General features: G+C 41.5%; 62 protein-coding genes, 1 tRNA gene and 1 pseudogene (1 of these 64 only partly in view). 24 read left to right on the top strand and 40 right to left on the bottom strand.

Translation table 11 applies throughout. The features are described from left to right. A protein-coding gene (locus F9K23_10160) for a glycosyltransferase family 4 protein (GenBank protein KAB2915614.1) crosses the window boundary here: on the top strand, positions 1-970 show its 3' portion. The gene continues 173 nt to the left of window position 1, outside the view; only the last 970 of its 1,143 coding nucleotides appear in the window; its start codon lies off the left edge, out of view; its stop codon occupies positions 968-970. Here F9K23_10160 and F9K23_10155 read toward each other — a convergent pair. Both F9K23_10155 and F9K23_10150 read right to left on the bottom strand, forming a co-directional pair. Then, positions 967-1,695, bottom strand: a complete 729-nt coding sequence (locus tag F9K23_10155) for an ABC transporter ATP-binding protein (GenBank protein KAB2915613.1) — start codon at positions 1,693-1,695, stop codon at positions 967-969. The genes F9K23_10160 and F9K23_10155 overlap by 4 nt on opposite strands. A gap of 4 nt (positions 1,696-1,699) precedes the next feature. After that, on the bottom strand, positions 1,700-2,437 hold the full coding sequence (locus F9K23_10150) for an ABC transporter permease (GenBank protein KAB2915612.1): 738 nt from the start codon (positions 2,435-2,437) through the stop codon (positions 1,700-1,702). A 103-nt stretch (positions 2,438-2,540) separates the two neighbouring features. Here F9K23_10150 and F9K23_10145 point away from each other — a divergent pair, with 103 nt between their 5' ends. From F9K23_10145 to F9K23_10135, 3 genes are all read left to right on the top strand, one after another. Next, the gene (locus tag F9K23_10145) at positions 2,541-3,245 is read left to right on the top strand and encodes an SDR family oxidoreductase (GenBank protein ID KAB2915611.1); all 705 of its coding nucleotides are present in this window, start codon (positions 2,541-2,543) and stop codon (positions 3,243-3,245) included. Between the two features lie 64 nt (positions 3,246-3,309). Continuing rightward, positions 3,310-4,539 (top strand): hypothetical protein, encoded by a 1,230-nt coding sequence (locus tag F9K23_10140; GenBank protein ID KAB2915610.1) that lies wholly within the window; start codon positions 3,310-3,312, stop codon positions 4,537-4,539. Positions 4,540-4,665: 126 nt separating this feature from the next. Next, positions 4,666-6,012, top strand: coding sequence for a T9SS type A sorting domain-containing protein (locus tag F9K23_10135; GenBank protein KAB2915609.1), 1,347 nt, complete (start codon positions 4,666-4,668; stop codon positions 6,010-6,012). A gap of 78 nt (positions 6,013-6,090) precedes the next feature. Here F9K23_10135 and F9K23_10130 read toward each other — a convergent pair whose 3' ends face one another. Beyond that, entirely contained in the window at positions 6,091-7,581 is a 1,491-nt protein-coding gene (locus F9K23_10130) for a D-alanine--poly(phosphoribitol) ligase (protein ID KAB2915608.1), read from the bottom strand. Between the two features lie 21 nt (positions 7,582-7,602). Then, positions 7,603-8,598 carry a potassium channel protein gene (locus F9K23_10125; protein KAB2915607.1) on the bottom strand — a complete coding sequence of 332 codons (996 nt, stop codon included), beginning with the start codon at positions 8,596-8,598 and terminating at the stop codon, positions 7,603-7,605. A 97-nt stretch (positions 8,599-8,695) separates the two neighbouring features. Here F9K23_10125 and F9K23_10120 point away from each other — a divergent pair, with 97 nt between their 5' ends. Together F9K23_10120 and F9K23_10115 are read left to right on the top strand one after the other, a co-directional pair. Continuing rightward, positions 8,696-9,343 (top strand): peroxiredoxin, encoded by a 648-nt coding sequence (locus F9K23_10120; protein ID KAB2915606.1) that lies wholly within the window; start codon positions 8,696-8,698, stop codon positions 9,341-9,343. Between the two features lie 89 nt (positions 9,344-9,432). Then, positions 9,433-10,251, top strand: coding sequence for a T9SS type A sorting domain-containing protein (locus tag F9K23_10115; protein ID KAB2915605.1), 819 nt, complete (start codon positions 9,433-9,435; stop codon positions 10,249-10,251). 75 nt (positions 10,252-10,326) lie between these two features. Here the strand turns inward: F9K23_10115 and F9K23_10110 are convergent, their stop codons facing one another. The 11 genes and pseudogenes from F9K23_10110 to F9K23_10060 form a co-directional block, all read right to left on the bottom strand. Further along, positions 10,327-11,721, bottom strand: a complete 1,395-nt coding sequence (locus F9K23_10110) for an MATE family efflux transporter (GenBank protein KAB2915604.1) — start codon at positions 11,719-11,721, stop codon at positions 10,327-10,329. 136 nt (positions 11,722-11,857) lie between these two features. Further along, positions 11,858-12,067, bottom strand: coding sequence for a hypothetical protein (locus tag F9K23_10105; GenBank protein KAB2915603.1), 210 nt, complete (start codon positions 12,065-12,067; stop codon positions 11,858-11,860). Positions 12,068-12,090: 23 nt separating this feature from the next. Next, positions 12,091-12,471: a DoxX family protein gene (locus F9K23_10100; GenBank protein ID KAB2915602.1), complete on the bottom strand. Its 381-nt coding sequence runs from the start codon at positions 12,469-12,471 to the stop codon at positions 12,091-12,093. A gap of 30 nt (positions 12,472-12,501) precedes the next feature. Beyond that, complete coding sequence (locus tag F9K23_10095) at positions 12,502-13,125, bottom strand: dihydrofolate reductase family protein (GenBank protein ID KAB2915601.1); 624 nt, start codon at positions 13,123-13,125, stop codon at positions 12,502-12,504. A gap of 26 nt (positions 13,126-13,151) precedes the next feature. After that, the gene (locus F9K23_10090) at positions 13,152-13,565 is read right to left on the bottom strand and encodes a VOC family protein (protein ID KAB2915600.1); all 414 of its coding nucleotides are present in this window, start codon (positions 13,563-13,565) and stop codon (positions 13,152-13,154) included. Positions 13,566-13,604: 39 nt separating this feature from the next. Next, positions 13,605-13,988: a DUF1801 domain-containing protein gene (locus tag F9K23_10085; protein KAB2915599.1), complete on the bottom strand. Its 384-nt coding sequence runs from the start codon at positions 13,986-13,988 to the stop codon at positions 13,605-13,607. Between the two features lie 79 nt (positions 13,989-14,067). Further along, a complete protein-coding gene (locus F9K23_10080; GenBank protein KAB2915598.1) occupies positions 14,068-14,469 on the bottom strand; it encodes a VOC family protein in 402 nt (133 codons plus the stop codon). A gap of 30 nt (positions 14,470-14,499) precedes the next feature. Further along, entirely contained in the window at positions 14,500-15,000 is a 501-nt protein-coding gene (locus F9K23_10075) for an SRPBCC domain-containing protein (protein ID KAB2915733.1), read from the bottom strand. Between the two features lie 6 nt (positions 15,001-15,006). Further along, positions 15,007-15,477: pseudogene (locus F9K23_10070) on the bottom strand (ATPase). Next, positions 15,464-15,802 carry a winged helix-turn-helix transcriptional regulator gene (locus F9K23_10065; GenBank protein KAB2915597.1) on the bottom strand — a complete coding sequence of 113 codons (339 nt, stop codon included), beginning with the start codon at positions 15,800-15,802 and terminating at the stop codon, positions 15,464-15,466. The pseudogene F9K23_10070 and the gene F9K23_10065 overlap by 14 nt, the downstream one beginning before the upstream one ends. Before the next feature lie 76 nt (positions 15,803-15,878). After that, positions 15,879-16,277, bottom strand: a complete 399-nt coding sequence (locus F9K23_10060) for a hypothetical protein (protein KAB2915596.1) — start codon at positions 16,275-16,277, stop codon at positions 15,879-15,881. Positions 16,278-16,392: 115 nt separating this feature from the next. Between F9K23_10060 and F9K23_10055 the strand changes: the two genes are divergently transcribed. Then, positions 16,393-17,370 carry a helix-turn-helix domain-containing protein gene (locus F9K23_10055; protein ID KAB2915595.1) on the top strand — a complete coding sequence of 326 codons (978 nt, stop codon included), beginning with the start codon at positions 16,393-16,395 and terminating at the stop codon, positions 17,368-17,370. A 12-nt stretch (positions 17,371-17,382) separates the two neighbouring features. On the opposite strand, the gene F9K23_10050 is transcribed toward F9K23_10055, so the two are convergent. From F9K23_10050 to F9K23_10035, 4 genes are all read right to left on the bottom strand, one after another. Then, on the bottom strand, positions 17,383-17,946 hold the full coding sequence (locus tag F9K23_10050; GenBank protein KAB2915594.1) for a hypothetical protein: 564 nt from the start codon (positions 17,944-17,946) through the stop codon (positions 17,383-17,385). Positions 17,947-17,955: 9 nt separating this feature from the next. Next, positions 17,956-18,369, bottom strand: a complete 414-nt coding sequence (locus F9K23_10045; protein KAB2915593.1) for a hypothetical protein — start codon at positions 18,367-18,369, stop codon at positions 17,956-17,958. Between the two features lie 132 nt (positions 18,370-18,501). After that, positions 18,502-18,708 (bottom strand): hypothetical protein, encoded by a 207-nt coding sequence (locus F9K23_10040; GenBank protein KAB2915592.1) that lies wholly within the window; start codon positions 18,706-18,708, stop codon positions 18,502-18,504. Between the two features lie 34 nt (positions 18,709-18,742). Then, complete coding sequence (locus F9K23_10035) at positions 18,743-20,749, bottom strand: thioredoxin domain-containing protein (GenBank protein KAB2915591.1); 2,007 nt, start codon at positions 20,747-20,749, stop codon at positions 18,743-18,745. Positions 20,750-20,871: 122 nt separating this feature from the next. On the opposite strand from F9K23_10035, the gene F9K23_10030 reads away from it, so the two are divergent. Next, positions 20,872-21,690: a hypothetical protein gene (locus F9K23_10030; GenBank protein KAB2915590.1), complete on the top strand. Its 819-nt coding sequence runs from the start codon at positions 20,872-20,874 to the stop codon at positions 21,688-21,690. Between the two features lie 6 nt (positions 21,691-21,696). On the opposite strand, the gene F9K23_10025 is transcribed toward F9K23_10030, so the two are convergent. Then, positions 21,697-22,101 (bottom strand): response regulator, encoded by a 405-nt coding sequence (locus F9K23_10025; protein ID KAB2915589.1) that lies wholly within the window; start codon positions 22,099-22,101, stop codon positions 21,697-21,699. Continuing rightward, positions 22,101-23,945: a PAS domain S-box protein gene (locus tag F9K23_10020; GenBank protein KAB2915588.1), complete on the bottom strand. Its 1,845-nt coding sequence runs from the start codon at positions 23,943-23,945 to the stop codon at positions 22,101-22,103. The genes F9K23_10025 and F9K23_10020 overlap by 1 nt, the downstream gene beginning before the upstream one ends. Positions 23,946-24,109: 164 nt before the next feature. On the opposite strand from F9K23_10020, the gene F9K23_10015 reads away from it, so the two are divergent. From F9K23_10015 to F9K23_10005, 3 genes are all read left to right on the top strand, one after another. Next, positions 24,110-25,162, top strand: a complete 1,053-nt coding sequence (locus tag F9K23_10015) for a nucleoid-associated protein (GenBank protein ID KAB2915587.1) — start codon at positions 24,110-24,112, stop codon at positions 25,160-25,162. A 203-nt stretch (positions 25,163-25,365) separates the two neighbouring features. Then, positions 25,366-25,824: a VOC family protein gene (locus F9K23_10010; protein KAB2915586.1), complete on the top strand. Its 459-nt coding sequence runs from the start codon at positions 25,366-25,368 to the stop codon at positions 25,822-25,824. Between the two features lie 25 nt (positions 25,825-25,849). After that, positions 25,850-26,575, top strand: coding sequence for a DNA alkylation repair protein (locus F9K23_10005; GenBank protein ID KAB2915585.1), 726 nt, complete (start codon positions 25,850-25,852; stop codon positions 26,573-26,575). Between the two features lie 9 nt (positions 26,576-26,584). Here F9K23_10005 and F9K23_10000 read toward each other — a convergent pair whose 3' ends face one another. The 3 genes from F9K23_10000 to F9K23_09990 all read right to left on the bottom strand — a co-directional run bounded on the left by F9K23_10000 (position 26,585) and on the right by F9K23_09990 (position 30,535). Continuing rightward, positions 26,585-27,154, bottom strand: a complete 570-nt coding sequence (locus tag F9K23_10000) for a pentapeptide repeat-containing protein (GenBank protein ID KAB2915584.1) — start codon at positions 27,152-27,154, stop codon at positions 26,585-26,587. An 11-nt stretch (positions 27,155-27,165) separates the two neighbouring features. After that, entirely contained in the window at positions 27,166-27,642 is a 477-nt protein-coding gene (locus F9K23_09995; GenBank protein KAB2915583.1) for a GyrI-like domain-containing protein, read from the bottom strand. A gap of 103 nt (positions 27,643-27,745) precedes the next feature. Continuing rightward, positions 27,746-30,535, bottom strand: a complete 2,790-nt coding sequence (locus F9K23_09990) for a T9SS type B sorting domain-containing protein (protein ID KAB2915582.1) — start codon at positions 30,533-30,535, stop codon at positions 27,746-27,748. Between the two features lie 258 nt (positions 30,536-30,793). On the opposite strand from F9K23_09990, the gene F9K23_09985 reads away from it, so the two are divergent. Both F9K23_09985 and F9K23_09980 read left to right on the top strand, forming a co-directional pair. After that, positions 30,794-31,906, top strand: a complete 1,113-nt coding sequence (locus F9K23_09985; protein KAB2915581.1) for a porin — start codon at positions 30,794-30,796, stop codon at positions 31,904-31,906. A gap of 150 nt (positions 31,907-32,056) precedes the next feature. Next, on the top strand, positions 32,057-32,482 hold the full coding sequence (locus F9K23_09980) for a DUF1801 domain-containing protein (protein KAB2915580.1): 426 nt from the start codon (positions 32,057-32,059) through the stop codon (positions 32,480-32,482). Between the two features lie 47 nt (positions 32,483-32,529). Here F9K23_09980 and F9K23_09975 read toward each other — a convergent pair. The 5 genes from F9K23_09975 to F9K23_09955 form a co-directional block, all read right to left on the bottom strand. After that, a tRNA-Arg gene (locus F9K23_09975) sits at positions 32,530-32,603 on the bottom strand. Positions 32,604-32,642: 39 nt separating this feature from the next. Further along, positions 32,643-33,338, bottom strand: coding sequence for a hypothetical protein (locus F9K23_09970; GenBank protein KAB2915579.1), 696 nt, complete (start codon positions 33,336-33,338; stop codon positions 32,643-32,645). A gap of 8 nt (positions 33,339-33,346) precedes the next feature. Then, positions 33,347-35,749, bottom strand: a complete 2,403-nt coding sequence (locus F9K23_09965) for an FtsX-like permease family protein (protein ID KAB2915578.1) — start codon at positions 35,747-35,749, stop codon at positions 33,347-33,349. A 26-nt stretch (positions 35,750-35,775) separates the two neighbouring features. Next, positions 35,776-36,459 carry an ABC transporter ATP-binding protein gene (locus tag F9K23_09960; GenBank protein ID KAB2915577.1) on the bottom strand — a complete coding sequence of 228 codons (684 nt, stop codon included), beginning with the start codon at positions 36,457-36,459 and terminating at the stop codon, positions 35,776-35,778. 44 nt (positions 36,460-36,503) lie between these two features. Next, complete coding sequence (locus tag F9K23_09955) at positions 36,504-37,754, bottom strand: HlyD family efflux transporter periplasmic adaptor subunit (protein ID KAB2915576.1); 1,251 nt, start codon at positions 37,752-37,754, stop codon at positions 36,504-36,506. A gap of 189 nt (positions 37,755-37,943) precedes the next feature. On the opposite strand from F9K23_09955, the gene F9K23_09950 reads away from it, so the two are divergent. Together F9K23_09950 and F9K23_09945 are read left to right on the top strand one after the other, a co-directional pair. Further along, a complete protein-coding gene (locus tag F9K23_09950; GenBank protein ID KAB2915575.1) occupies positions 37,944-39,287 on the top strand; it encodes a sigma-54-dependent Fis family transcriptional regulator in 1,344 nt (447 codons plus the stop codon). Next, positions 39,277-40,596 carry a HAMP domain-containing histidine kinase gene (locus F9K23_09945; protein KAB2915574.1) on the top strand — a complete coding sequence of 440 codons (1,320 nt, stop codon included), beginning with the start codon at positions 39,277-39,279 and terminating at the stop codon, positions 40,594-40,596. Before F9K23_09950 ends, F9K23_09945 begins: the two co-directional genes overlap by 11 nt. A 6-nt stretch (positions 40,597-40,602) precedes the next feature. Here the strand turns inward: F9K23_09945 and F9K23_09940 are convergent, their stop codons facing one another. Further along, on the bottom strand, positions 40,603-40,938 hold the full coding sequence (locus F9K23_09940; protein KAB2915573.1) for a helix-turn-helix transcriptional regulator: 336 nt from the start codon (positions 40,936-40,938) through the stop codon (positions 40,603-40,605). A gap of 238 nt (positions 40,939-41,176) precedes the next feature. On the opposite strand from F9K23_09940, the gene F9K23_09935 reads away from it, so the two are divergent. Further along, complete coding sequence (locus tag F9K23_09935) at positions 41,177-42,094, top strand: DsbA family protein (GenBank protein ID KAB2915572.1); 918 nt, start codon at positions 41,177-41,179, stop codon at positions 42,092-42,094. A 77-nt stretch (positions 42,095-42,171) separates the two neighbouring features. On the opposite strand, the gene F9K23_09930 is transcribed toward F9K23_09935, so the two are convergent. The 3 genes from F9K23_09930 to F9K23_09920 are packed head-to-tail and all read right to left on the bottom strand — an operon-like array spanning position 42,172 to position 43,589. Beyond that, complete coding sequence (locus F9K23_09930; GenBank protein ID KAB2915571.1) at positions 42,172-42,480, bottom strand: DUF3817 domain-containing protein; 309 nt, start codon at positions 42,478-42,480, stop codon at positions 42,172-42,174. A 9-nt stretch (positions 42,481-42,489) separates the two neighbouring features. After that, positions 42,490-42,951, bottom strand: a complete 462-nt coding sequence (locus tag F9K23_09925) for a hypothetical protein (GenBank protein ID KAB2915570.1) — start codon at positions 42,949-42,951, stop codon at positions 42,490-42,492. Positions 42,952-43,001: 50 nt separating this feature from the next. Next, positions 43,002-43,589, bottom strand: a complete 588-nt coding sequence (locus F9K23_09920; protein KAB2915569.1) for a TetR/AcrR family transcriptional regulator — start codon at positions 43,587-43,589, stop codon at positions 43,002-43,004. A 154-nt stretch (positions 43,590-43,743) separates the two neighbouring features. On the opposite strand from F9K23_09920, the gene F9K23_09915 reads away from it, so the two are divergent. The 3 genes from F9K23_09915 to F9K23_09905 all read left to right on the top strand — a co-directional run bounded on the left by F9K23_09915 (position 43,744) and on the right by F9K23_09905 (position 46,752). After that, a complete protein-coding gene (locus tag F9K23_09915) occupies positions 43,744-44,184 on the top strand; it encodes an SRPBCC domain-containing protein (protein KAB2915568.1) in 441 nt (146 codons plus the stop codon). A gap of 255 nt (positions 44,185-44,439) precedes the next feature. Continuing rightward, the gene (locus F9K23_09910; GenBank protein ID KAB2915567.1) at positions 44,440-45,660 is read left to right on the top strand and encodes a site-specific integrase; all 1,221 of its coding nucleotides are present in this window, start codon (positions 44,440-44,442) and stop codon (positions 45,658-45,660) included. Between the two features lie 54 nt (positions 45,661-45,714). Continuing rightward, complete coding sequence (locus tag F9K23_09905; protein ID KAB2915566.1) at positions 45,715-46,752, top strand: hypothetical protein; 1,038 nt, start codon at positions 45,715-45,717, stop codon at positions 46,750-46,752. Here F9K23_09905 and F9K23_09900 read toward each other — a convergent pair. Then, positions 46,721-46,948, bottom strand: a complete 228-nt coding sequence (locus tag F9K23_09900; GenBank protein KAB2915565.1) for a helix-turn-helix transcriptional regulator — start codon at positions 46,946-46,948, stop codon at positions 46,721-46,723. The genes F9K23_09905 and F9K23_09900 overlap by 32 nt on opposite strands. A gap of 112 nt (positions 46,949-47,060) precedes the next feature. On the opposite strand from F9K23_09900, the gene F9K23_09895 reads away from it, so the two are divergent. The 4 genes from F9K23_09895 to F9K23_09880 all read left to right on the top strand — a co-directional run bounded on the left by F9K23_09895 (position 47,061) and on the right by F9K23_09880 (position 51,528). Then, on the top strand, positions 47,061-48,878 hold the full coding sequence (locus tag F9K23_09895) for a T9SS type A sorting domain-containing protein (GenBank protein ID KAB2915564.1): 1,818 nt from the start codon (positions 47,061-47,063) through the stop codon (positions 48,876-48,878). Positions 48,879-48,969: 91 nt separating this feature from the next. Further along, positions 48,970-49,239: a helix-turn-helix domain-containing protein gene (locus F9K23_09890; GenBank protein ID KAB2915563.1), complete on the top strand. Its 270-nt coding sequence runs from the start codon at positions 48,970-48,972 to the stop codon at positions 49,237-49,239. A gap of 3 nt (positions 49,240-49,242) precedes the next feature. After that, positions 49,243-49,473, top strand: a complete 231-nt coding sequence (locus tag F9K23_09885; protein KAB2915562.1) for a hypothetical protein — start codon at positions 49,243-49,245, stop codon at positions 49,471-49,473. A 75-nt stretch (positions 49,474-49,548) separates the two neighbouring features. Then, complete coding sequence (locus F9K23_09880) at positions 49,549-51,528, top strand: TraM recognition domain-containing protein (protein KAB2915561.1); 1,980 nt, start codon at positions 49,549-49,551, stop codon at positions 51,526-51,528. Positions 51,529-51,530: 2 nt separating this feature from the next. On the opposite strand, the gene F9K23_09875 is transcribed toward F9K23_09880, so the two are convergent. Beyond that, positions 51,531-52,076, bottom strand: coding sequence for a hypothetical protein (locus F9K23_09875; protein KAB2915560.1), 546 nt, complete (start codon positions 52,074-52,076; stop codon positions 51,531-51,533). A gap of 67 nt (positions 52,077-52,143) precedes the next feature. Here F9K23_09875 and F9K23_09870 point away from each other — a divergent pair, with 67 nt between their 5' ends. Then, on the top strand, positions 52,144-52,572 hold the full coding sequence (locus F9K23_09870; protein KAB2915559.1) for a hypothetical protein: 429 nt from the start codon (positions 52,144-52,146) through the stop codon (positions 52,570-52,572). Here the strand turns inward: F9K23_09870 and F9K23_09865 are convergent. The 5 genes from F9K23_09865 to F9K23_09845 form a co-directional block, all read right to left on the bottom strand. Continuing rightward, positions 52,569-53,873: a relaxase/mobilization nuclease domain-containing protein gene (locus tag F9K23_09865; protein ID KAB2915558.1), complete on the bottom strand. Its 1,305-nt coding sequence runs from the start codon at positions 53,871-53,873 to the stop codon at positions 52,569-52,571. The two genes, F9K23_09870 and F9K23_09865, sit on opposite strands and share 4 nt — an antisense overlap. Positions 53,874-53,875: 2 nt before the next feature. Continuing rightward, positions 53,876-54,208, bottom strand: a complete 333-nt coding sequence (mobC, locus tag F9K23_09860) for a plasmid mobilization relaxosome protein MobC (protein KAB2915557.1) — start codon at positions 54,206-54,208, stop codon at positions 53,876-53,878. Between the two features lie 406 nt (positions 54,209-54,614). Then, positions 54,615-55,001 (bottom strand): hypothetical protein, encoded by a 387-nt coding sequence (locus F9K23_09855; GenBank protein KAB2915556.1) that lies wholly within the window; start codon positions 54,999-55,001, stop codon positions 54,615-54,617. A 28-nt stretch (positions 55,002-55,029) separates the two neighbouring features. Next, a complete protein-coding gene (locus F9K23_09850; GenBank protein KAB2915555.1) occupies positions 55,030-55,272 on the bottom strand; it encodes a hypothetical protein in 243 nt (80 codons plus the stop codon). A gap of 110 nt (positions 55,273-55,382) precedes the next feature. Further along, positions 55,383-56,513: a hypothetical protein gene (locus F9K23_09845; protein KAB2915554.1), complete on the bottom strand. Its 1,131-nt coding sequence runs from the start codon at positions 56,511-56,513 to the stop codon at positions 55,383-55,385. Positions 56,514-56,631: the final 118 nt, after the last annotated feature.

The following is a 56,631-nucleotide window of genomic DNA, read 5'->3' as shown; positions in this document are numbered from 1 at the left end:
AACCCATGTGATTTATACTGAAAGAGGGTTCGACTTCGGTAAATTCGGGATTATCAAAAAATTTCTACAGGATAATAAAATACAACTGGTTCATAACCACGGTACACGTGCCACATCAAACCTTTGGTGGGCTTGTAAAAAACTGGGGATTCCCATGCTATATACCGTGCACGGTTGGTCGTTTCACGACGATCAGCGATTTGTAAAGAAAAATGCGCGCATTGCATCAGAAGCATTTTTAACCCGCCAAGTTGATGTTACCATCTCTGTATCTTACTCAAACCAAGAAACAGGCAGGGGTTGTATCAAAGGGTTTCAATCAAAAGTAATTCGTTACGGTATCGACCTTAAAAAGTTTAATGCCGACGGTGTTACTTCTAATATCCGCGAGCATTACAAAGTGAACCCTAACCACGTATTGATTGGGTACATTGTGCGTATGGACGTGCAAAAAGACCCTATTAATATGATAAAAGCCTATAAGCAAGTGTGTGATGCCCGCAAGGACGTTACTCTGCTTATGATTGGCGAAGGCCCCCTGAAAGCAGAAACATTGGAGCTTATTAATACATTAGGCATCAGCGACCGTGTGATAGTTGACAATTTTAGGCAGGATGTGCCCAATGTGTTAGCAGGTATTGATGTGTATTGCCTACCCTCTCTTTGGGAAGGGTTACCCATTGGTATGATGGAAGCGATTGCCATGCGCAAATGTGTGGTAGTTAGTGCGGTTGACGGCTCAAAAGAGATTATAAAAGACGGTGAAAACGGCTTGCTGGTAGCCCCACAAAAGCCTGATGAGCTGGCAAAGGCTCTTATAAAAGTTGTTGATGATGCGGATTTACGCGCTAAACTTGGACAAAATGCACTGAAAACCGTGCAGGAAGAGTTTAACTCGGTTACAATGACCCGTAAAATTGAGGATTTGTATATGGAGGTGCTTGGCAAACGTTCACAAGCAACGGCCTAAAATACCGAAGCGTTTATAAATTCGTTCAAAGCTTCGCTGTTTGCACCGCGTACTTGGTCTTTATTACCTTCCCATTCCTTCTTTCCTTTATAGATAAACACTATACGCTCTCCAATATCAAATACCGTTTTCATATCGTGGGTATTTATAATGGTGGTCATATCGTATTCCTCAGTAATTTCAAGAATCAGATTATCAATCACGCGGCTGGTTACAGGGTCAAGACCGCTGTTTGGTTCATCACAAAACAAAAACTTAGGATTAAGGGCTATTGCACGGGCAATCCCTACCCTCTTCTTCATACCACCGCTAATTTCAGAAGGCAATAACTTGTTAGAGTTTACAAGGTTTACCCGTTGAAGACAAAAATTCACCCGCTCCAGTTTTTCTTCTTTGTTCATCTCGGTGAACATATTTAGCGGAAACATCACGTTTTGTTCAACCGTAAGAGAGTCAAACAAAGCACCGCCCTGAAACAGCATCCCAATTTCGCGTCGTATCAGCTTCTTCTCGTCGTACGCTGCGTTGGCAAAATCCTTCCCTTCGTACAATATTTCACCGCTATCAACTTCTAACAGCCCTACCATACACTTCATCAGCACGCTTTTTCCGCTTCCGCTTGCACCAATAATCAAATTGGGCCTGCCTTTGGCAAACATGGCCGAAACGTTTTGCAGCACATGTTTTTCACCAAAACTTTTATTCAGGTTCTTAACTTCAATCATCCTCTTATAACAGCAGTTGGGCTAATAAATAATCGGCAAACAAAACCATTACGCAGCTATATACTACTGCACGGGTGCTGGATGTACCCACCTCAAGTGCTCCGCCCGTGGTGTAATACCCCTGATAGCTGGATACACTGGTAATGATAAAGGCATATACAGCAGCTTTAATCAGCGAAAACGCTACCGTAAAGCCACGGAAAGTAGAACGAGCACCTTTTAAAAACGACTCAGTAGGTAATATGCCCGCCAAATCGCCTACCAGCATACCGCCCCATATTGAAAGTACCATAGCCAATATAATAAGGCAGGGCAACATAATGATGGCGGCTGTAATTTTAGGTAACGCCAAAAAACCCGATGAGTTAATGCCCATCACTTCTAAGGCATCTATCTGTTCCGACACCTTCATGGTGCCTATTTCAGAAGCTATGTTTGAGCCTACACGGCCAGCCAAAACCAAACAAGTGATGGTAGGTGCAAACTCAAGAATGGTAGAATCGCTAACGATGGAACCGATGATTGACTTAGGTACCAACCCGGCTACTAACTGATATGCGATTTGCAAGGTGGTTACTCCCCCTACAAACAATGATATTATGGCAACAATTGGCAGGCTTCCGATCCCTATTGAGTTCATTTCCATCATGGTTCGTTGGTAGTAAACCTTAAACCTTTCAGGGCGTGAAAACATGCTTTTTATGAACAACAAATACCTGCCGAAGTGGTAAAAAATATTCATGCGTGGTTTAAAAACGGCGTAAAGATAAATGTTTTTGGAGGGGATTGGCGTGAACTAAACGGCAAATTGACGGTTTTTGCGGTTGAAGGGTTATTTTTACCGCATGAAAACAGCTATTATAACAGGTGCAACCAAAGGAATAGGGAAAGCTATTGCCGAAAAATTTGCTGCACAAGGCTTCAGCATTGCTATTTGTGCACGCAACAGCCAAGAGTTGAACTTGTTTGCTGAACAACTTCAATCTCAATATAAGGTGCAGGTGTTATCAATGGCGTTTGATGTGGCTGATAAATCGAAACTGGAACTTTTTGCAGAAGAAATAGGCTATAGGTTTGACAGGGTGGATGTTTTGGTAAACAATGCCGGAGTTTTCAAACCGGGGCAAATTAGCAACGAGGAAGAGGGCGTATTTGAACAACTAATGGCCGTGAACCTTGCCGCTCCTTATTATTTTACACGTAAGTTACTGCCTGTGCTACTAAAAAATAAGCACGGTCATATCTTTAATATATGTTCTACAGCAAGCATTACAGCTTATACCAACGGCGGCTCTTACTGCATTAGTAAGTTTGGGCTGTATGGTATGACTAAGGTATTGCGCGAAGAACTAAAAGAAAAGCACGTAAAGGTAACTGCGGTATTACCGGGGGCTACTTTAACTTCATCGTGGGACGGGGTGGATTTACCTCCCGAACGTTTTGTGCCCCCTACAGATATTGCAGATGCCATTTGGTCGGCCTACAACACCTCTCCTTCAACAGTGATAGAGGAACTACTAATACGGCCGCAACTTGGAGATATAGGGTAAACATTATGTTGATTTTTAACGTCTTAACAAAAAAACACTAATGAATATCCGCTGTTTGCTTTGTTTGCTACTTCTACTCTTTTTTTCAACACCTGATGTAAAATCTCAATCCCGGCTGAGTATTAATGGCTGGTTTGAAACCAAAGGTTTTGTTGAAAGTAATGTGCTGCCGGCAAATTACAACCACAGCACTGCGCTACTTTTTCCTGACACAGGACGCTATCTAATTGACACAGCAGGGGTGGCTGTTGAAATAGAAAGGCATTCAGCAGGACATATTTTTGATGTAATGCATGATAATTGGGCCGCTGTTCCTTCCACCCCCGATAACCTAATTATGCCTTTGAACTTCAACTGTGACTTCTTTTGGGATAGCTTACAATTTGATTTTTTTTACCGGCGTGGTTTTGCCGATACGCAAGTAATTGATACCGTTTTGGTGTATTACTACCATAATTTTCGTGACACGATGATTGCATCAGCATTATTAACCGTTGATTCGCCCTATTTAATGCGGATGGCACAACCTACTACTTTTGATAGTAATACGTTGAGTGGTAAAAAGTATGGGAAAATAGATACGGTTTTGCTTGACAACACATTTTCTGCAAAGGGTACTACGCATACTTTTCGGCGTGCGGTTTACGAGCGATACAACCCTTCAGAATTTTGGAAGTACCCACATTACAGGGGTTTGTTTGGGTTTAGTGTTGTATTTAAGCCCGGACACCATACAAACACAGGCGATACCCTGTTTGATGCCCGCGACAGCAGTTTGAATGGTGCAAACGTTTTTGGGGTGTACAAGAGTAGGGTTGCAAAATTGCCCGTTTTATACACAGACTACTATAACGAGAATTCATATTGGCTGATTAAGGAAACCCGACACGGAGGCGATTACAAGGGGTTTAAAGACTTTGTACCTGCCCCCTTAATTGGTGATGAAATTGATTATTTCAACTGTGCAGCCTTTATTTTTTCAACAGCGTGCATATCATCAGTTAATGAGTATCACAATAAATCAGGAGTATATATTAAAAGCATCAACCCCAACCCTACATCAGCAAACAATGTTATAAATGTTGAAATTGCTGCTTCGAAAGAAGTTAGCATAAAGGTTATAGTGAAGGACGTAACAGCCAAAACAGTTGCTGAAAGTGATTTGTATGACGTATATGATATTACCAACGTAACTCTTAGAGCCGCTTTAAACAGTGGTATCTATATGGTTCTATTACAAGATAATCAGAGTAATGCAGTGTTGCACAGTGCAAAACTTATAATATCAGATTAAAAAATTTTATATCGCTACAACATTTTAAAAAAGGTCTAAGTCTTTTATAGCAGAGTACATCAAAAACATTTAACAATTATTTGACATTACACTTAATTAATTATTTTTGCAAACTTAAAAACCAATATGATGAAAAAAGTACTGTTACTGGCTTTAGCAGTTGCTACCTGTGGGTTGGCAAACGCACAACAGACCATCGAAATTCCACAAAAGTTTAAGGGCCTTCCATCATCTGACAAAGTTGAGTTTGGTGGCGGCGGCTTCTCTAAACAAGGCGGCGGAGTAAATGGCTGGTTCGACCCTGAAGAGTTTATTCGTAACAACTCTACAGGTCCTTTCGAAAACTACGTAAGTTTGATGTTCCCTGACTCAACTGTAGTTAACGTAAACTCTGACAACGAAAGAAACTATGTATTTTCACACGCTTTCGGTCACTTGTATGACTTGAGGCACGATAACTGGGCTGCTGTTCCCAGCGATCCTAACAACCCAATTTTAACCTTCGGTCAAAGGGATTCATACACTTGGGATTCAGTTGGTTTCTTGTACCTATACCGTAGGAACAACCCAGATGTAAACGTTGTAGATACTTGCTACATCAGCTTCTACAAAAACTCTGAAGCTAGCAACATCACTCGTGGTAGCGTAATCTTCGGTAACGGTGATACCATGTTGTATGCAACTGTTGATGGTTTGAACCAAAACAGCCTTTCAGGTGCTACTCCTTTTATGACTAAAACTGTATTGTTGACTGCTGCCGATACCACCACTTTAGGTGCTAACGGTTGGGGATCAGGTGCAATGGTTGAACACGTAGGAACTACCATCTCTGGTACTACCGGTGCTGCTATCAGCCGTAACCCTGCAAGCTGGTTTGCTTACACAGTAACTTTCAAACCCGGTCACGCTTGGAGCCCAGAAGACACTATCGAATCTCGCGGTTTTGTTAAGCCTGCTAAAGGTGTTAACTACTTCGGTTACCGTTATGTATCTCTAACCAGCGGTTTGCCTGCTACTTTGCGTAGCCGCAACTTTGCTGATAACTCACTTATCCTTTGGAGCATCACTCGTTACGGTCAAACAACCAACAACGGTTGGAGCGGCTTTATGCCCGGTACTGCTTTCAACTCACCAATGTACGTAAACGCTCAAGTGCGCGTATCTGGTAACTCAACTGTAAATGTTAAAGAAGTTGAAGATCTAGGTTTCTCTCTAGGAAAAGCATTCCCTAACCCAGTAGCTAACGGACAAATTTTGTCTATCGACTATGGTGTTAAAACTGCAGGTAACGTAACTATTGAAATTTATGACCTATTGGGCAAAAAAGTTTCTACTGTGCTTAACAACGAAAAAGTTGAAGCCGGTGACCACACTGCTTCAGTAGTAGCTGAATTTAACCCCGGTATTTACTTCTACACCTTGAAATCAGGTGATACTGTAATCGGTTCTAAAAAATTCACTGTTACTCGCTAATTAGTAAGTAACTGATACTAAAAAAGGCTTCTACGTTTGTAGAAGCCTTTTTTGTTTGTATACAGTAAGTATAGAAGCTTATGAGTTGGCAGCTTGTGAAAGCATGTTGGTTAATGCTTTTCTATCTACTTTGCCGTTGTTATTTAAAGGAAACACCTCTATAGATATTATCTGCTCAGGCAACATATAATCGGGCATTTGGGTTTTAAGGTACCCGTGCACCTCAGTTGCATCTCCGCTAAATCCTTCAAGGTACAGGTAAATTTGGGCTATGCCCATTGTATTTACAGGAGCTACTGCCGCTACACCGCTTAACTGGGTATAATTACGAGCGTGTGCTTCTACTTCGTTCAGCTCAACCCTAAAGCCGCCTTTTACCTTCACCTGATAATCGGCACGACCGCAATACATATAATCACCGTCGGCATCAGCGTACACAATATCGCCTGTGCGGTAGTAGCGTTCGTTGTTATGAATAAAAAACGCTTCCGCGTTCTTCTCAGGATTATTAATATACCCGGGGGTCACTTGTCCGCCACTTAGGCATAACTCACCCTTATCCCCTTCCCCAACGGGTTTATTCTCATCGTTTACAACCAATGTGCCTACATTTTTCATCGGCTTGCCAATACACACCATACCGTTGTATTGTTTAATGGTGCCTACGCAATCATAGGTCAAGCAAAAAATAGTGGCTTCAGTAGGCCCGTAAACGTTTTGTATTAAGACATTGGGAACGCATTGTTGCCACTCGGCAGCTATATCGGCATACAAGGCTTCGCCGCAAAACAATGAGTGGCGCAATTGGGGTAAATTGATGTCCTCAAAATATGGGCGCAGATAACTAAGCATTGAGGGCACCATAAGACTGAATGTTATTTCTTGATCCTCGAGCAAAGTGTAAATACTCATGTATTTCATCCCTTCTGCGGGAACAGGATACACACAAGCCCCTTTTAGCAAGGGAGCCAGGTATGACATTACTGAAAGGTCGAATGTCAAATCAAACATTTGCAAAAAGCGGTCGCTATGGGTTATATCGTACCCCAATGCAAAAAATGAGTCCATAAAGGACGACAGATTACCGTGCGTTAACGGCACTCCTTTGGGTTTGCCCGTACTTCCTGAGGTAAATAGTATATATGCCCTATCGGTATCGCTTATTTCTGGCAGTACAAAATCCCCTGCAAAAACAGGAATACTACCGGTTTCAACAACACGGGTTGTTTGCGGCAAGGTATTTACCAAGCCCTCTGCGGGTATCGGGCTAAGAACTATCTCAATTCCCGCCTGCTCAATAATACTTTGGCTGCGGTCTTTAGGGTAATCGGGTAATATGGGCACATACGGTGCGCCGCTCATTAGTATGCCGCACAAACCGGCATAGGTATCAAACTCATCGGCGGCTATTATACCAACAGGTTTGCGTTGCGGGTTTTGTTGTTGCAACCATGCCGCTATTGCGTACGCCCTTTGAGCCAGTTGGCTATAGGTATAAAACGTATCGTGCATATAAAATGCAGCACGGGCAGCATTTGCTGTAAAACTGTGTTGTAACTGATGTATCATGCTTGTTTTGCGCTGCAAATATCAGGCAAATTGTTGTTTAAAGTTTTTCAATTGCTCGCCGGTAGCCATAATTATCAATTGCTGGCCTTCTTGCATCAAAGTTTCTGATGAGGGATTAATCAGGTACTTACCGTCTTGGTTTTTAAGCCCAATTACACTCACATCCAACTCAACGTGTTTACGTATTTCACGCAATGGTTTGCCGCACAATTTTGGATACTCCTGCACCTCAATTTCTTTAAACGTATTTTCTGCATCGTACGATACAAAATCAATAAACTCTTTCACATCAGGGTTAATTACCAATTGCGCCATGTGTGTGCCGCCTATGGTATCAGGTTTCACAACACTGCTTGCCCCTGCAATTTTCAATTTCTTTTCTACCCCATCGTTGCTGGCACGGCTTATAATGGTTAGCTGTTTGTTCATTTCCCTTGCTGATAAGACAATGTACAGGTTATCAGTATCATTAGGTAATGAGCTTAACAGTGCTTTGGCGTGCAATATGCCCGCTGCTTTTAATACTTCATCCTCCAAAGCGTTTTCTTCAAACACAGTTACATTCTTCTCGCGCAGCAGTGCTGCTCTTTCATGGTTTTCTTCAATCACCACATAAGGTATTTTGTGTACATCAAACATTTCAGCCGCCTTTTGGCCGTTGCGGCCATACCCGCAAATAATTATATGGTTTTGCATGTGTTTGGTTTGGTTTCTTGCACGTCGTTTTCTAATCTGTAATAAAAAATCCCCGTCCATAAGGTAAGAGGACAATGAGCCTAACGAATAGGCCAATATACTTAAGGTAAGTATCAGCAGTAATATAGTGAACAGCCGTCCGGCTTCTGATAAGGGACGTATTTCACCAAACCCTGTTGTTGATAGGGTGATGATGGTCATGTACAACGCTTCTAAAAAGTCATACCCCTCAATTATCATATAGCCAAATGTGCCAAAAGCTATGGCAGCAGTGGTTAAAAAAACTAAAAGGTATATTTTAGATTTAAGGAGTTTTCTCATCCGTTGGTAACAATTATTTTATTTAGAAGCTTTACAAAGTTGTACTTTTGCAAACCAAATTTCACGTATTCTGTTAATCTAAAAAAATTAAAACACAATGTCAGTATTAGTAGGAAAAAAAGCCCCTTATTTTGAAGCAGATGCCGTTGTAAACGGTGGCGATTTTGCAGAAAAATTCTCATTGGCTCAATACATTGGTCAAAAACACGTAGTGTTTTTCTTTTACCCGTTAGACTTCACTTTTGTTTGTCCAACAGAAATTCTTGCCTTCCAAAAACGTTTAGCTGATTTTGAAGCTCGCGGTGTACAAGTGGTAGGTTGCTCAATCGACTCTAAATTCAGCCACTGGGCTTGGTTAAATACTCCTCAAGATAAAGGCGGTATCCAAGGCGTTACTTTCCCGTTGGTAGCTGATTTGGAAAAAACCATCGCTATGAACTATGGTGTATTGGCCGGTCATTACGACTACAACGAAGAAGGACACATGGTATTTGTGAGCGATAAAGGTGACGAAGCTGTTGCTTACCGTGGTTTGTTCTTAATTGATAAAGAAGGTACCGTGCGCCACCAAGTGGTAAACGATTTGCCATTGGGTCGCAGTGTTGATGAAACTTTGCGTATGGTTGATGCACTACTTTTCCACGAAGAAAAAGGCGAAGTATGCCCTGCTGATTGGGAAAAAGGCCAAGACGGTATGGTTGCTGATGCCGAAGGTGTAGCTAAGTATTTGAGCTCTCACCAATAATTTAACATTACACGTACCAACGTTTTTTATAAAATCCTTGTCAAAGTTTGACAAGGATTTTTTATTTTACTTAAAATTTTGAAAACTGTATGAAGTACATCTACACATTTATTGTAATTGCTATTTTTAGCTTTGTTATCATTTCTATCAACCCCAATGTAGGGCATAGCAATGCTACAGGTGCCCCACAAGGCAACTCAGGGTCGCCGTTTGATGGCGCTACCTGCTCACAAAACGGTTGCCACGGCGGTACTGTTACCCCACGCGCAAGCATGATTTCCAGCAATATTCCTTCTACAGGGTATGTTCCAGGTACCCAATACCAAATAACTGCTTCAATTACCCAAGCAAGTGTATCTAAATTTGGTTTCCAAGTTTCGCCGCAAAAAGCAAACGGTACAGCGGCTGGTACTATGGGCACTGCTGATGCTAATACACAAGTTAGCAGCAACAAATACATTACCCACTCGTTTACAGGAACTTCAGCCTTAGGCGGTAGCAAAACATGGACGTTTACATGGACTGCTCCTGCTGCCGGAAGCGGACCTGTTACTTTTTACGGTGCATTTTTGGCAACCAACAACAACGGTTCTGCCGATGCGGGCGATAATGTATTTACTTCATCTCTTAGCGTAGGCGAAGATGGTAAGCTAAATGTATTTACCCCTGAGCAAGCAGGCTTAAAAGTTTATCCTGTGCCCTTTACCAATACTATTTATGTTGACAAAGGTGAGCAAACTTTTGAAAATGCTACTGTGAAGTTGTTTACTCTTGATGGTAAACTGGTAGCCGAAACTGCATTTACAGGCACTGTAACTGAACTTAATACAGAAGAGGTAGCTAAAGGCTTATACATTTTGCACATTAACGCCCCCGGTGTTAATGTAGTGCAAAAGGTGGCCAAATAATTATAGCACTTCTATAAATAGAAACAGCCTGCGGTGCATACCGCAGGCTGTTCTTATTTATAATCGATACTTGTGTTACACTTTCACTTCTTTCCACTTGCCTCGCTTAAAATAGTACCAAGCAATAATGGCTATCAATGTTTCAGCAACGGGTACTGCAATAAATGCCCCTGTTGTTTTAAGGTCTAATCCTTTTGCCAAGAAATACGCAAGCGGTATCTGGAATACCCAAAAACCAATAAAGTTAATGATTGTTGGAGTTCTTGAATCGCCAGCACCGTTCAATGCCTGAGTCATTACCATGCCGATACCGTAAAAGATGTACCCCGCTCCTATTATTTGCAAAGCTTCAGCTCCATAGGCTATCACCTCGGCTTCTTTTGAAAACAACCCGATAATGGGCACTGAGAAGAATAAAAACAGCAGCATTACAATACTCATAAATATGGCATTGTACTTTGCTGTAAGGATTACACTCTTTTCAGCCCTGTCTAACTTGTTTGCGCCAAGGTTTTGCCCTACCAGCGTTGCTGCGGCATTGCTAAGCCCCCATGCTGGCAGGATAAAAAATATTACGTTACGGATGGCAATTTGATAACCCGCAGAAGCATTAGTACCTCCGGTTTCGGCTACCAAACGGGTAAGTACAATCCAGCTTCCGCTGGCAATAAAAAACTGTAAAGTAGCCGGCCACGCTACATTTAGCAGCGATTTTACTACCGTCATATCTACCGTAAAGTATTCTTTTAACAGTCTTATTGTTCCTTTACCGTTAAACAAATGGTAGCATTGGTAAAGTACCCCTGTGCTACGGCCAATAACCGTTGCTATAGCTGCACCTTTTAAACCCCAAATATTAATGAATATGGGGCAAAGGATAATATTAATAACGCTGGCAATCCACAGGCTTTTCATTGCCATGGTAGCATCGCCTGCTCCACGGAATATACCGTTGATAATAAACAATAGCATAATAGCCAAACTGCCTCCAAACATAATTTGGGTAAATACGGTACCTTCCCTTACCACTTCTTCATTACCCCCCATTAGCGTTAGCACATCCGAAGCAAACACAACTCCTATTATGCTTACAATGGCTGTAACTATCAGGGTTATTATCAGCACCTGTGCACCTGCTTGCGCTGCTGCCTGCGGGTTCTTCTCTCCCACACGGCGGGCAACCACTGCGGTAGCTCCAATGCTTAATCCCATGGCTATTGAATACACCAAGGTTATTACCGATTCTGTTAGTCCTACAGTGGTAATCGCATTTTTACCCAGCTTGCCCACAAAAAACATATCTACTACCGCAAATACACTTTCTAAGCTCAACTCTAATATCATGGGAATGGCCAGCAAAAAGACTGCTTTTGGTATGCTGCCTTCTGTATAATCCTGTTCTTCGCCATTTAGCGATTGGGCTATTAATTTGCCCGCCCTGCTAATAAAGCTTTTCTTATTTTCTGTCATCACTCTACTCTTTAATAATTATAATTTGTTTTGCGCGAGCATTTGCCCAACAAGCTGCAAGTCAAAAAAAAGCCTAAAGGGCAGATAAACTGCCCTGTTAAAAAAATTATCCCGTAATTATTGGCCGTTTTAGTCTTTACTCTAATTCAGCGCAATTAAACCCCATTTTTTCAACCAGTGATACCACATGGTGCGGGGCAACATTTCTACCTTCTACCCTCAGTATTTTATCACAGTCTTCAAGGTCGAAGTTGATTTTGCTATCGGGAAAGTGGCTGTACAAAACCGCTATCAGTTTTTTTGCCTGCTTATTTTGCTGCACGTTGGTTTTAAATACCTCTGCCATATTCGTACAGTTTTTAGTTGTGTTTAGTTGCTTTGCAACTGTTTTAATTTTTTATGATAAAATACATAGGACAATACGCCTAATAATACAGGCATTGACATACCTGCAATTTGTGTGGCCGGTGTACCGGATGCCAGTAACGAATAAGTGGCTCCTGCCAAATCAAAGAATAAGCCTGCATAAGCCCACTCTTTTATACGCGGAAAACCGGGTACCAATATTGCCACTGAACCCAATAACTTAGCCCACCCGATAAAAGGGATAAAGTACACCGGGTATTTTAAATAACCGGATAAAAACTGCACTGATTGTTCATCAACCATTATGTTTCCGATGGCCGAAAAAGTCATAAATGCTGCAAACAATGCAGTAAAAACCCAGTATAGTATTTTGGTAATTTTCATCGTAGTAATTATTAATAGTGTTTATGGTAATTATTTCTGTTTTAATACATTGTAGGTTATATGTGTAACCAGATTTGAATTGATTACACCCTTAACGTCCAGCGAAAACTTAGTCTTATCCACCCCATCAAACAAGCGCACGCCGTTGCCCATCATTATGGGGGCAATGTGCAGGGTAAGCTCATCTACCAAGCCTGCATTCAGGTATTGGGTTATGATATTTGCTCCGCCAGTAATACGTACATCTTTAGTGCCTGCATCTTGCTTGGCTTTTTGTAATACGGCGTATATATCCTCGTTGGTGAAGTAAAACGTAGTACCACCCAAACGTTCCCAAGGGTCACGCTTTTGCTGAGTCAGCACATATACCGCTGCCCCAAAGGGAGCATTTTCAGGCCAATTGGTTTCGCCTTCATTAAACATCCGTTTACCAATTATGTGTGCCCCTGCACGGTTAAACAGCGTTTCAACCACATCATTGTCGGTACCGGTTTCGCCATCGCCATTTCCAAGGTGCGACATGAAGCTTCTGGTTGCGTACATCCATTGGTGTATGCAGGTTCCTCCGTCTCCTAAAGGGTTTGTCGGCCCTCCGTTTGGGCCCGCTATATATCCGTCAAGCGATACGCCCACGCTCACAAATACTTTACTCATAGTTTAGTGCTTTGTATCTTGCTTACCTAGTTGTTGCTGTTGTAATAAAACATCCAGTTTTTGCCGTATTTATCGGTTAAGTGGCCCATAATGCCTGCAAAAAAGTTGTGCAAAGGCATTATAGTTTTTGCACCATCAGAAAGGTTGGCAAAAAAGGTTTCTATCTCTTGCGGGCTGCTGCAAGTAATTGACAGCGATATAGAATTACCGTCAATCAGGTGGTCGGGGCCGCCAACATCAGAGCCTAGCAGCACTAAATCGTTACTAACAAGGCTGGCGTGCAGTACGTTTTGTTGTGCCTGTGCAGGCCATTGGCCTGCCATGGGCGAATCTTCAACCGTTTGCAGGGTAAGTTCTCCTCCGAAACAAGTTTGGTAAAATGACATTGCTTCACTGCAATTGCCATTAAAGTTCAAGTAAGCATTAATTGTTGTTTTCATAGTTTTAGTTTGTTATAAGTATACAGGGTTATTATCGGCTCATTTCTCAATAAGCGACACCCATTCTTGCACCACTTTTTCAAGCGATGCCTTTTTATCCATCACATCTTGCATGCTGTAAAATTTTGCCATGCGTCTGTCTTTATAGTCTCCCTCAAGTAACCCGTTACTTTCGTGTATCATATCGCCGTTATAAAATACAAACACCACGTGTACACAATCTTGCGCGCGGGTATGCACCGCTGCTAAGTCCTTTTTTGTATCGTTTTTATAATAAAAACTGGGCGAATTCCATTTTACCCGTTCAGCAATCTTATCAGATGCCTGATTGATAATGTTACGCACCATTTCCATTTCAGCCTTCAAAGGATGGGTGAGCGCAATCATGTACTCGTTCACTTTTTCTGTATCGGTCTTCGCCATATTATATAAAGAGCAACGGGTTCAATAAAACCCGTTGCTAAGGTTTATTGTGAAAGCTTTATTTCAATTTAAAGTCTCATTATTGAGGTAATGCGCTCAAATCCATGTGTGCATACTCCCAGTGATGTCCATCCAAATCACTGAAACTACGGATATACATCCAGCCATGGTCTTTGGTATCCTGTCCCACAGCACCGGCAGCAATAGCAGTGTCAACTATTTCGTCCACCTTTTCTCTGCTCTCAGCACTAAAAGAGGTTAATACTTCCACTGCTTTTGTGGTATCGCAAATTTCTCTCGTGGTAAATGTTTTAAAAAAAGGTTCTACCAACAGCATTACGAATATGTTATCGCTCACTATCATACAGGTAGCATTTTCATCAGTAAACTGGGGGTTAAATGAATACCCAAGCTTGGTAAAAAATGCAATTGATTTGTTTAAGTCTTTCACTGCCAAGTTAACAAAAATCTGTGTTGTCATAGTCTTAAATTTTATAGGGTTATTACTGTTTTATAGTTTTTGCAAGTAGGCTTCCAACTGGGCAAATGTGCCGCCAAAGCCTTGTTGCATGCTTTGTTTGTTGCCGTTAAATGCTTTAACCTCTGCTTCGGTTGCGTTAATAGGTCTGCCGCGCAGGGTAAGGGTGGTTTTGCCGTTATTCTCGGTTAGGGTTAAGGTATTATGAACTTCAAGCGGCCAGTCGGGCAACATATCGGTGCGGATGATATTTCCCTCAGCATCAGCAAATGAGTTCACAAATACTAACTTCTCAGGTGCATTCATCTCAACAAACCTAAAGCGTCCGTACATTGTGTATCCATTGGGAGCTTCCATACTGTAATGAAAAATACCCTCGGGCTTAAAATCAAACTTGTGTATTTTAATACCCATTCCCACAGGTCCCCACCAATGTGCCAAGTGCTCAGCCTCTGTCCATACTTTATATACCAGTTCTCGGGGAGCATTCAATTCTCTTACTAAAATCAAATCCTGCTTATCTGCGTTCTGCATAGTGGGCAGGTATTTTTCCAGCTTGTCAAAGGTTTGTCTGTTGCCTTCTATTGCGCCTGATTCGTTCACTATCCTATCGCGGTCAGCAGCAGTGGCAAATACCATCCTCATGTGCAACGTTGTTTTTGCTCCGTTCTCTTCAAACACCATTGATACCTTAAATGAGTCTCCACTACCGTCTTCATTCACATCACTCATTGTAAACAACAGTTTTTCAGGTTGTACTACCTCATCGTACACAACTTTGGTCAAATAATCTTTTCCGTTAGGTCCGTGCATTGTATATAACCAAACTCCGCCCGGTGCCACTTCCATGTGGTGTACCGTGTTTGTGAAACCGTTTGGTCCCCACCATTGTGCCACGTGTTCAGGGTTGGTACACGCTTCAAATACCAATTCTCTTGGCGCGTTAATAACCCTGGTTATCATTAGTTCGCGGTCGCTACCACCGCTTGCTCCTTGTTTACTTGTCTCCATTTTCGTTTTTGTGTTTTGCTTGTAATAGGGTTAAATAATTCTCCAATGAATCTAATCGCTCGGTCCATATTTTACGGTATTGGTCTACCCAATCCGCCACCTCGCTCAGTTTTTCAAGTTTTGCTTCGCAAAACCGCTCACGCCCTTGCTGCTTCACAACCATTAAACCGCATTCGGTCAGTATTTTCATGTGTTTGTAGATAGCCGCTCGGCTCACATCAAAATTTTCTGAAACAGTATTAACGTTCAGTGATTTGTGGGCAATCATGCCCAAAATCTCGCGCCGCGTTGGGTCGGCTATTGCTTGAAAAACATCTCTTCTCATTTTATGAAACCTTTCGGTTGCAAAACTATATGAAACTTTTCGGTTGCACAAGTGTTTTTTTCGTCACAAAAAATTGTCATCCAATTTTAACCAAGCATATCATGTTATTACCCTCATACAACTCTACACAAGGGCAAGCAGCATTGGGATGCCTTGCCAGTTTTCGAAACGTATGTTCAACCGAGGCAATTTTATTGCGCCAGTTAGTTACCGTTTCGGTAACGTACTCCCCGCTGGGTATCACAAACGTTGCAAAACCATACTTATCGCCCTCATCATTATACAGTTCTATCATCGCCGCGTGATAAATAATAGCTCCTTGTTCATCAGTCCACGAAACCCCAACCACGGCACGTTTTTCACTTTCAGGTACTCGCTCCATCAGGGTACAAAATGCATCCTCTATACCTTCGGGAAACGATGCAGCAGTAGTGTAAAACACGCGTATATCTTTTCTTAAGTAATATGTATGCACTGTTGCAACGGTTATAACTACACTACAAACCTACAATGGGTAATCAAAAGACTTTGGGTGGTAATACGACAATCAAAGGGGTGTTTTGCGTCAGTTTTTTATTACTTTTGATTTTATGAAGCACGTATCAATTCTTGTACCTGAGAAGGCTATTTTGGGCAGCCTTGAAGGCACACGCCAGCTGTTTACACAAGTAAACCACTTCTTTAGAGAGCAAGGAAAAGACCCTTTGTTTAAGGTGCAGTTGGTGGGTATGAAAGAGCACACCAAATTATCGGGAGGATTGTACACCATTAATGCAGATGCGCTGCTAAAGGATGTGAAGCAAACCGACCTTATTATAATACCTGCGGTTGACGGAGATATAATGGAGGCCATAGAAATTAACAAACCTTTTATAGGCTGGATTGAGCAGCAATACAAGGGCGGCGCTGAGGTAGCCAGTTTGTGTTTGGGGGCTTTTTTGCTGGCCTCAACCGGATTGGTAAACGGACGAAAATGTGCCACACACTGGCTGGCCGAAAACGCCTTCCGCCAAATGTTTCCGGAAGTTGAATTGGTTACGGAACGGATTATTACGGATGAAAACGGTATCTACTCAAGCGGTGGGGCGTTTTCGTACCTTAATTTGATTTTATACCTGATTGAGAAGTTTGCGGGCAGGGATATGGCCATTATGAGCGCCAAGGTGTTTGCTATTGAAATTGAACGTAAAGATCAATTATCGTTTGTGGTGTTTCAAGGACAAAAGGGACACGAGGACGAGGCGGTGCGCAAGGCACAGGAATATATTGAAAGTAATTTTAGGGAAAAACTGACGGTGGATGAACTGGCCGAGAAGGCCGCACTGAGCCGACGTAATTTTGAACGACGATTTAAAAAGGCAACGGCTAACACGGTGGCTGAATACATACAACGGGTAAAGGTGGAGGCAGCAAAGATGAGTCTTGAATCATCGCGCGATAATGTGAACGAGGTGATGTATAACATCGGTTATACCGACCCTAAGGCGTTCCGCTTAACCTTTAAACGGATTACCGGCCTATCGCCGATTGAATACCGTAATAAATACAGCCGCTTGGTGGCGGGGTAGAAACAATACCATCTAACTTTTATTAAATGCACTGATTGCAAATCCAATGATTGAACCAATAATTGTAATTAATAGTCCTGCACCCCAAATTGCTATTTGATTAATTTTATCATCCATTGCGGTTAATTTTAATTGTATTAATTCTTCCTGATTTAAAATTTCCCCATCAATTCTTTTAATCTCATAGTTAATCTCTTGCAATTTATAAAGCATATCGGATGGTGACTTAAACAACAATTCTAAGTTAGTAATTTTTCCCTCCAACTGTTCAATTTTCTTGTTGATAATATATGTCTTACCCATTGTATCCTTATTTTCTAAGATATTATTTAACTCTCTCAATTGTATAGAATAAAGTGAGTCTAATATCACAATTGTTTTATTTAACTTCACTGAATCGAACTCGCTAACAAGTAGAGGTTTCTCTATCCTCCTAAATGGTAACACGTCAACTATTGATATGAATAAAGCGATAACAGTTGTTACCCCAGCTATTAAACTTATTATTGTGCCCCAAGCCGTTCTTTTTATTATTATTTCTTTCCTCTTATATTTTTCAAATGTTCTTTTGCTCAATTCTTCTGCCTAAATTTTAGCATCAGCCCTAACTTTAGCTTCAAGTACTTCAAAGCTTGGAAAATCATCTTTACTAACTTCCTTTACTTTGTCTTCGGAAAGAATATGTATATTAAAATCTCCCTCATTTTCAGAGCTAACTATAAAAAACGGTAAATCTTCTTTTCCAATTTCTTTTAAATAACGTTCAATCTTTCTTAACTCATTGATTAAGTCTTTTTTTTGTTTTGAGGCTTTTATCTCAACTAAAGCTAAATACTCATCATTTTCTGAATCAATAATTAAAATATCCGCACGCCATGGGGATGAATTAGATTCATTAATGGATTTAAGTTTAGCCTCGTATATAATTGTTGCTTTTCCATAGCCTTTATTATTCTGAATAAAATCCACAAAAATCTTTTCTAATTCGCGATGCTCCATAATTGAATAGTTACTTAAGCAAATATAACAATATATAACTTTAAACTCGAGTACAAGGGATTCCCATTTAAAATGGCAATCCGTAAATCATAACCTCGTAACAGCGTAACACCTTAACATCGTCTTTGGAGTTTATTGCATCAAGCCCATTGCGGCCTCAACGGTTGTTACGGGCAATGAGCAGGTTTCGTTCTTGCAGATATAAATCAGTGTTTGGCCTTGCACATAGCGGTTTTCAAACAGGGATAGGTTTTCGCTACTATAACGACGGGCATAAAGCCCGACGCTTTTGTGATAGTTTACTCCGAATGGTTTAAAACCATTCGGAGTATTACACATTCTCAACTAAAAAGAAGAAACAAACGTTTGGAGTTTATTGCATCAAGCCCATTGCGGCTTCTACGGTTGTTACGGGTAATGAGCAGGTTTCATTCTTGCAGATATAAATCAGTGTTTGGCCTTGCACGTGGCGGTTTTCAAACAGGGGTAGGTTTTCGCTGCCGTTTATGCTTACGGCAAATACAGCGTTGGGCAGGTAATCAGTAAAGTGTTGGTACAGTTGGTGGGCTTCCTCCCCTATTATTACAATTTGGTACAACCCGAAGGCTTGCATTAACGCCACATCCGCCCAACGGCTATACCAGCTTGGGTATTTTTTTAATTGCTGTGCCATTTTTGCCAGCATATCCTCAGCAACGGTTTTGTAGTTAGTAGTACCAAAATAATAGGCCAGCTTATACAAGTTGTCCGCCATTATTGAGTTGGCCGATGATATTACATCATCCCCCGTATCGGTTTTGCGAGCCACCAACGGTGGGTCAAGTTTTGAGGTGAAGTAAAACAGATTGTTTTCTTCGCTGTAAAATTCATCAAAACAGGTTTGGGTAAGCGCTTGTGCGGTGTGCAGCAAATCAACATCAAACGTGCATTGGTACAGTTGCAGGTAGGCGTCAATCACACAAGCATAATCCTCCATAAAAGCATTTATGGTGTTTTTGCCTGCTTTGTGTATACGCAGCAAGCGGTTGTTTTGTAAAAAATTAGTAGCTATAAATTGTTGGTTGGCAAGGGCTGACTGCAAATATTGTTCGTTTCGGGTGGCGAGGTAAGCATCGGCATAGCCTTTCAGCATCAGGGCGTTCCAACTGCAAATTATCTTATCGTCAAGCCCGGGGCGCACCCGTTTATCGCGGGCAGCCATCAGGGTTGTGTGGCAACGGTTTAGCAAGGCTTCAAACGCTGCTAATGCAATTCCCTTTTCAGAAGCAAAGGCTTCCACACTTGTTTTAGTGTATAAAATATTCAGGCTGTGTTCCCAATTACCAGCTTCGGTGCAGTTATAGTAGGCACTAAACAAGGGTTCATCGGCTGCCAATATATCTACCAATTCAGCCTTAGTCCATACGTAAAACTTGCCTTCAACACCCTCACTGTCGGCATCCAGTGCGCTGTAAAAGCCCCCGTTGGCATCGGTCAGTTCCCTACTAACAAAGTTCAGCGTTTCGTCAATTACTTGCTTGTAAAACGGATTGCCATCTGCTCGAAGCATATTGGCATACACTGAAACCAGTTGACCGTTATCGTACAACATTTTTTCAAAATGGGGCACTAACCACAACCCATCGGTTGAGTAGCGCGCAAAGCCGCCGCCCAATAGGTCGTTGATACCGCCACGGGCAATTTTTTCAAGTGTAAAATCAGCAAACTGCAATGCCTCGTGGTTATTTGCCAGCAAACCATAGTTGAGCAAAAATTGCCAATTATTAGGCATCGGGAATTTAGGCACGCGTTCATTGCCGCCTTCCTTCCAATCAAATTGGGGTTTCCACAAATTATACAGCGCATCCATATCCTGTGGCGTAAATCTTTCTATTTGCGGGGCAACCGTTAAAGCATCCATGTTGCGTACACCGTCGGTTAGCTTGGCGGCAAATTCAAGAGCTTCTTGTTTCTTATTGCGGTAAAAATCATACAACTGCAAAAGCAACTGATTCCACTCACGGTTCGGGAAATAAGTTCCCCCGTGTAAAGGTCGTCCATCGGGTAAGCAAAACATATTCAGCGGCCAACCGCCACGCCCTGTAATCAGTTGCACGGCATCCATGTACACTTGGTCCACATCGGGCCGTTCCTCTCGGTCCACCTTAATGCACACAAAATATTCGTTCATCAAGGCTGCCGTATCTTCGTTCTCAAAGCTCTCGCGCTCCATTACGTGGCACCAGTGGCAAGCACTGTAGCCAATGCTCACCAACACCAGTTTGTCTTCTGCCTTAGCCTTTTGCCATGCTTCTTCGCCCCACTCGTACCAATCTACGGGATTGTGTGCGTGTTGTTGCAAATAGGGACTGCTGGCATTTATCAATCGGTTGGTGTGCATGGTTGTTAATTTATGGCTGCAAAGATAGTACGTGTTGGCGGGGCAAAATAATTTCAACGGGGTTGTTTACGTTTATCAAAGCAAGTATATAAATACTTTGTACCGTACCTTTGTATGCCTGCATGAAACAGTTTTTTAAAATATACTCGCTGATATTAACCCTATTGTTTAGCAGTGCGACATTGCACGCACAAACCCTAACAGGACTTGCTGACTCGGTTTTTATGGCATTACACCACGAGGAGTTTGATAGCCTGAAGCCTTTTTATCCGAGTTATAATGACTTAAAAAGCACTTACGACTCTATGGATATTGAAAAGCAGGCCCAGCAAGTGCTGGTAGCCCAAAAGCAGGTAGAATATGCGCTGAAACGTTCGTTTAAAACCTTGAAAAAGGAAGCGGAATCGTTGGATATGCCGTTATCTAAGCTTGAGAAGGACGAAGTGAGACATTTGGTGCAAACGCAAGACGGAAAAAAGTTTAGTGTAGTTGAAATTGATTGTCATTATAAAAAAAGAGCTGCTACATTGTTTTTTACGGCTATTGAGTTGAACAATGCTTGGTTTTTGGGTGAGGATTTCAGGATTGAAAAACGCGAAGTAGAGGAAGTGCCCGACTATGAAAAAATTGACCGCGAGGCGGAACGTAGGCGTGAGAAACGCGAACAACAGCGCACAGCAGCCAACCAAAAAGCGGAAGAAGACTCAGCAAAGAATGCTAAAATAAAAGAGTTAGAGGCCAAGAAGAAGGAGAAAGAAGATACCAAAAAGCTAAAAGCCGAAGAGAAAGCCAAACAAAAAGCGGCAAGAGAAGAAGAGAAACGCAAGAAAAAACAGGAGTTGGAGCGTAAAAAGAAGGAAAAGAAGGAGAAAAACAAGGCTGACAATCCACCACAAAAAACTACCCCTGCGGATAGTTTACCACCAAGCCCTAAAAACTAATTATTATTAAGCGGCTACAGTAAATACCCTGTGCAGTTCTTCAATGCTGATGGGTTTTATCAGGTAATCCGATAATTCTTCATACTGCTTTGCCCTTTCAATATCAGCAGGGTTTATTGATGAGCTCACCATGTAAATCTGAATTTTTTTGCTCAATTGGGGTTTAATCTTTACAAATTCATCCAAAAACTCCCAACCGTCCATCACCGGCATATTCAAATCCAATAATATCACATCAGGCAATTGCTCGCTGTTTTTCATTATAGGGGTTATGTAGTTCATAGCTTTTTCCCCATTTTCAAACACAAGGATATTCTTACATAGATTATTGATAGCTATTAACTTCTTTAAACCAAATACATATATCTGGTCATCATCAACAATAAATGCAACGTCAATTTTGTCGTTCATTAAAAAAAAATTTTAAATGTTGTTCCGCTATTTGGTTCGCTTTTCACATCTATACTTCCCCCCATGGCATCAACTTGATTTTTAGTGATGAATAATCCTACTCCGCGTGCATCACTATTACCATGAAAGGTTTTGTACAAACCAAACAGCTTTTTCCCATACTTTTCCAAATTTATACCAATTCCATTATCTTTTATTGATAAATATAGTTTTCCATCCTCTTTTCCTGTTGAAAGCTCAATTTCAGGGTGTCTTTCCGGATGTCTGTATTTTATTCCGTTCGAAATAAAGTTAAGTAATACACTCTCAAGGTAAGCGGGGTTATAATATACTTTTTCGTGATCAGGTACATGATTCACCACCTTCACATTGTGTTTGGTAATCTCGCCCGCCAAGGTATCGGTAGTTTTAACTATAAACGAACGTAAACCCAACTCCTGCTTCGATATGTTTGCATTTGTTTGTATTTGCACCACCTCATTCAGGTGTTTTATTGCTTCGTCTAATGATTGTGCATTCTCCTTAAGCAAGCTTAGCATTTGTTTGTATTCATCGTCATTTTCAGCGTTCTCAAGCAAATTTAACAACAGCTGAAAATTACCCGAGTGCGAACGCAAGTTGTGCGACACAATGTGGGCAAAATTCATTAAACGGGCGTTTTGTTCACTAATAATAGCTATTGATTGCTGCAATAAATGCTCTTTCTCTTTTTGCATTGATATATCACTGTGCGTACCTATCACCCTCAAAGGTTTTCCTTCATCACCCCACTCAATCACCTTTCCACGGTCAAGTATCCACTTATAGGTCCCGTCTTTACATAACAACCGGTGTTCGTTCGTATAAAAGGGTGTTTCCCCTCTGAAGTGTTTATTCAAATCTTCATTGCAGCGGTCTATATCATCAGGGTGCACTCTATCACTCCACTCACTCAATTTATCCCCTATTTCATGCTCACCATATCCCAGCATTTCCTTCCATTTCTTCGAAAAAAACACCGTATCATTTTTACCGTCCCAATCCCACACACCTTCGTCCGCACCTTCCAAGGCAAACAACCAGCGTTGTTCACTTTTTTTCAACTCGGCCTCAGCCTTTTTTCTTGCTGTAATATCCTTTATCTGCGAAACAAAGTGCAGGGGCGTACCTTTAGTATCGCGTACCAACGATACGGCAAGTAATACCCAAACCAAACTTCCGTTTTTATGTATATAACGTTTTTCTATCTGGTAGTTTTTAATCTCACCCCTCAATACCATGTGAACGCGATCAAGATCAAGACTTAAATCTTCAGGGTGGGTAATGGTTTGAAAATCGGTAGCCAGCAATTCCTCCTCAGTATAGCCTACCGTTTCACATAAATTATTGTTAACCTCAATAAACTTACCCTCCGTGGATACCAACGCCATACCGATTGCTGAGTGCTGAAACGCTCCCTTAAAGGTATTATTGCTCACCTTTAATTGGCTGTAAAGCACATGACGTTCGGTAACGTCTTTTATAGCTGCAAAGGCAATCCTGTCATTTGCATCTTCGTATACGTTAATGGTAACTTCAACAAAAAGCAAACTACCGTCTTTACGTTTTGCTTCAAACTCCCTACCCATAACTATCTTATTATTTGGAGAATTTTGCATGAATTCTATTCTGCCCCGTTCATGCACTTCCCTATGAATTTCAGGTACTAATTCATGTAGTTTACTACCAATAAGTTCATCGCTATCATAACCAAACAACGTTTCAAGATGCTTATTGGCCAAAACAATAATACCACCCATGTCTACCGCCAACATGGCATACGGAGCCATGCTAAAAAAGCCTGTTAAAGAATCAGCTGCACCCATAATATAGCTTAATTTGTTAGCTGTGAAATCAAATCTTTCCTTGCTGTTACAAGTTAATAAAATATTAACTACAACAATAAATTCAAACACTATTTTATTAAAGCAAAACTATTCTAACAGCATTTTTACTTATGTGGTAGTGCCTTTTATTTATTTTTGCCTTTATGGTTGATTTCTCAATGGCTGATATTGCCCGCCTTACAATACACTACGCCGGCAACAAACAAAAGGACGAAGGCTGCAAGCTGACTGAAAAAGATGTTTTGAACGAACTTGGTGATGATGAACAAGCAGTTTTGCTTAAGTTTTTCTTAAAACCCTTTACTACCGAAGAGTTTTACAGCTTCAACCATTCATCTGATATCGGCTTGAATGAAATATACAATTACGCAGGGCAATTGTTTGAGGATATCAGTTTGTTTCAACCACTGTCAAAAAATATTTGCAAGCACTTGTACGAATGCTCTAATCACCCCAAAATAAAGGCTGGAGAGGTGTATGTGGTGCTTTTTACGGGTTGTGTAATAGACAATGAAACGGTTGACGTGCTGGGTATTTTTAAATCTGAGAACAAAGACCGCTTTTTAAATATTGAGTTTAACCGTACGGGCTTGTCTAAGTTAAACTTGCTGGAGGGGATAGACCCTAAGCATTTGGACAAAGGCTGTTTAATATACAATATTAATAAGGCCGACGGATACAAAATTGCTATTGTTGATAATACGAACCGCGGCAGTGAAGCCCAGTTTTGGACCGATGATTTTCTTTCGGTGAAACCTTTGCAGGATAACTATTTTAATACGGCTAACTATTTGAAGCTTTGCAAAGACTTTGTGGTAAATGAACTTCCAAGCAGATTTGAAGTGGCTAAAAGCGACCAAATTGATATTCTGAACCGTTCGGTTGATTTTTTTAAACGGAATGAATCGTTTGATAACAACGCTTTTACTGAGGAAATTTTTGGTCAACCCGAATTGATTGAAAGCTTTAACGGGTTTAAGGACACCTTCGAAAAGGAAAACAATTTTTCGTTTGAGGAGAGTTTTGATATTTCAAACCAAGCTGTAAAAAAACAATCCCGCACGTTTAAAAGCGTGCTAAAATTGGATAAGAACTTCCACGTGTACATACACGGCGACCGTAATCTTATTGAGCGCGGCTACGATGAGGTAACGGGTAAAAAGTTCTACAAGATTTATTTTGACGAAGAGGCTTAGCCTTTTTGCAAAAAACATAGCACACCGTTCCGTCTCCATCTTCACTATCTTACATTTTATTTCATCCTATACAGCAACAAGGGGGGCTTATAACAATGTGCCGCAAAGTGCCCTTAAAATTGCCGCATAACCACCTTTGGAGTATATATTGCTCTCTCTATTTTTGTATAACAAACTATAAAACAATTTAATACAACTAAACTATGCAAAAAATTACCCCATTCCTTTGGTTTGACGGCAACCTTGAAGAGGCCGTTAACTTTTATGCCGGAGTTTTTAAAGATTCTAAAATTGGCAACATTATGCGTCAAGGTCCTAACGGTCCTGCATTCTCGGCCACATTTCAGTTAAACGGACAGGATTTTATGGCCTTAAACGGCGGCCCTATGTTTAAATTTACTCCTGCAATTTCGTTTTATGTAAGCTGTAAAAATCAGGAAGAAGTGGATTATTACTGGGAAAAACTAACTGAAGGCGGTAGCGAAGAACGCTGCGGATGGCTTAAAGATAAGTTTGGTTTATCTTGGCAAATTATTCCTGATGCCTTGGGCGAATATTTGAACGATGCTGACCCTGAAAAAGCAAACCGTGCTATGCAAGCCATGTTGAGCATGAATAAAATTGTGATTGAAGATTTGAAACGTGCCCGCGACGGACAATAATCACCTGCCCAAAACACGCTAAACGATGCCTGAAAATATAACTGCTGAACTATTTGTAGAAAGGCTTTGGAAACTCCAATCTGACGAGGAATTAGCCAAAATACAACGGTATTTTAAATCGGGCAAAGGACAATACGGCGAAGGCGACAAATTTATTGGGGTGCGCATGGGGCAATTATTTGCATTAGCAAAAGAATTTGTTGCCATGCCTCCCCTTGAAATTGAAAAACTGTTGCAGGATAATATCCACGAAATAAGGGCGGGTGCTTTGAGCATTATGGATAAGCAAGCCCGTATTAAAAAAACACCTGAAAGCCGCAGGAAAGAACTGTATGAGTTATACATACGCAGACACGACCGCATTAACAACTGGGACTTGGTGGATGTAAGTTGCATTTATGTGGTGGGCGGTTACCTGTTTGATAAACCCCGGGACATATTATACCAACTGGCTGTTTCGGATAACATGTGGGAAAGGCGCACGGCCATTGTTAGTACTGCTTATTTTCTGAAATACGGACAGGTGGACGATACTTTTAAAATTGCTGAAATTTTGCTGCACGATGAACAGGACTTAATTCACAAAGCTGTAGGCGGGTGGATAAGGCAGGCGGGTAAAAATAAACACCGTGCCCGCTTACTTGAGTTTTTAGACCAGTTTGCCGCCACAATGCCACGTACAATGCTGCGCTACGCCATTGAACACCTTGATGATGCCCAACGTAAACATTACATGGGCTTAAAAAAATAACTGCTGCGGTTATTCAATTTCAATATTGTACGATTCAAGCAATCCGGCTACTGTATTTAAAGAAAACTTGGCCTTTTTGATTTTATTCTTTTCAGGATTGATTGAGAAATTATACGACGTTCTAAAGTCAGCTTTTTCAAGTACTGTATTATCAAAAATAGCTCCGCTAAAATCACAATTTGCAAATACCGAAGCGGTAAAATCTGCATCGGCAAAATCAGCTTCCCGCAGGTTGCAGTTCTTAAATTTAGTACCCCCCAGCTTTAGTTTAAAAAACGATGCGATGGTGAGCACACAATCCTCAAACTTTAATAACGACAGAAACTTATTACACACGCTAAAGTTTAACCCCAACAGCTTACAGTTTTTAAACGTTACATCCCTAAACGAAGTGTCTTTTAGTTTTGCATTGCTGATATTACAATCTATAAACTCACAATCCATAAACGATGTACCTGATAAATCAGCTTCTGAAAAATCACATCCTTTAAATACGCAAGTATCATACTCATGCTTAAGCAATGCTTGCCCTGAGTAATTTTTACCCTCAAAGACTTCATTATCAAAACTTTCAATCATACCGACAGATTTTATTTAACCGGAATCCAAACTTCCTCTTCTGATGCGGGGTCGTTTACTTTGTATCGTTCACCCAACAACTCAAAATGCTCCCTGCTATCCACGGTTAAGCCATTTGCGGGCAGCCATTCAGTAAACATATATCCCAAATTTTCAAAATACTTGGCATCAGTGCCTATGTGCAAATAGGTTACGAATTTTCCGCCTGCTAGGGTGTACGTTTCCATACCATCGGGTACCACACTGAAATCGGCAACTTCAACCGCAGCCCAATTCTCAAACGTTGGGGGTTGTTGCATAGCTCCAAACTGAGTAGAGGGGTCAAAAATCTGCATCGAAACTACCTCCGCTCCTATTGCATTGGTTATTTCTCTCCTTCGGGGCATAAACCTGCGCCACAATTCACCGGTGGGGTTGCTTTCAGGAGTAACAGTAATGTGCATTCCAATCAGCTTCTTTTCGGGGATAGTTTTTATTTCCGGATTCATAGTTTCGGTTCAAAATAAACTTTGTTACAGGAAACAAAATAATTGTTTCTCAACAAAAAACACAGAGGTAACGCTCTAAGAAAAATCAATAACCGTTTATCCGCTAACGGATAAGCGTTATTGTTCCTGAGGTGTTATATGTTCGGCCAATTCCTGCCTGTGAAGAAATGGTATAAAAATATACCCCCATAGGAACTAACTGGCCGTTATAATCACCACGCCAGATAAATGACGATGAGTCCGACTCAAAAACACGTTCTCCCCAACGGTTATATATTTCAATTTTAAAAGAATTAACACTTTTATAATCAATGTAAAAGCCGTCATTCAGACTATCACCATTAGGAGTAAAAACATTGGGTATGTAAGGCGGGTTACAGTCCTCCACGTTAATAAAAGCTGTATCCAAAACAGCACCGCATTTGTTTATGGCTGAGATAATATAAATACCTCCTGAATCGGGAGAAATTAAGGGTGTGGTTTCCCCTGTATTCCAAACATACGAGGTTGCTCCTTTAGCAGTACCGTCAAGTGCCAATACCGCATCCTCACAAACCGAAGTATCATTTATTACAGGTTTTACCGGCAATGAGTCTAAGTTAAGTACCGCTGAATCTGCAAAGGCACACCCATTCAGCATAAAAACTACTTTGTATTTGCCTTTAGCACTCACCGTTCGGGTTGCTTGGGTACTGTTATCATCCCACAAATAAGTGGCTCCGGCGATGGCAGCATCTAAAACAGCACTCTGACCGCTACAAACCGAAGTATCTCTCAGTTTTTTTGAAGGTGCAGTTGCCGCACGAATCGTAATACTATCGGTATAGCTACACCCGCTTGCAGAGAGTTTAGCCCAATACAATCCCGCCGTGGTTATAATAACAGAATCGGTAGTGGCTCCTGTGCTCCATTGTTTTGTTGCCCCTGCAATTGATATTTTAAGGGTATAACTCCCCCCTGAACTGCATATTGAAGTATCATTACCCAATGAAAACACAGGCGATGGTTTAGAAGCAACAACAATTGTATCAAAGGCTGAGCAACCCAAGTTTGTGGCCTTTAGCCAATATGCCCCGCTTTGTTTGATAGAAATTGAGGGCATGGTATCAGTTGTACTCCAGTTATAAGTACATCCGACACAACTAAACGATTTAATAATACTATCACCCACACAAACAGCAGTATCAGCACCTAAACTAACCATCGGAGGCTGTTTAACAGTTACCGTTACGGTATCCCAGTTTTTACACCCGTTATTTACTTGTAACCAATAATTTCCTGCTTGCTTAATAGTAATGTTTGGTGTGGTTTCTGCGGTACTCCACAAATAGCTGCAACCTGCACAGTTGTATGATTTTGCGATGCTATCACCTGCACAAAAGGAAGTATCAGCACCCAAACTAACTAAAGGAAGCTGATTGATTGATAGCGTAATGGTATCGCTGTTTACACATCCGTTATCAGCACGCAGCCAATAACTACCAGCCTGTTTCATGTAAATAGAAGCCGTGGTGTCGCCTGTATTCCAAAGGTATTTGCAGTTTGTACAGGTATACGTTTTTAAAAGACTATCGCCGGCACATACAGCAGTATCATTACCCAAAGCAACCGCAGGGCCTTGCTTTATAGTAATCACAACCGTATCTCGTGTTTTGCAATTACCATCAGTAACTTCCAGCCAATAACTGCCAGCCTGCTTAATGGTAATTGCAGGGGTTGATTGATTAGTATTCCATAAATAACTACACCCCGTGCAAGTAAATGATTTACTAATGCTATCACCCGCACAAATGGCTGTATCTACTCCTAAACTGGGAACCACTGCATTTTGAAGACCAATAACAATGGTATCAGCCGCTGTGCAATTATCACGGGTAGCTTTTGCCCAATACGTACCGGCAACTGTTGGTTGATAAGTGGATGTGGTTGAATTGTCCTGCCACACATAAGTAGCATTGCTGATAGCAGGGTTTAATAGTGCGTTTATCTTTCCACAGTATGTACTATCGACCCCGAAAGAAAACGAAAATGGAGCTCCTACTTTAACTACCAGCGTATCATAGGAAGCTACCCCGCATGAATTTCCTTCGATAATTACTGTATCGGTGCCGCTTTGGTTAAATGAGATAGAAAGCGTAGAAGCACTGTTATTTAGTGTCGATGTTCCGTTGCTGTTTTTACGATACCATTTATACGTTGCATTGGCTGTAAAGTTTATCGCTGTGCCGCTACACACCACGGTATCAGTAGAAGGGATATTTATTTTTGGTGTACCTCCCGAACCACTCAGCGAGAACCCGCCTGAAATGCACGAATAACCTGAAACTATCCAGCCTGTAACGTTTACCGACGAACTGTTGGGCCACGAATTAGCCCCCGAACCGCTTGTGGATGTATAACGGGTACAATTATTTGAGTTGCGAACAATCTTGTGCCACAACAAGGCATCGGATGTATTATCCACCTTCCACCCTTGTGAACCCGGGTCGTACCCTACAAGCCCTACCATATCAATATATGCCCCGCTTTTTCGCAAAGCCACTGCATCGTTACCGTTTACACCCGCATTAGAGTTTACCAAACCGCAAGTTGATGCACAGTTGGTATTACAATACGGTGTATTACCTACAATAACTGACGCTCCCGATGAAAGTGTTCCGCTAAGTGTATAAGAACCGTTGGGGGACGTAGCTCCGTTATTATAAACATCCAATGTATAGGCTGATAAATTGATGCTGGCATTGGTGGGATTGAAAATTTTAACCCCGAAACCACTTCCGGGATTCCAATCCACATACTCAACAATCATCAAATCATCCGTTTGCGAAACCCCTTTGACACAAAAAACAACAAACAATACAATTGAAATTGCGTATTTAATCCCCCTAAACATATTTTGCAAAACAACATCCGCAGCTTTAAGGGTGTTTTATCAAAGCATTAAAAATAACCCTTCCCAATGTTACCTTTTGCGATTTATAACATGGATTTACAGCATACTGTACACCCTGATTGTTTTGTAAATTCTAATACCTTTGACGTTGTTTTGTCCTTAAAACCTAAACATTGATGCATAAGCCTATGTGCAGGGATTGGGTACACTACTAAAGCTATGCTTAGCTTTTGATAATTTATAACCAACCAGCTAATAATGAGGAAGTTTATTTTAATAGCTAGTGCGTTTTGCAATAGTGCAGTTTCGATAGCACAGGTTACCAATACAGGGGTTATGGATACCACCGATGTGCAAAAAGAAGGCAAAGTAACCGTTGGGGGTTATGTAGATGCCTATTACGGGTTTGATTTTAACGAGCCCAAATCAGCAGACAGACCTTACTTTGTTTCAATGGCGCGCCACAACGAGTTTACCATTAACCTTGCCTACGCTGATATTAAATACAGTTCTCAAAACATCCGAGCGCGTTTTGTGCCCGGTTTTGGCACGTATATCAATGCCAATTACACCGCTGAACCCGGGGTGTTAAAAAATATTGTTGAAGGGTATGCGGGCATACGTTTATCACAAAAACGCGAGATTTGGTTAGATGCCGGGGTATTCGGTTCTCCCTACACCAACGAGAGTGCCATATCAAAAGACCATTTAATGTACACCCGTTCCTTCGCCCCTGAATACGTGCCCTACTATCTTTCGGGGTTAAAACTCAGCTATACGCTTAATTCCAAAGTAAACCTGTACTTATATCTGCTAAACGGCTGGCAGCAAATACAAGATCTTAACAGTGATAAATCCATCGGCACACAGGTTGAATACCGCCCTGCCAAAAAATGGCTGATAAACTGGAACACATACGTAGGCAATGAAGTATCATCTGTTACACCCCAAAACAGAGCCCGTTATTTTACTGATGTATTTTTCATTTACAATCCCGATGGTAAGTTTTCTGCCACCGGCTGCGCTTACTTTGGAGTGCAGCAACGCAGAGACCTTGCTGGAAAAATGGTAAACCATAACTGGTGGCAGGCCAACCTAATCGGCAGGTTACGGTTTGGCAAAGCATCATCCGTTGCCGCAAGGGTTGAATATTTTAACGACCCTAACAGCGTACAAATAGCCCCCATCACAGCCACTAACGGGTTTTCTTCGTTCAGTGCTTCGGTGGGCTACAACTATCAAATTGCACACAATATCATGGTGAGGTTTGAAGGTAGAACTTTTTGGTCGGATGAGAAGGTCTATATACGCAAAGGGTCTGCTGTTAATACCTCCAATTTAGTAATATCAAACCTGACTCTTTGGTTTTAATGTGAAATGAAATATTCTCTCACACGGCTAAAGCTAAAATATCTTAAGTGTTATAGTAAGACAATTTTAAGTTCAAACGTTTCTAACTAAATCATTTTATGGTTCATACCTTTGATTAGGCGAAAATAAGCACCTTACAAATTCACACCCATGAACGTTCTAGAACAAATCAACGAGTATATTACAAGTCAGCCCGAAGCAAAACGGAATGACATGCAGGAGTTGCACCGTGTTATAATGGGGATAAACCCTGACTGCCGATTATGGTTCTTGGATGGGAAAAACAGTGAAAACAAAGTGGTTTCAAACCCTAATATCGGATATGGATTTCAAACCATGAAATATACTGACGGCAAAACCAGAGAGTTCTATCAAATTGGTATTAGTGCAAACACAAGCGGAATCTCAGTATATATTCTTGGCATTGATGATAAAACGTACTTAGCCGATACATATGGAAAAAGTTTGGGAAAAGCCGGCGTAACAGGCTACTGCATTAAGTTTAAGAAGCTTCAGGATATTAATATTGAAGTGCTTAAAGATGCTATCCGTTTTGGATTTGAGGCAAAGAATTAGCATTCTTAAGAATAAAAAAAGCCACAAAATGTGGCTTTAAATGTTTGTGATCCCGATTGGATTCGAACCAATGGCCTACTGCTTAGAAGGCAGTTGCTCTATCCAACTGAGCTACGGGACCATGAAAACGGCTGCAAAGATACAGCTATCGTTTCATAGTTCAAACCGTTATTTCACACGATACCTTCAAAGGTTTTACTGCTTTGTTCAGAAAGCGGTTCATCGCTTTTATCCCTTTGTAATGAGCAATAATAATATCGGGCAAAATATCATCCGTAATAAACCGCCCCGGAATATAGCCAACACAGCCTGCGAAGCCTTGATTCAACACCAACCCGTCCGAACAGGTATTTACTCCCAAAGGATTGGTTGGGCGGCAAAAACCCTCCTTCCCAAAACTTTCTGAAAAATCTTCGTTGTCTTGCAACAGTGTATATTTTTCATTCTGTTCAGTCAAAAAACCTTTAATCTGTTCCAGCTTATGGTCTTCAATCCCGAAAATTCCGCCAGCCAATACAATTTTTTTGGGCGTAAAACCAAACACCATACCTTCTACAGGCATTCCGGCAACCACGTGCTGTTGTGTAATTATAGCCCCCACTTCGGCAAACTCGCCGGTTGGTAATTCAAAAAACGAGCGGTTTGCACAGGTGATTAAAATCTCTTTTAAGTTATCATTAACACTGCCGTCGCACTTTTTCAATCGGGGCAATAAATTTTTCATAAACCGCCTGAAAACAGGAAGGATGTTTTTTGTATAAAAATCTTCATCCTCCTTATTCCACATGTTGCAAGGCACAAGGTATGAACGGCCTAAAGCACTCATAAACTTATCGCTGAAAAACTTCTGTTTCATAGTTTTAATTATTCGTAGCGTAAACTATTAGCGGGGTTTAGACAAGCCGCACGCAATGCTTGCCAAAGCATTGTTCCGAGGGCTATTGCAGCGGCGACAAAAACAGCCAACACAAAATATTTTACCTCGGGATTAATATGATATGCGAAACCGGTGAGCCATTTATTCATATACATATAGGCACAAGGAATGGCGATAACGATTGCCAACAGTATCAGCAACAAGTATGATTTTATTAGCACATAGGCTACTTGTAAAGTACTGGCTCCTATTACTTTGCGGATACCTATTTCTTTGGTGCGCTGCTCAATACTGTAGGATACAAGGCCAAAAAGACCGAGGCAGGCTACAATGATGGCCACGATTGAAAAGTAGCCGAATATTTTTAGCCTCTTATCCTCGGCCTCGTATTTGCTGTTAAAATTCTCATCCACAAAAAAGTATTCAGTAGGGTATTTTTTTGAGTATTTCTTCCAAACACCTTCCACAAAGGCAACGGTTTCTTTGGTATTATGCTCGCCAAGTTTCAGCAGCATCACACCTCCCCCTACGCTGCCTCGTTTGCGCACAAGCACCATAGGTTCAATGGGCTGTTGCATGGGCATAAAATGATAATCGTTTATCACTCCTACTACTTTTCCATCGTACCCAAATCCGTTTTTCAGCGAAACATCAAAAGGTTTATCCCAGCCAAACTCTCTAATCGCTGCTTGGTTCACTATAAATGCTCCGGTATCATCGGCAAGGCTTTCTTTATTAAAATTACGCCCTTGGGTGATGGGTATTTTCATCAATTCTAAAAACTCATCATCTACCCCGTATATATTCATCAACCGTTCTTCGGCCTTGCCTTTATAATTAATGTATTGCAATATTTTACCTCCAAATTCACCGGGAACTTGGCTGGCAAGTGATACTTTCTGAACATTGGGGTTACCCATCAGTTCAGTCTTCATCACATCAAATTTTTCGATAAATGTGGTATCGGCTCCGGGCACTCTGAATGCCAGTACCCGTTGATTGTCAAACCCCGGATTTTTGTTTTTCATGTACTGCATTTGTCCGTACACTATCAGGGTGCAGCTTATCATAAATACAGCAATGGCAAACTGAACGGTTACTAATAGTTTACGGAATATTGCCGACCCCGAACCCGGTATCTGTCCTGTTTTAAGCACCTTTACAGGCTGAAACCCTGATAGAAACCACGCGGGGTATAAGCCTGCAAAAATGCCTACCAAAAGTGCCCCTACTGCTAATACACCGATTAATCCTAAGCTGAAATCAAGGTTTAGTTCTTTACCCGACAAATAATTAAACCCGGGTAATAACAGCTCAACAAAACACAGGGCAATAATTAAACTGAATATCACAGTTAATACTGACTCACCAATAAATTGGAAAAATAATTGGCTACGACTTGCACCCGCCGTTTTACGAATACCAACCTCGCGGCTACGGCGCGCTGAACGCGCCGTGGCAAGGTTCAGGTAATTGATACACGCAATCACCAGAATTAAAAAACCAATAGATGAAAATATATAGATGTTAGATTTTTTGGTTGTTTGGGCATACTCATGTTTAAAGTCGCCGCTGTTTAAACGTATATCCAACAAGGGTTGTAATTTATAAGTGATACTGCCGTTTACATTTTCGCTCTTCAACCAAGGAATAATAACCTTTTGCACCATCGCGGCCAGCTTGGCCTCAACAGTTGTTTTATCAATCGGTTGTTTAAACAATACGTAATTGGTTTGTTGCATATAAAACCAATCGCGGGTTAGGGCTTCTACTAAATTTGGATGCATCGAGCTGATTGATATCAGCGCATTTGGGACGATGTGTGATACATCAGGTTTGTGCTTGATGATGCCCGTTATTTTATAGCTCTTAAGGGTAAACTTGAGCATTTTGCCCAGCACCCCTTCGGTGGTGCCAAAAAAGGTGCGGGCAAGCTCATCGGTTATGACAATGGTTTGCGGCTCTTGAAGTGCCGTGGCAGGGTTTCCTGCTAAAAATTCGTAATCAAATATTTTGAAAAACTCAGGGTCGGTAAAATAGATTCGCTCTACTTGAAATACCTTATCACCGTACCAAAGGGTTTGCTTTGGCAGCGGACTTAACCTAACCGCCTCTTCTACTTCGGGGTAATCAGCCTTCAAAGTAGGGGTTAACATATATGAACTGTAACTGAGGTTATCATCTTGCCCCGAAAGGTTAAGAATAGAGGTGATACGGTAAATCCTATCAGCCTTTGTATGATTTCGGTCGTAACTCAATTCGTTACTCACGTATAAGAAAATAAGTATGCACGATGAGATACCCACGGCCAACCCGAAAATATTTATAAACGATACCGTTTTGTTTTTATAAATATTCCGTAATCCTGTAAGTAAATAATTCTTAATCATAGGTTTGAGTTTTACAGGGATTGGGATTACATTAATGCTTTTTCGGTTTCGGTTAATAATTTCCCGTCAAACAAGTTCACCACACGCTCGGCGTGTTGGGCGTGCTCGGGCGAGTGGGTTACCATTATCACCGTTGTGCCCAGCGCATTCAACGATTTGATAATGTCCATTACTTCGTCCCCGTTTCGGCTATCAAGGTTTCCGGTAGGCTCATCGGCCAGTATTAGTTTGGGTTGGGTAATTACTGCCCTTGCTACGGCCACACGTTGCTGCTGCCCGCCTGATAACTGTTGCGGAAAATGCTTTGCCCTATGGGCTATCTGCAACTTTTCCATCACCTCTACGGCTCGTTTTTTCCTCTCTGTGGCCGATAGTTTTTGATACAACAAAGGCAGCTCGATATTTTCCTGAACAGTCAGTTCATCTATCAGGTTAAAACTCTGAAAAATAAACCCCACATTTTGTTTTCTTAGTTCGGCCCTTTGGCGTTCGGTATAATTGGATACTTCTTTACCCAAAAAATAAAACTCGCCTGATGACGGGTTATCTATTAATCCCAAAATATTCAACAAGGTAGATTTACCGCACCCCGAAGGCCCCATAACTGCCAAAAATTCTCCCTCTCTCACGGTAAGGTTTATTTTATCCAGTGATATGGTTTCTACCTCATCGGTTTGGTACATTTTGCTCAGGTTTATTGTTTTTATCATAGTCTGATTGTATCACAGTTAGTATTTATCCTTTATATGCAGTACTAAAATTCAAGCACTGTTTTCTCTCCAAAATTTTCGTAGCTCGATATAATTACTTGTTCACCCACTTTTAATCCCTCCAGTATTTCAAAATATTGGGGATTTTGCCTGCCCACTTTTATGGCTCTTTTTTCAGCCGTTTTACCATTATCTGCAAGTACAAAAATCCATGCGCCCCCTGTTTTCTGGTAAAACCCTCCCCTTTCTATCACCAAACTTTGTGTTTTTGCACTCATTTGCAGTTTAAGCGATATGTTTTGCCCGCGTTTCAAGGTTTCGGGAGCGTCTTCGCTAAACTTTAAATCAATGGCAAACAAACCGTTGGTTACTTGCGGATATATCTTCAGCACTTCCAACCGGTACTCCTTCCCGTCCCACTCGCAAAAAGCATATTGCCCCACATAGGTGCGGGCAATGTATAGTTCATCAATATTTGCCCTCACTTTAAACCCTTTTGATACATCTATCGAAGCGATATTTTGCCCTTTGGCCTTCGTTTCACCAATTTCACTGTCAAAATTTGATAGCTGTCCGGCCACAGGCGCAACAATGGTAAGTCCTTCGTTCTTCTTGCGAACCAATTCAAGGTGTTGCTGCATACGGTTTACCGAAGCTGTCATTTGGGTTATCTGGTCAGCAGTTGATACTGAATCCTGTACCAACGCTTTTTGTAAAAGCTTCAATCGTTTATTTTGGTATTCGTAGTTGTTTTTGGTTTGCAAATACTCCTGCTCTGATATCACTTTGTCTTTATAAAGCTTCTCACTATTCTTCATGGCTCGTTGCGCCTCGGCTAACTGAAACTCTGCATCGGCCAACTGGGTAAGTCGGTTGGTTTTATTCTGTTCAAGCGTGTTACGACTGTTGCGTATGTTGTTCAGCAAATCCAACACTTGTGCTTCTTTGTTCAATAAATCCAGCTGCAAATCGGTATTATCCAATCGCAGTAAGGGTTGACCCTCGGTTACTTGCGTTCCGTCTTCCACAAATTTTTCACGCACAACACCGCTTTCTAAGGCATCCAACACCACTGTTTTCAAGGGGACTACCACACCATCGGCAGGTATAAACTCCTGAAACTCCTTCATCTCCACCTTGCTTACCGAAATTTTGTCTTTATCTGCTTTAAAAGAAGACGGTTTGCCCGCACTTGCATAAAACGAATACAGCAATGCCAATATCCCCAGCACAACCACTGCGGTTATTCCTTTCTTGCGCCACTTGGCAGTTTTATTATCAATAGGCCTGTCCATTCACTGTTTTACAACGCAATTCAGTGCCAAAAACATAAAACACTAAAAATCAAACGTATAACACAATCCGATATAATTTGCTTGTTCAACCTCGGACACTAATTTGTCCGATTTCGGACACCTTTGGTCAGATTTTATAAAAAGTGAAACCGCTTTTGTTTTTACTTGTGAACGATTTTACCAAAGCTAATGCACAAGCACGACCTGAATATATTGGTGGTTGATGACGACGAAGATGTGGCACAGGCTGCCACTATCATGCTGAAAACATACGGTTTTAAGGCATCGTTTGAAACCAACCCCGAAAAATTACTGCCCACCCTTGAAAAACAACAAGTGGGCGTGGTGCTGCTTGACATGAACTTTAGGGGTACTGTTTACACGGGCAATGAAGGTTTGTACTGGTTGCAACAGGTGAAAAAGAAGCATCCTCACATTGTGGTAATAATGATAACGGGTTATGGCGATGTGGAGTTGGCGGTAACGGCTATAAAAGCAGGTGCCAGCGATTTTATACTGAAACCGTGGCAAAACGAGAAGGTGTTGGCATCGATACAAACGGCCATCCGATTGCATGAGGCACGCACGGGGAAAACCCAACCTGTTAATACCGATGGAGTACATTTAATAGGGCAACATCCCAAATTACAAGAAACCCTTTCTACCTTAAAAAAAGTAGCCCCCACCGATGCAAATGTGTTGATATTGGGCGAAAACGGAACTGGAAAAGAGTTAGTTGCCAAACTACTGCACCAGCATTCACAGCGTAGTCAAAAACCGTTTGTGAGTGTGGACATGGGCAGCCTGAACGAAAACCTGTTTGAAAGTGAACTGTTTGGCCACGTAAAAGGGGCTTTTACAGATGCACGCGAAGAACGCCAAGGTCGCTTTGAGGCAGCGAACGGCGGTACCTTGTTTTTGGATGAAATAGGAAACCTTTCACCCGTTATGCAGGCAAAACTGCTTAGTGTATTGCAAAACAGGGTGATATACAAAGTAGGCTCAAATACTCAGATACCCGTTGATATACGTTTGGTGTGCGCCACCAATATGCCTTTGCTGCAAATGGTAAAGGAAAATAAATTCAGACAGGATTTATTGTATCGCATAAACACGGTTGAAGTCAGCCTACCACCTTTACGTGAACGTAAGGAAGATATTGCGCTGCTGGCCGACTTTTTTATTGAGCTGTATTGTAGTAAGTATGGAAAACAGGAGAAACGACTCCACACAGTTGCACTAAAACAGCTTGAAAAGTACCATTGGCCGGGCAATGTGCGCGAACTGCAACACGCCATTGAACGCGCAGTAATTTTGAATGATAACGGCGAGTTATTACCCGGTGATTTCTTATTACCGTTGTACGAAATTACCGACGATGGCGGCAACAGCAGTTTTAACCTTGAAGAAAACGAAATACAGTTAATAAAAAAGGTATTACAAGCGCACGGGGGCAATATTAGCAAGGCGGCAGCCCAGCTGGGTATTACAAGGGCCGCACTATATCGCAGAATGGAAAAATATGGTATTTAGTAGGTTTAATACGGGACTTATTCTACGCATAATTGTGTTGAATATGGTGGCAATAGCCGCCGGCTTTTTGCTGTTTGAAAACCGCTATACCTACACCCCTGCTGTATTATTAGGAATCGAAACCCTGCTGGTGGTTGAACTGGTGGTGTATTTACGTCGCACCCAACGCAAAGTAACCCGCTTTTTTGAATCGGCATTGTACCACGATTTTAATTTCACCTTTACAAAAAACGACACCAATCCTGATACACAAGAACTGCACGCTGCACTAAACAGCGTAGCCGACCGTTTTAGGCAACGGAAAATGCAGGCTGAAGACAGTATTAAGTTTAATGAAACGGTGATAGACCAAATACCGTTGGGCATTTTAATTTTTAATGCTGATAATACCTTGTACCGCTATAATAATCATGCGCGCAAAATACTTGGGGATAACACTACGGCACACGTAAATAAGCTATTAGAGAAATATAATTTTCTGCCTGATTTACCGGGGTATGCGGCATCACCGGCCCCTACCATTGTTGAAGTGGCAAAGGAAAACGGTTCGCTCACCTTAGCCGTGCAGGAGCAACGGTTTGTTCACGATAAAAAAACGTTTAAATTATTAACCCTGCAAAATTTCTCAGACCCGCTTGACCGTAAGGAGCAGGAAAGCTGGCAAAACATTATCCGTGTATTAACCCACGAAATAATGAACTCGCTAACCCCTGTAGTTTCTCTGACTGAAACGGCATTACAGCTTACCAAACAAGAAAACCAAACCGAGATATTGCAACAATCGCTTGAAATTGCCCACAAACGCGGGCAAGGTTTATTAGGCTTTGTTCACTCTTACCGAAAAATAACCAATATTAAACCCCTGCAAAAAACCGTTTTCAGGGTGGGTGAATTAATCAGCAGCATTGCTATTTTAAAATCAGAAGAATTACGGGCAAAAAACATTCAGCTAACCACCGCTATTATCCCCGAAGACCTTGAGATGGAAGGCGATTATGAATTGTTGGAACAAGTAGTTATAAATTTAGTAAACAACGCTGCCGACGCAATCATTGATACTGCAAATGCCCGTATTGAGATAACCGCAGGGTTTGATTACCTGAATAAAATACAAATAAGCGTAAGTGATAACGGCCCCGGAGTACCCAAAGACATCTTAGATAAAATATTTATTCCCTTTTTTACCACCAAAAAACAAGGTACAGGCATTGGTCTTAGTCTGTCTAAACAAATAGCATTGATGCACGGCGGTAGCCTGTATTTTGAAAAAGCAGAAGCAGGAAATACCCGCATTGTATTGAAAGTATAAATGTCTTTATTTGACGTCTTTTGCACTCCCATGTTCTTGTGCAAAGCCCCCAAGGTTCAATAGCAACGGAATTACCCCTCTGCCCTTTTCAGTTAGTGAATACTCTATATGTAATGGTTTTTGGCTAACAATAGTTTTGCTCAAAATACCCTCTTCTTCCAGTTCTTTTAATGCTACAGAAACCGATTGTTTATTAGCTCCTTGCAGCACTTTCATAATACTGTTAAACCTCAACGTTCCTTCGTCCGCCAAGCGTAATATCTGTGGCTTCCACTTACCCGAAAGGGATTTCAACATTGCCTCGGCAGGGCATTCGGCAGTAGTATCAACTTTTTCTGACATTCGTTGTTATAACTTCAAAAATCATTCCATACATAAAAAATAAACCCATTGATAATTAGTAAATTACAGTAGTCATTTTTTTCTGACTAATTGATTTACCCAAAAAACAGCGGGACTTTTGTAAGCACAATTAGCTCCTTACACAGTATACTGAATGAAGAAGATAGCATTTTCAACCCTCTTAATAACACTTCTTTTTGTGGCAACAAGCTGCAATAGAAAAAATATATCACAAAAAATGAACACGAATGATAATAACCCTTTGCTATGCTCGCCTGAAAGCGGAGCCTGCGAAGTACCTGCAACCGGAACTGCCGATAACATTGACGCCAAAGAAGCAACAGCCAAGCCTGTACAAATAATATATTTTACAGACCCTATTTGCTCATCGTGTTGGGGCATTGAGCCGCAGCTACGCAGGCTGAAACTTGAATACGGTGATTACATTAACATAGAATACCACATGGGCGGACTACTGCCCGGTTGGGAAAACTTTTACAGCGGCGGTATCACCAAGCCTTCTGATGTTGCCCATCATTGGGATGAAGTGAGCCTGCATTACGAAATGCCTATTGACGGTGATGTGTGGCTGGAAGACCCGTTATCATCTTCGTACCCGCCTTCAATTGCTTTTATAGCGGCACAATTACAAAACAAGGCCAAGGCGGTGAAGTTTTTGCGCCATATACGCGAGATGGTGTTTTTAGAAAAGAAAAACATTACCAAATGGGAACACCTGAAAGCTGCCGCCGAGAAAGCAGGTTTGGATACCGTACAACTGAAAAAAGATTACGAAGGACAAGCCAACCAACTGTTTAAAAATGATTTGGACTATGCCCGTACTAACGGGGTAAGAGGCTTCCCTACTTTGTTTTTTGTAGATAGCAGCAATAACAGGCAAATGCTGTACGGTGCGCGTCCCTACCAAGATTTTGAACGTATTTTACAGTTTATGTACCCTGATGCAGTGAAAAAACCACTGCCGGCCAACAACGAATTGTTTAACCACTACCCTACCCTAACAGCAAAAGAATTTGCAGTACTCACAGGCCAAACAATAAGCCAAAGCACACAAACGCTGGATAACTGGGTAGCAGACGGTATGCTTGAAAAACACAACACCAAAAACGGTGCACTTTGGAAACTGAAAAAATAATAGTAAATAAATATCAACCTATTTCAAAGGCGCAAAAATTGCGCCTTTGAAATAAAACGCTTGCTCAGTTAATTGCACTAATCCTTAATGTTCTTTAATATTTTTTGATCGATATAAAATGTCCCCAGCGGAATAATACAGGCCAACAAAACTTTCCATGTGGTGTCCCTAAACTTCCATTGTTGTTCAACACCCACACTTAATGTGTTAAATACAAACAACAAAAACAATGCGCCGTGTACAGGTCCCATAAATTTAGTAACCGAAGGATCATTCGCAGCGTACTTAAGCGGAACAGCTACAAATACTAATATCAGTAAAGACACCCCTTCTAAAAAGCCTATTATCCGTAAGCGGCCAACTTTGGTTTTTAATAATTGTATCATTTTTTTATGTTAAAATCGAATAAACGGACGCTGGGCTAAGGGCGAAAACGGCCATGGAATCGCTATAAAAATGAGTATCAGCGCAGCACAAAACCACCAAAACATTGTTTTAAATTTCTCTACATCTGCGTCTTTACGCTTGGCCAATGAAGACCCAACCGTAATCAGTACAATGGCTACCAACATAGCAGTAATGTGCAACACCCCAAAAAACAATGGTTCTAAGCTTCCTTCGCTATTTTGGGGATGAATAAGAAAATGCTTTACTATAGGACTTTTTGAATACAATAAAATTCCAACAATTAGTTGAATGTGAGCAATGGTGGCGGTTGTATGCCTGATAAAATTATCAGTTTTAGAAAATAACCTACTGCCTTTGTAGCCTATATAAGCTCTGTAAACAGCATAAAGTAACGTCACTACCACCAGCCAACGTACTATTGAGTGAATAATTATAAGTGAATAATACATAGTTTTTGTTTACAAAACATACCAAATGGTATGTTTTTAGTGAAAATTTTTTATCTCAAACCTTCCAGATAATTTTTAAACTCTTTCAAATACATCTTATACACCTCGGTGCCTTGCAACTTCCCCATATTTCTGACCCCCCCGTATCCCGCAGTAATGTATACAGCAACAAAACCGGGATTTGTTGTGTTCTTTATTTTACCATCCTCAACACCTTTTGTCAAACACAGCTTAATTGCTTGTTGCCATTGTTCAAGCAACATATTTAGTGCGTGCTTAAACTTATCATTTAGTGGAGCCATTTCTTCAACAAGGTTAACAGCCGGACATCCGTATTTCACATCAAAAAAAGGAGCCGTTAACAACAAGTGTTTCATCATCGAATAAATATCCTTCACAGGGTTGTTAGTGTTCTCCAACGGTTTCACCAACACCTCATACATGCCGGGATACATTACCTCATTTATCATGGCCAGCCCCATTTCGTCCTTGCTTTTAAAATGATAAAAAAAAGCCCCCTTGGTTAGCTTTGTAGTCGCAATAATGTCATCAACACTGGTAGCCTGATACCCGTTTCTATACACAAGCTCAAACGCCTTTTGTAAAATTGTTAACCGTGTTGATGCAGCCTTAGTCATAAAAATACCAAATGGTATGTTTTGCAAACATAAAACCCGATTCCTGAATTACAATACATATTGCTAAAAATTTGTAATTGCCCCCCAAAACTGCCGCAATAACACCCCAAAAAAGTAGCTTGCATTGTGCAACTTTGCTAAAAATAGTACCACTATGAAAAAGCTTGAATTTGAAATTACCATCAATGCACCGCGCGAAAAAGTTTGGGGGTTGTTATGGGCGGATGCCTCCTACCAAGAATGGACCTCGATATTTAGCGAAGGCTCAAGAGCGGTTACCGATTGGCAAACAGGCAGCCAAGTATTGTTTGTGAATGCCGATAACGATGGAATGCTCTCAATGATTGCACAAAACATTCCTAATGAATACATGTCTATAAAACACTTAGGGATGGTAAAAAACGGAGTGGAGGATTTGGACAACGAAAAAGCCAAAGAATGGTACGGGGCTATGGAAAACTATACGCTAACCGATGTAAACGGACATACACATCTTAAAGTGGATATTGACATTACCGAAGAACACGAAGACTATTTTAAAGACGCTTGGCCTAAAGCCATGAACAAAATAAAAGAAATGGCTGAAAGAGCTTAATAATTATACTGTGCTGTCTAAAACAAAAAAGCCTTTCAGTTTCCTGAAAGGCTTTTTTACTTTTTCGTCGGGGTGGCAGGATTCGAACCTACGACCCTCTGCTCCCAAAGCGCGGGATTTCCGTATCGATATGAAATGATTTGCAACTATTTGTATTGATTATCAATAGTTTATTGTTTTAATGGACACGCATTTTTTCTCAAAATTACGGAGTTCTTGTGCAAATCTTGTGCAAATTTTTCGTACCTTCGGCTTGTGAATACTAACATAGTCATTTCTTTAGACACTCGCAGAACAAAAAAAGATGGTACTTTTCCGGTAGTGATGCGATTGGGTCATAACAAACGTACAACCTCTATACCCACAGGCATAAGTGTTTTGGAAAAAGACTGGGATGCAAAAAACCGTCAGGTTAAAAAATCCTATGTCGGCGTGTCATCAGTTAGCCGTTTGAATAATATCATCCAAAAGAAAAAAGCAAAGGCAATGGATGTGATATTTAAGCTTAACGAAGCTGGCCAACTCAACACCATGTCCATTACCGCTCTACGGGATAGGGTTGAACAAAATGGCGCAAGCCTGTCTTTTTTCAAGTTCACTGCCCAGGAAATTGAGGAACTGATAAAGGCAGGCAGAATTGGGACGGCACGATCCTTTAAAGGCGTTTCAGATGTGCTTAGTAAATATCTTAAAGGGCGGGATCTGCTTTTTCAGGAAATCAACTTCAGCTTTCTAACAAAATTTGAAGCGTTCCATTTGAGTAAGGGCAACTCATACAACGGCCTCTCAGTATATATCCGTGCCGTCCGCTCCTTATTCAATAAGGCTATTAAGGCCGGACTGGTTGAGAAAGATCTTTATCCTTTTGATGACTATAAAATTAAGTCAGTCCCTACGCAAAAGCGGGCGCTGGACTGGGAATACATCAAGAAAATAATTGAGAAGGAAATTGAACCGGGCGAACTGTGCTTTCATGCGCGAAACTATTTTTTAGCTAGCTATATGATGTACGGTATGAACTTTACGGATATGGCTTACCTAAAGAAGGAAGATATAAAGAACGGCAGGATAAAATATCGCCGCAGGAAAACAAGTAAGCTATACGATATAAAGCTTACCGATAACCTTGAGAAAATTCTCTTATACTATATTAATCAAGAGCCCGAAAATGAATATGTGTTTCCTATCATAAACAGGGCTACGCCCATGCTGCAAAGCAAGGATATTCAATGGGCCAGGAAGCGGTATAATAAGAAATTAAAGGAGCTGGCGACGCTGTGCGAAATACCTGAAAACTTGACCAGCTATGTAAGCCGTCATTCTTTCGCAACGCAAGCGATGCTCAAGGAAGTGCCACTCAATGCAATCAGTGCCATGCTCGGCCATTCAAGCCTGAAGACGACTGAGATTTATCTGAAAAGCCTGCCAACGAATGTTCTAGATAACTATAATGACTTAGTGATAAATGGCGAATAAAATCAATTTTAAAGTCTATTAAAAATTTTATCTTAGTCATTAAAAATATTTGGAATGCTCGCAAAAGTACTCATCCCATTACCTTTTAACTTACAGGTTCTTAGTGGACGAGATTATGAAACACCAGTATTTGAAATTGCTGGTTATGAAGTCACAATCCACCCGCCAGTAAGGATCTCTGAGCAAGATATTTCACCTGATAGAATATACGTTAACGATGAACTCACCCAAAATACAAACATCCTTCTAATAACCTTCAAGAAAGATGAGTTTTTACGAAGTGAGGGTATTGATTTTGATCCTCCTATAAATTTAATAGCAGACATTTGTAATGAGTTTCTTATCAACGTACGATACGTTACAAATGCTGCACATATAAAGCCCCTCGAATTTTCTAAAACTTCCGTTAATATTAATTATTTCAATGATGATGGAAGCGATTTGGAAATTATTAAAGGCAAGCTGCGTGGTAAAGGGAAAGCAGCATACACCATTCCCTATGCAGTACTTACTCCAGATACGTGGAAAGATGTATTCTCTGTATTTGGTAAGAATAACCTTCCTGTTTGGAAACTTCTCCTTTTAGATGCTGAAGAATTAATAACTGAAAAAGGAGCTTCTATAGTTTTGATGCTAACGGCAATCGAAGTGTTTATAAGTCAGACACTCGATCTGATGGCCGATAAAAATCAATTTCATCCGGAATTATGGAAGTGGATTAACATTCGGGACAATAATTATTTGAAAACACCATCCATTGCTGAACGTCTGGACTTACTGAGTAAGATCATTCTCGGGAATTCATTAAAAGAGAGAAATGAACTTTGGAATATCTTTAAAAAACTTCAAACAGCTCGAAACGGCTTCGCACATAATGGAATTTTGAAAATTGATAATGAGGATGCGACCGTAGCTAAGGTAAGGGAACTTCTTGAAGGTGTGAAAAGGATAATTGCATACTTATCTGAAAATGTCCCTCCCGAAATACAGCCACCTTCATTTAATCGTGCTTATACAGTAAAGATTGATATTCCATTAAATAAGGAACTAGGAAAATTCTTTACAGCCCACGAAAAAACTCCTCCAGCTTAATGTTGTGAATTTCAAGAATACGTATCAGGCTACTTATTCTAAAATCAGACTTCCCTTCTTCCAACTTCCAATACTGTTTCGGCTCGATTTCGTGTTCGTCCGCAAAATTACGGTAACTTGTATAGCCTTTTTCAATCCGCAGCTTTTTTACCTTCTCTGCTATCTTTTGTACTTCCGTGGTTTGCTTTTCATCCATGCAACCTCAAAAGTTCAAAACCTTTTCTAAAACTTTTGCGTCTCTTTAGACGCAAATCATAAAAATTCAACTAACTTGCGTCTAAAAAGACGCTAATCAATATTTTACCTTTATGAACATATATACCCTGCGCATTGCGCGAACGGTGCTAAGCACTGCTGCTTTTTTCTTTGTAACCTCTTCCATTGCCCAACCGGGATTTAGCTTAAACGGTACAAGCCATAACACTGTTGTCGGCATTGCTTCCGACAAAAACGACAATATTTATATCGCCGGAACATTCGGCGGTACGGTAGACTTTGACCCAAGCTCCGCGAACCGTCCTATCATAAGCAATAACACAAATGGTTTTTTAGATGCCTATGTAGCTTCCTACACCCATGCAGGTGTTTTGCGCTTCGCTTTTTCGCTACCGATCGGCTACCCTGAAATAGAACGTTTCGGCGCCGATAAAAACGGAAACACATTTTTAATCGGCAACTTCATGGGTTCGGTTGATTTCGACCCCGGCGCGGGGGAGAAAAAACTCCATGCCCCGCAGCCTGCCCAATTTCTGACTTCATACGATGCAAACGGCAATCTGCGCTTTGCTCATAAGCTAAACGGCTATTATGACCCTCAATACATAATTAAAGCCGCATTATTCGATAAGCATGGCAAAATCCATTTATTCGGCACATTCAGCAATGAAGCTGATTTTGATCCCGGACAGGGTGAATATAAGCTTACGCCCTCGGCAGAGGGAAGTGCGTTTGTTTCGCTCCTCGATACAAACGGCGTATTTATTTCGGCCTATGCCCTTATAGAGCTTTCCAAATACACCGCAGGCCCCAGCGCATATGCAATAGATAGCAGCGGCATTATTTACTGCGCTGGTGCAAGCCAGGGCAAAGAGGATTTTGATGTGTCGGGCGACACTGCATTTATTGTGAACGAGGAATACACCAAAAGGCAGCACTTCTATCTGGCTAAATATTCGCCCGCCGGCCTGCTTCAGGACGCTAGCCTGATAGCTAAAGATGTAAAAGATGAGAGCCTGCTATTAAACCCTCAGATTACACACTTGCAGATAGTCAATAACGGTGAAGTTTATATGGCCGGGATTTTCTGCGACACCGTGGATTTTATTAGTAAGAAGGGGCGTAACGGTAAGCTCATTGCCACTGCGGATGATATTTCGGCGAATATGTTTTTAGTACGCTATATATCAGACAGCAAACTCATGACAGAGAGGCTGGATCATGAGATATACAATGATGTATCCGACCCTTCTTATGCCGTGCCTGTCTCGATGGCTTTGGATGAAAAAGGCAATGCAATTATTACAGGCGTGTTTAAAGGTCATTTGGATTTTACGCCCAACATCGACACTACAATTTTACGTTCGCCAACTATTAATACTGGCTTTGTCAAAAATGCCTTTCTCGCTTCATACAGGCCGAATGGAACCCTGAATTTTGCACATAGCTTTACCGCCAGCACTTCAAGCGAAGGTAAAGGCGTGTGTATTGGCAGCAATAACAGAATCTTTATGACTGGTGAGTTCAAAGCAGACTCGATGGACATTGACCCCTCCGCTAAAACCTACAGCCTTTATACTGAACACAGCGTCAGCTTTATTACAGGGTTTGATGAAAACGGGAACTTTACCCAAATACCGATAGAACCGACCGGAATTAAGCATTCTGAAACTAATAATTTCCGCTTATATCCTAATCCCGCGACGAATGTAATTACGCTATCGCTGAATAATAATTTGGAAGCCTGTACAGTTGAAATCTTAAATTTACAAGGCTCTGTCCTGCACAGCACGACTATCAATCAATCTGAGCTATTGGAGATAAACATAGGTTACTTATCAGCAGGTCTATACTTCGTCCGCATTACAGGCGGACAGATAAATTCAACACAGCGACTAATAGTGCGATAGTTAATAATCGGCTCAAAAAAGCCGTATTTATGAGCCGATTAGATACACCTAATCGGCTCATATTTTTAATGCAATTTCATAACTTGCGATTATGAATGTCATTTGCATGGATGAACCAGCCTTCTATGAGCTGGTCGAAACGGTGGTACGCAGGCTTAGCACCGAGGTAAACCGCAAACCGGATAAATGGATAGGCACTGAAGATTGTATGAAACTTCTTGGCATATCTTCAAAGACTACGCTCCAACAGATCCGCAATGAAGGACGGATAAGATTTACCCAGCCACAGAAGAAGGTCATTCTTTATGACCGGGATTCAATCATGACTTATTTGGATAAAAACGCCCGAGAAACCTTTTAATTTATGGATGAGGAAAAATACACCGAAGGATTTAATAACGGCTATTTCCTAAGCGAAATTGAGCCGGGTATGCTTGAAAAGCTTCTCTCTGGAACACAAGGAGAAAATGAATATCTGCAAGGTCTGAAAGATGGTCACCTCGAATATAAAAAGGAAGCGCAGATGAATAAAATCCGGGAACATTACGAAAGTAAAAATACCAAAAGCCGGGACGGCAAAGACGCAGGGCGCTGATTTTTAAAACTTTCTGCGCCTTTGTTTAATTACAGCGCGGTATTTTCGCTTTTAATTAAACTATCAATTACTTCTATGGAATTACCCTATGGCTACAGGTGGCTTTTGGAAACCATCCTTTGTACAGTCCTTGCCTTGATCGCAACCTGGATTTTTTATCCGACCGATACTTCGCTCACCCATTACTTTTATTTAACAGGATTTGAAGAATCTTTGTATTTCGCTGCACGCGCCGTCCGGTATTTTATCATTGTCGATTTTCTTTTTAAAATGGTCGAGCTTGCCGGAAGGCATGTTGAGCGAACGGAAAACGGCGGAATCGTCTCAACAATTCTATATATAATTCCGGTTGTTGTATTTATCCTCTGTGCCCGGGATTTATTCTTTATCGGCAAGGGTCTTGTCGAAGCATACAATGCCAACCCATCAAGTGAAAAATATGCTGAATATCTCTTTAAACACGAATGGAAAAACCTGCTGAAAATAGCAGGGTTGATTATCGCTCTGCCATTGTTCATCCAGCGGTTTCCCGTGTTTGTTGTGGAGGAAATTCAGAAATTAAAAGAACACAGGAAATTCAGACAGATTTTCAAGGAAGGGCGCGGCGGTTCCGCCCGCTGGGCAACTACGCCGACCTATGAGCGCTTCCGGGCGGACGCATATATGGAGAACAAAAAACTCGTGCTGGGGCGTAGCTTGTTTGAAGATGATATGAAACCGAGCGTTATAGGCATAGACGACGATGCGCATATGATTACCGTCGGCATGACAGGCTCGGGCAAATCAACAACCGTGCTTTTGCCTAATCTGGCAACATATAGGGGGTCTGTGATTGTATTCGACCCCAAAGGGGAGCTTGCAATGAAGACCTTCCGCTGCCGAAGTGATGAAAACTGGCTCCGCCAAAATAATGTCAACGGGCGGACTTCTCGTCATTTAAGAGGTGGACGCGCCTTTGTATTTGATCCGTTCGGTGAAACAAAGGATTTGCCGCGCTGGTCGTATAATATTCTTTGCGAAATTGATATTAACAGCGACCGTGTGAGGGAATTGCTCTCGGCTATTTCCGATGGCTGCGTTAGACCTGAGAAGGACGAAAACATCCATTTTGAAGAAGTGGCAAAGTATTTTATCGAAGGAGCAATAGCACACGTTCTAAGCTGGTATCCTGAGGAAGACCATACAATGCCTTTCGTGTTTGACCTGATAAGCGGAGTTGATACGAGCCTTAAGAGCTCTGACCCTTCTCTGCTAAACAGGCTTTTATATGAAATGCTGCGCAATGATGCCGCAGGCGGTCTGCCGCAACAAGTTGCGGCAAATATCCTTGAAATGGGAGACCGTGAAAAAGGTTCGGTGCTTTCCACAGTATCCCGCTCATTAAAATGGGCGGGCGATCCTGCTATGCGCAAGCATCTGGTTAACTCAGACTTTCGATTTTCACAAATTGGGGCATCGACAACGGTTTATTTTGTGCTGCCGGACGGCCTTATAAAAGAGCAAATGCGTTGGCTGCGCACCATGATTTCCGTTTCGCTCGGGCTGGTTAAAAATATCCCGTACAAGCCCACCTTGCCGACTTTGTTTATAATCGATGAGCTGCCGCGGCTGGGCGGCAAGATTGAGGCAGTAGCCGAAGGCTTCGGAATCTTGCGTGGATACGGGATAAAGTTATGGGCGTTTATTCAAGATATAGGTCAACTTGAGCGGGATTATCCTGACCGCTGGACAAGCATGACGGCCAACTCAACGGTGCAGGTGTTTGGCGTGAATGATATGAATACTGCCGAATGGGTCAGTGAAATGCTAGGCGCGTCCAACTACGTCCGAAAAAGCGGAAAGGATAAAAGCAGGCATGAAACAATTTACCCTTTGCTCACGCCCAATGAGGTGATGATTATGCTGGGTAAAACTGAAAACCGCCAGATTGTAAAGACGGCGGAAGGCTTTCCGATGCGGCTGGAGCGGTGTTCCTATAAACCATTAAATTTGGGCAAGCACGGTTTTCTTGAATATTCAAAAGACGCTTTACGAGGCTGCTTTGAAGACTGGTAAAATCATCGGCCCCGGTCGGTATCCTTATCTTTCTGCTGCTCTTTGTTTGCCCGGTGCTCACGCATGCGCTGGTCGTACTCCTGCATTTTAGCCTTTTTGTTAAACTCCTCCTGGACGGATAATTCCTTTTTCTTCTGCTCAGCTTCGGTCTTCTGCTGGTTAGATTGCTCCTGCTGACGGACACGCTCCTGCTCTTCATTACGCCGCTGCTGCTCCTCGCGGCGTTTTTCTTCCTCCTGCCGCCTGCGCTGTTCCATCTGCTCTTTCTCCCGGGCCTGAAGTTCCTGCATTACCTCTTGCCGCGTCTTGCCTTCAAAATGCGCACGCTCGCGTTTATCTTTCATTTCCAGCTTCAGTTTTTGCGCTTCTTCCTTCTGCTGGCGGTCAATCTCCGCTCTGGCCTGCGCCTTGTCTTTTGCTGTCGCGCCGAAAATATTTGTACGTTGCGCGTCATACTTTGAGGCAAGCTCTACATCTATTCGCTTGTAATCTGCCTGAAGTTCTTTTTTGAGTTCTGCGTCAACGAGGTTAAAACCTTCCCTGTCCATAATTTGATTTGATTGATAGTCTCTGATATAATTTCCATATCAAAGATAAAAAACAGGGGCAGAGCGAATGGAATTTCTTTTTATCAGTGATGAGGAACGGAAAAAAATCATGCAGTATATCGAGCTTGCCGATATTGACGACTTTCCCGATGACAGTACGCCGTTTGAGGAATATAAGGAAAAGACGCTGCGCTACATGGATATCATCGAAACATTTGATAACTGCCCCAAGAGAGCTGCTGAACGTTGGAATACCGCTTTAGCAAATGCCGGAAAGGCCGTTGATAAGGTTTATGAGCTAATGCTGGCTCATATCCCCAAGCCTACAAGCGAGCATTACTACGCTTGTTTTAAAACAGAAGAAGAAGCTGAAAGCTACCGCGAAAAAATACGGGTGGAAGCCGACAAGGCTTTTGATGAAGTAATGAATCGTGAATTTTATGAGGCCTTAAACAATCATATTATGAGCCGTTTTGAAACAAGGGTTGTTCACTAACGCCCTAAATCATTATCCCCGTCTCTGTCCCGCTTGGCATTCCTGTACTTCTGCATACGCTGCTCGTAGTCCTGTTCTTTTGCCCTCCGTTCATCTTCCCGCTGCTCTGAATAACCGGGCTTTGTTTTAAGCTGCTCGGCTTCAAGAGCGGAAAGCTGCTCGGCCATGCGCTTATCTACCGTCTCAAGGTTCGCATTTAAGGCTGCAAGCCGCTCTTCGAGCTGACCGCGTTTTCCCGTGAGTTTATCCATCAGGGTTTCTTTTGCTGCAAGCTGGTCTTGCAGTTCCCAGATAGATTTTAATAGGTCGCCGCGCCTGTATAATTCTTCCTGCTGTTGTTTCAGGCGGTGTTTTTCACGCTCGCTTTTTTGTTCCCAATCCCTTAGCTCATCCAGCCTGCGCAAGTGTTCGCCGGAATCATTTCCGGCCTTGTTTGTAGTTTCTTTACCTGCCTGCTGACGCTGCGCCGCAAGGTCAACGGCCAAGGGCAGATTTTTAAAGCCGCTCAAGCGGGCTTTCATATCAGCCGCCCGCTGAGCCTTTAGCTGCCGCGAAAGGCTATAAATTTTACCTGCTTCATCCACCAGCACAAGGCCACGCTGATCGCCCTGGGCGAGCGTATAGCCTTTGTCCTGCAAAGCTGCTTTAAAGGCTGCGCTGCTGTCGGATTGGTCATAGAGCGCCTGTATTTCCTGCGCACGGTCTAAACGGCTTTCCCGGTGCTTCACAAGGGTCAGCTTTTTCATCCCTTCCGCGCCGCGCTCGCGCCGCTTCTGGTTATTGATTACCCGCTGCTCGCACAGAATTTTACCGTCATTGCGCTCGACATTCTCTGCCCATTGCGAAAGGGTCAAACGGTCATAGCTGACTACGGCTGTTTTACCGTTTTCAGGGTTAACAAGATTGCAGATAACATGGGCGTGCGGATGGGGTCTGTCGCTATGGGCTATAATGACGGCTTCATGTTCATGCAAACCTAAAAGGTTTAGTGTGTCCAGCGCGGATTGAAGCATGGTCTTCTGGTCGGGGTTTTGCTCAGGATGCCATGCAAGGCTGAATGAATAAACTTCACCCGCCTTGCTTTTACGTCCTGTTGAGGGAATGCCTGCCTGTTTTTTAAGGCGGCCTGCATTCATGGACGTATGCGCCATCCAGCGAAAGGCCTTCTCAGGGTCTTTAGTAGGCAGGTTGACCGTATGCGTCCAAAGCACACGCTCATTGCTGCTGGCCTGCTTATCGTGCAGATAATAGGCTCCCGCGCCCTTAAAGCTGTGTCCGCGTCTGGCAATCCTGGGAACCATGATTATTTACTCTCCAGCATTTTATCCATGAGTTCTTCAAGCTTTTCCCATAGCCGGGGCAATTGCTCCGGCACGATGCCCGTCGCGTTAAGCTGCCGCGTCTGCTGATTGATGTTCACGCCGATTTTGCGAAGCTGGTCGAAGTAGGTAAACTCAACAAGGCTTTGCTTGATTACGATTTTGCCCTTCAGGGCCATTTGCCGGACATACTCGCTTAAAGTCATGCCCGATTGCTCAGCCTTTTGGCTGATTTGGGCTTTCTCATACACCGTGCAGCGGATGGGCGGCAAAACGGTGTTTTGCTTCTCGGTTTCGTCTTTTACAGGTCGCGTCATGATAGCTGAATTGATAGGTTCACAAGCGGCTCAAAGCCGCTTCACCGGGGGATGCAACGGGGGTTCGCCCCCCTTGCCAAGATCGTTTTTGTATATACAAAAACATATCTTGCTATTCCTACGGTTTTTCGAATATACGAACGTTTTTGAAATGAACCCGCAAACGGTTCATGATGACCCGCGTTGACTTAAGCCAGGTGCTGAATTGAGAAGGAAAAGAATTTCGGAAGTTGGGAAAATTCAAAGACATAATTTCTCCTGTCTGTTTGGGGCAAACAGACAGGATTATATTCCTATTTTATCTTAAAGCAACATAATTGTGTTGCAACAAACTCAGAATGAAACTAGTCTAGCGAAATATGTTACTCAGATTCATATGACAAGCTATTAGTCGTAAACTTGCTGATTACCAAGTCCATTTTTTCCAAAATACTCGCTCCTTTTTAGCTCGGTCGGTTTGAACACCCTTAAAGACATCGATATTATCAATTGTTTCTGAAAAGTTACGACCTTTACCTTTTAACTCTCTTCCTAAAACACTAAATCCAACGGCAGTGTTGAAAATTAGAAATCCATTAACAACAGAAAGGAATACAGTGGAAACATCAATTGTCCCGGCATTGACAAATAAAAAAGGGATTAACAGTGACGCAATGAATGATATCCATTTGGAATTTTTTATATTTGGGATTAAGTAACATACTGTATTTGTTATTAATACAACTACTGTACTTCCACCACCTAAAGAAGTAATGCTCTCAACAGTAAAAAATTCTTCTTGATTTATGTTCAATAGAACTGACAAAACATTCAGAATATATCTAATCTAAATTGACCCCATCAAATGTCACCTTCATTAGGGATTCGTCAAGATTCCTTGCCTCCAAGCTCTTTTGCACATCTTCCATTCTGGAAACGTAAAGTTTCGTAGATTTTTTATGAAAGTTAGGGGGCAAAGCATTCAATTTCTTTTCAAACTCGTCCCGTAAAGTAAGAACCTCTTGTTGAAATGGGCTCAATCCTTCTAAATCTTCGCCTTGCTTGATATTATTGACTATGCTCATTCGTACCTCCACTCAAATATAAACAACTATACAATTAATAATGTTGTATCGCACTCTATTTTTTCAACACTTTTTAAACAGGCGCAAAGTTAACGTTAAAATTTCAATAGTCAAAGACTAAATAATTTCTTTCGCAAAAATCTTGAGTGAGTGGAGGTTAGCCAACTATTATAAAATTTTCTCCGTCTTACTGATCTAAACTGACCTAAGTAATTGTCGTTTACTGCTTTATCAATAAGACTGGGAAAGAACGCTAAAATTCTCTTTGCAAAACTTATATCATAAAAAAACATATCAAAGATTAAAAACGAATTTGTTATTGAGTTACTGTCCACAATAAACTCTAATATCAATTTATTTTGAATTCTTAATGACGCTACCCAAATAAACTTAGGCATTGGTTTAAAAGAAATCTCTTTCCGAGTTTGAACATCTAAACTAGTATCCTGGACCCTTTGTTGTTTGAAGTTTGAAGAAAAGTCTAAATAAACATCCCAGCAAAATGTTCTGAAATCAAAATTTAACGTTCGATCAACATCTTTGGCTAAATCAAATAGATAACTAAATCCATTAACAGACGAATATACTTCCGAGTAACTAACCCTTATCTTTTTATCCAAAGGTATGATGGCAATTATAGGCACACTTTGGCGATTTTTGCCTTCAATTTGGAATGACAGTAGTACCTCCTGTTGCGCATTTATAAATTTCTGATATTTGTTACCTGAAACGGAAAAATCTATGCTCTCATATGGGCCAAACTGATCGTTATGAGCATATAATTCTTTAATTGTATTGTGCTGAAATGCCATTGATTCACTGGTAGAGCCATCACCAGTAGCTACTTTATTTAACTCTCCACTAAGGTAGCCTGTTATGCAAACCATATGCGTGTCATTATTAAACATTTTATACCCTAGCAAAATTGGTATGCCCATTTTGTTATAAGAGTAACAAATCTTTTTTAACTCCGCATGACTAATTACCCCTCCTTTTTCGTTTGCTTTTGGACCAATATTTTCGAAAGTAAGATTATAATGTTCTAATATTTTTGCTATTTGGCTCGTATTTAATCCCTTATTTGGAAATAACGGTTGGGTATCTGTTGAGTAGGTTAATCCTGCTGCTGAGGTTATCTCGTGTGGGATTGGAAACTTATTTCTGAAAAGCTTTGAAGTTTTAAACAAGCAACTCCAAATAGCAGATGTTGCGCAAACTCCAATATTTCCGTCTTGCTCCAAAAATGGTAAGCATCTAAAATTATTTATTTGATTGCCAAAAACGTCAAAACGATAATTAATACAGGAGTTATATAATCTTTTACCCTGAGAGCTATCTGAATACACTCTTATTACGCAA

This window comes from Bacteroidota bacterium, assembly GCA_008933805.1.
Classification (GTDB): domain Bacteria; phylum Bacteroidota; class Bacteroidia; order UBA8524; family UBA8524; genus SB11.
This window is presented reverse-complemented; position numbering and strand designations above follow the sequence as displayed.

Bases quoted from the DNA above. Each gene is read 5' to 3' on its own strand.
- F9K23_09945 (KAB2915574.1), top strand. From the start codon at position 39,277: ATGGTATTTAGTAGGTTTAATACGGGACTTATTCTACGCATAATTGTG.
- F9K23_09895 (KAB2915564.1), top strand. From the start codon at position 47,061: ATGAACATATATACCCTGCGCATTGCGCGAACGGTGCTAAGCACTGCT.
- F9K23_09865 (KAB2915558.1), bottom strand. From the start codon at position 53,873: ATGGTTCCCAGGATTGCCAGACGCGGACACAGCTTTAAGGGCGCGGGA.
- F9K23_09925 (KAB2915570.1), bottom strand. From the start codon at position 42,951: ATGTATTATTCACTTATAATTATTCACTCAATAGTACGTTGGCTGGTG.
- F9K23_10010 (KAB2915586.1), top strand. From the start codon at position 25,366: ATGCAAAAAATTACCCCATTCCTTTGGTTTGACGGCAACCTTGAAGAG.
- F9K23_09980 (KAB2915580.1), top strand. From the start codon at position 32,057: ATGAACGTTCTAGAACAAATCAACGAGTATATTACAAGTCAGCCCGAA.
- F9K23_10080 (KAB2915598.1), bottom strand. From the start codon at position 14,469: ATGACAACACAGATTTTTGTTAACTTGGCAGTGAAAGACTTAAACAAA.
- F9K23_10155 (KAB2915613.1), bottom strand. From the start codon at position 1,695: ATGATTGAAGTTAAGAACCTGAATAAAAGTTTTGGTGAAAAACATGTG.
- F9K23_10115 (KAB2915605.1), top strand. From the start codon at position 9,433: ATGAAGTACATCTACACATTTATTGTAATTGCTATTTTTAGCTTTGTT.
- F9K23_09870 (KAB2915559.1), top strand. From the start codon at position 52,144: ATGGAATTTCTTTTTATCAGTGATGAGGAACGGAAAAAAATCATGCAG.
- F9K23_10045 (KAB2915593.1), bottom strand. From the start codon at position 18,369: ATGGAGCATCGCGAATTAGAAAAGATTTTTGTGGATTTTATTCAGAAT.
- F9K23_10000 (KAB2915584.1), bottom strand. From the start codon at position 27,154: ATGATTGAAAGTTTTGATAATGAAGTCTTTGAGGGTAAAAATTACTCA.
- F9K23_10035 (KAB2915591.1), bottom strand. From the start codon at position 20,749: ATGCACACCAACCGATTGATAAATGCCAGCAGTCCCTATTTGCAACAA.
- F9K23_09940 (KAB2915573.1), bottom strand. From the start codon at position 40,938: ATGTCAGAAAAAGTTGATACTACTGCCGAATGCCCTGCCGAGGCAATG.
- F9K23_10085 (KAB2915599.1), bottom strand. From the start codon at position 13,988: ATGGCGAAGACCGATACAGAAAAAGTGAACGAGTACATGATTGCGCTC.
- F9K23_10135 (KAB2915609.1), top strand. From the start codon at position 4,666: ATGATGAAAAAAGTACTGTTACTGGCTTTAGCAGTTGCTACCTGTGGG.
- F9K23_09970 (KAB2915579.1), bottom strand. From the start codon at position 33,338: ATGAAACAGAAGTTTTTCAGCGATAAGTTTATGAGTGCTTTAGGCCGT.
- F9K23_10015 (KAB2915587.1), top strand. From the start codon at position 24,110: ATGGTTGATTTCTCAATGGCTGATATTGCCCGCCTTACAATACACTAC.
- F9K23_09880 (KAB2915561.1), top strand. From the start codon at position 49,549: ATGGAATTACCCTATGGCTACAGGTGGCTTTTGGAAACCATCCTTTGT.
- F9K23_10030 (KAB2915590.1), top strand. From the start codon at position 20,872: ATGAAACAGTTTTTTAAAATATACTCGCTGATATTAACCCTATTGTTT.
- F9K23_10005 (KAB2915585.1), top strand. From the start codon at position 25,850: ATGCCTGAAAATATAACTGCTGAACTATTTGTAGAAAGGCTTTGGAAA.
- F9K23_09875 (KAB2915560.1), bottom strand. From the start codon at position 52,076: ATGGACAGGGAAGGTTTTAACCTCGTTGACGCAGAACTCAAAAAAGAA.
- F9K23_09850 (KAB2915555.1), bottom strand. From the start codon at position 55,272: ATGAGCATAGTCAATAATATCAAGCAAGGCGAAGATTTAGAAGGATTG.
- F9K23_09960 (KAB2915577.1), bottom strand. From the start codon at position 36,459: ATGATAAAAACAATAAACCTGAGCAAAATGTACCAAACCGATGAGGTA.
- F9K23_10105 (KAB2915603.1), bottom strand. From the start codon at position 12,067: ATGGCAGAGGTATTTAAAACCAACGTGCAGCAAAATAAGCAGGCAAAA.
- F9K23_10150 (KAB2915612.1), bottom strand. From the start codon at position 2,437: ATGAATATTTTTTACCACTTCGGCAGGTATTTGTTGTTCATAAAAAGC.
- F9K23_09935 (KAB2915572.1), top strand. From the start codon at position 41,177: ATGAACACGAATGATAATAACCCTTTGCTATGCTCGCCTGAAAGCGGA.
- F9K23_09920 (KAB2915569.1), bottom strand. From the start codon at position 43,589: ATGACTAAGGCTGCATCAACACGGTTAACAATTTTACAAAAGGCGTTT.
- F9K23_10020 (KAB2915588.1), bottom strand. From the start codon at position 23,945: ATGGGTGCAGCTGATTCTTTAACAGGCTTTTTTAGCATGGCTCCGTAT.
- F9K23_10095 (KAB2915601.1), bottom strand. From the start codon at position 13,125: ATGAGTAAAGTATTTGTGAGCGTGGGCGTATCGCTTGACGGATATATA.
- F9K23_09995 (KAB2915583.1), bottom strand. From the start codon at position 27,642: ATGAATCCGGAAATAAAAACTATCCCCGAAAAGAAGCTGATTGGAATG.
- F9K23_09930 (KAB2915571.1), bottom strand. From the start codon at position 42,480: ATGATACAATTATTAAAAACCAAAGTTGGCCGCTTACGGATAATAGGC.
- F9K23_09965 (KAB2915578.1), bottom strand. From the start codon at position 35,749: ATGATTAAGAATTATTTACTTACAGGATTACGGAATATTTATAAAAAC.
- F9K23_10145 (KAB2915611.1), top strand. From the start codon at position 2,541: ATGAAAACAGCTATTATAACAGGTGCAACCAAAGGAATAGGGAAAGCT.
- F9K23_10065 (KAB2915597.1), bottom strand. From the start codon at position 15,802: ATGAGAAGAGATGTTTTTCAAGCAATAGCCGACCCAACGCGGCGCGAG.
- F9K23_09905 (KAB2915566.1), top strand. From the start codon at position 45,715: ATGCTCGCAAAAGTACTCATCCCATTACCTTTTAACTTACAGGTTCTT.
- F9K23_10125 (KAB2915607.1), bottom strand. From the start codon at position 8,598: ATGAGAAAACTCCTTAAATCTAAAATATACCTTTTAGTTTTTTTAACC.
- F9K23_10090 (KAB2915600.1), bottom strand. From the start codon at position 13,565: ATGAAAACAACAATTAATGCTTACTTGAACTTTAATGGCAATTGCAGT.
- F9K23_09885 (KAB2915562.1), top strand. From the start codon at position 49,243: ATGGATGAGGAAAAATACACCGAAGGATTTAATAACGGCTATTTCCTA.
- F9K23_10025 (KAB2915589.1), bottom strand. From the start codon at position 22,101: ATGAACGACAAAATTGACGTTGCATTTATTGTTGATGATGACCAGATA.
- F9K23_10040 (KAB2915592.1), bottom strand. From the start codon at position 18,708: ATGTGTAATACTCCGAATGGTTTTAAACCATTCGGAGTAAACTATCAC.
- F9K23_09990 (KAB2915582.1), bottom strand. From the start codon at position 30,535: ATGTTTAGGGGGATTAAATACGCAATTTCAATTGTATTGTTTGTTGTT.
- F9K23_09950 (KAB2915575.1), top strand. From the start codon at position 37,944: ATGCACAAGCACGACCTGAATATATTGGTGGTTGATGACGACGAAGAT.
- F9K23_09955 (KAB2915576.1), bottom strand. From the start codon at position 37,754: ATGGACAGGCCTATTGATAATAAAACTGCCAAGTGGCGCAAGAAAGGA.
- F9K23_09985 (KAB2915581.1), top strand. From the start codon at position 30,794: ATGAGGAAGTTTATTTTAATAGCTAGTGCGTTTTGCAATAGTGCAGTT.
- F9K23_09900 (KAB2915565.1), bottom strand. From the start codon at position 46,948: ATGGATGAAAAGCAAACCACGGAAGTACAAAAGATAGCAGAGAAGGTA.
- F9K23_10055 (KAB2915595.1), top strand. From the start codon at position 16,393: ATGAAGCACGTATCAATTCTTGTACCTGAGAAGGCTATTTTGGGCAGC.
- F9K23_09890 (KAB2915563.1), top strand. From the start codon at position 48,970: ATGAATGTCATTTGCATGGATGAACCAGCCTTCTATGAGCTGGTCGAA.
- F9K23_10120 (KAB2915606.1), top strand. From the start codon at position 8,696: ATGTCAGTATTAGTAGGAAAAAAAGCCCCTTATTTTGAAGCAGATGCC.
- F9K23_10110 (KAB2915604.1), bottom strand. From the start codon at position 11,721: ATGACAGAAAATAAGAAAAGCTTTATTAGCAGGGCGGGCAAATTAATA.
- F9K23_10100 (KAB2915602.1), bottom strand. From the start codon at position 12,471: ATGAAAATTACCAAAATACTATACTGGGTTTTTACTGCATTGTTTGCA.
- F9K23_10075 (KAB2915733.1), bottom strand. From the start codon at position 15,000: ATGCAGAACGCAGATAAGCAGGATTTGATTTTAGTAAGAGAATTGAAT.
- F9K23_10130 (KAB2915608.1), bottom strand. From the start codon at position 7,581: ATGATACATCAGTTACAACACAGTTTTACAGCAAATGCTGCCCGTGCT.
- mobC (KAB2915557.1), bottom strand. From the start codon at position 54,208: ATGACGCGACCTGTAAAAGACGAAACCGAGAAGCAAAACACCGTTTTG.
- F9K23_09915 (KAB2915568.1), top strand. From the start codon at position 43,744: ATGAAAAAGCTTGAATTTGAAATTACCATCAATGCACCGCGCGAAAAA.